Origin of the sequence: Lactobacillus delbrueckii subsp. jakobsenii ZN7a-9 = DSM 26046 (genome assembly GCF_001888925.1) — a bacterium.
Lineage (GTDB): Bacteria > Bacillota > Bacilli > Lactobacillales > Lactobacillaceae > Lactobacillus > Lactobacillus delbrueckii.
In genome coordinates, this window is record NZ_CP018218.1 from 113,002 (window position 1) to 170,672 (window position 57,671).

At 43.8% G+C, this 57,671-nt stretch carries 54 protein-coding genes and 7 pseudogenes (2 of these 61 only partly in view); 17 read left to right on the top strand and 44 right to left on the bottom strand.

Annotation, left to right across the window (positions count from 1 at the left end):
- Both LJ046_RS00705 and LJ046_RS00710 read right to left on the bottom strand, forming a co-directional pair.
- Positions 1-1,046: the 5' portion of an ATP-dependent nuclease gene (locus tag LJ046_RS00705; protein WP_002879368.1), read on the bottom strand. It extends 478 nt beyond the left edge of the window; 1,046 of the gene's 1,524 nt are visible here — the first part of the coding sequence; it begins with the start codon at positions 1,044-1,046; its stop codon lies off the left edge, out of view.
- Between the two features lie 10 nt (positions 1,047-1,056).
- Positions 1,057-1,764: a VanZ family protein gene (locus LJ046_RS00710; RefSeq protein WP_002879369.1), complete on the bottom strand. Its 708-nt coding sequence runs from the start codon at positions 1,762-1,764 to the stop codon at positions 1,057-1,059.
- Between the two features lie 187 nt (positions 1,765-1,951).
- Between LJ046_RS00710 and LJ046_RS00715 the strand changes: the two genes are divergently transcribed.
- The 6 genes from LJ046_RS00715 to LJ046_RS00740 all read left to right on the top strand — a co-directional run bounded on the left by LJ046_RS00715 (position 1,952) and on the right by LJ046_RS00740 (position 7,101).
- Entirely contained in the window at positions 1,952-2,380 is a 429-nt protein-coding gene (locus tag LJ046_RS00715; RefSeq protein WP_002879370.1) for a GtrA family protein, read from the top strand.
- Positions 2,381-2,489: 109 nt separating this feature from the next.
- Complete coding sequence (locus tag LJ046_RS00720; protein ID WP_002879371.1) at positions 2,490-2,939, top strand: VanZ family protein; 450 nt, start codon at positions 2,490-2,492, stop codon at positions 2,937-2,939.
- Positions 2,940-3,288: 349 nt separating this feature from the next.
- Positions 3,289-4,959 carry a putative glycosyltransferase family protein gene (locus tag LJ046_RS00725; protein WP_002879372.1) on the top strand — a complete coding sequence of 557 codons (1,671 nt, stop codon included), beginning with the start codon at positions 3,289-3,291 and terminating at the stop codon, positions 4,957-4,959.
- Between the two features lie 97 nt (positions 4,960-5,056).
- Positions 5,057-5,239: a hypothetical protein gene (locus LJ046_RS10275; protein ID WP_002879373.1), complete on the top strand. Its 183-nt coding sequence runs from the start codon at positions 5,057-5,059 to the stop codon at positions 5,237-5,239.
- Positions 5,232-5,579, top strand: coding sequence for an IS66 family insertion sequence element accessory protein TnpB (gene tnpB / locus LJ046_RS00735; RefSeq protein ID WP_002879374.1), 348 nt, complete (start codon positions 5,232-5,234; stop codon positions 5,577-5,579). Before LJ046_RS10275 ends, tnpB begins: the two co-directional genes overlap by 8 nt.
- Before the next feature lie 178 nt (positions 5,580-5,757).
- Positions 5,758-7,101, top strand: a complete 1,344-nt coding sequence (locus tag LJ046_RS00740; protein WP_035176717.1) for an IS66-like element short variant transposase — start codon at positions 5,758-5,760, stop codon at positions 7,099-7,101.
- Positions 7,102-7,235: 134 nt separating this feature from the next.
- On the opposite strand, the gene tagD is transcribed toward LJ046_RS00740, so the two are convergent.
- The 15 genes from tagD to LJ046_RS00810 form a co-directional block, all read right to left on the bottom strand.
- Positions 7,236-7,700 (bottom strand): glycerol-3-phosphate cytidylyltransferase, encoded by a 465-nt coding sequence (gene tagD, locus LJ046_RS00745; protein WP_002879377.1) that lies wholly within the window; start codon positions 7,698-7,700, stop codon positions 7,236-7,238.
- Positions 7,701-7,716: 16 nt separating this feature from the next.
- Entirely contained in the window at positions 7,717-8,628 is a 912-nt protein-coding gene (locus tag LJ046_RS00750) for a LicD family protein (RefSeq protein WP_002879378.1), read from the bottom strand.
- A gap of 20 nt (positions 8,629-8,648) precedes the next feature.
- A complete protein-coding gene (locus tag LJ046_RS00755; protein WP_002879381.1) occupies positions 8,649-10,082 on the bottom strand; it encodes an oligosaccharide flippase family protein in 1,434 nt (477 codons plus the stop codon).
- Between the two features lie 162 nt (positions 10,083-10,244).
- Entirely contained in the window at positions 10,245-10,892 is a 648-nt protein-coding gene (locus LJ046_RS00760) for a glycosyltransferase (RefSeq protein ID WP_002879383.1), read from the bottom strand.
- Positions 10,814-10,978: a glycosyltransferase gene (locus LJ046_RS10745; RefSeq protein WP_472382566.1), complete on the bottom strand. Its 165-nt coding sequence runs from the start codon at positions 10,976-10,978 to the stop codon at positions 10,814-10,816. The genes LJ046_RS00760 and LJ046_RS10745 overlap by 79 nt, the downstream gene beginning before the upstream one ends.
- Before the next feature lie 91 nt (positions 10,979-11,069).
- A complete protein-coding gene (locus tag LJ046_RS00765; protein WP_002879386.1) occupies positions 11,070-12,278 on the bottom strand; it encodes an EpsG family protein in 1,209 nt (402 codons plus the stop codon).
- A 41-nt stretch (positions 12,279-12,319) separates the two neighbouring features.
- On the bottom strand, positions 12,320-13,078 hold the full coding sequence (locus LJ046_RS00770; protein ID WP_002879387.1) for a DUF4422 domain-containing protein: 759 nt from the start codon (positions 13,076-13,078) through the stop codon (positions 12,320-12,322).
- Positions 13,079-13,098: 20 nt separating this feature from the next.
- A complete protein-coding gene (locus tag LJ046_RS00775; RefSeq protein ID WP_002879388.1) occupies positions 13,099-14,217 on the bottom strand; it encodes a glycosyltransferase in 1,119 nt (372 codons plus the stop codon).
- Positions 14,210-15,115 carry a glycosyltransferase family 2 protein gene (locus LJ046_RS00780; RefSeq protein ID WP_002879390.1) on the bottom strand — a complete coding sequence of 302 codons (906 nt, stop codon included), beginning with the start codon at positions 15,113-15,115 and terminating at the stop codon, positions 14,210-14,212. Before LJ046_RS00780 ends, LJ046_RS00775 begins: the two co-directional genes overlap by 8 nt.
- Before the next feature lie 220 nt (positions 15,116-15,335).
- Positions 15,336-16,565: a UDP-galactopyranose mutase gene (glf, locus tag LJ046_RS00785; protein ID WP_072557683.1), complete on the bottom strand. Its 1,230-nt coding sequence runs from the start codon at positions 16,563-16,565 to the stop codon at positions 15,336-15,338.
- Positions 16,472-17,248, bottom strand: coding sequence for a DUF4422 domain-containing protein (locus LJ046_RS00790; RefSeq protein ID WP_002879393.1), 777 nt, complete (start codon positions 17,246-17,248; stop codon positions 16,472-16,474). The genes glf and LJ046_RS00790 overlap by 94 nt, the downstream gene beginning before the upstream one ends.
- 16 nt (positions 17,249-17,264) lie before the next feature.
- The gene (locus LJ046_RS00795; protein WP_002879394.1) at positions 17,265-17,861 is read right to left on the bottom strand and encodes a sugar transferase; all 597 of its coding nucleotides are present in this window, start codon (positions 17,859-17,861) and stop codon (positions 17,265-17,267) included.
- 253 nt (positions 17,862-18,114) lie between these two features.
- A complete protein-coding gene (locus tag LJ046_RS00800; protein WP_002879395.1) occupies positions 18,115-19,095 on the bottom strand; it encodes an LCP family protein in 981 nt (326 codons plus the stop codon).
- Between the two features lie 239 nt (positions 19,096-19,334).
- The gene (locus tag LJ046_RS00805; protein WP_002879396.1) at positions 19,335-20,564 is read right to left on the bottom strand and encodes an LCP family glycopolymer transferase; all 1,230 of its coding nucleotides are present in this window, start codon (positions 20,562-20,564) and stop codon (positions 19,335-19,337) included.
- A gap of 163 nt (positions 20,565-20,727) precedes the next feature.
- Positions 20,728-23,799, bottom strand: coding sequence for a glycoside hydrolase family 68 protein (locus tag LJ046_RS00810; RefSeq protein WP_002879397.1), 3,072 nt, complete (start codon positions 23,797-23,799; stop codon positions 20,728-20,730).
- Between the two features lie 337 nt (positions 23,800-24,136).
- On the opposite strand from LJ046_RS00810, the gene LJ046_RS00815 reads away from it, so the two are divergent.
- Positions 24,137-25,024: a DNA/RNA non-specific endonuclease gene (locus LJ046_RS00815; protein ID WP_002879398.1), complete on the top strand. Its 888-nt coding sequence runs from the start codon at positions 24,137-24,139 to the stop codon at positions 25,022-25,024.
- Between the two features lie 317 nt (positions 25,025-25,341).
- Here the strand turns inward: LJ046_RS00815 and LJ046_RS10280 are convergent, their stop codons facing one another.
- The 4 genes from LJ046_RS10280 to LJ046_RS00830 all read right to left on the bottom strand — a co-directional run bounded on the left by LJ046_RS10280 (position 25,342) and on the right by LJ046_RS00830 (position 27,379).
- Complete coding sequence (locus LJ046_RS10280) at positions 25,342-25,563, bottom strand: hypothetical protein (RefSeq protein WP_231128051.1); 222 nt, start codon at positions 25,561-25,563, stop codon at positions 25,342-25,344.
- Positions 25,538-25,762 (bottom strand): hypothetical protein, encoded by a 225-nt coding sequence (locus LJ046_RS10285; protein WP_231128052.1) that lies wholly within the window; start codon positions 25,760-25,762, stop codon positions 25,538-25,540. The genes LJ046_RS10280 and LJ046_RS10285 overlap by 26 nt, the downstream gene beginning before the upstream one ends.
- Before the next feature lie 98 nt (positions 25,763-25,860).
- Entirely contained in the window at positions 25,861-26,229 is a 369-nt protein-coding gene (locus tag LJ046_RS00825; RefSeq protein WP_002879399.1) for a helix-turn-helix transcriptional regulator, read from the bottom strand.
- A 136-nt stretch (positions 26,230-26,365) separates the two neighbouring features.
- Positions 26,366-27,379 (bottom strand): NAD(P)H-dependent glycerol-3-phosphate dehydrogenase, encoded by a 1,014-nt coding sequence (locus LJ046_RS00830; RefSeq protein ID WP_035176719.1) that lies wholly within the window; start codon positions 27,377-27,379, stop codon positions 26,366-26,368.
- Between the two features lie 575 nt (positions 27,380-27,954).
- Between LJ046_RS00830 and LJ046_RS10115 the strand changes: the two genes are divergently transcribed.
- Positions 27,955-28,425 (top strand): hypothetical protein, encoded by a 471-nt coding sequence (locus LJ046_RS10115; protein ID WP_002879402.1) that lies wholly within the window; start codon positions 27,955-27,957, stop codon positions 28,423-28,425.
- Positions 28,426-28,479: 54 nt separating this feature from the next.
- Here LJ046_RS10115 and LJ046_RS00835 read toward each other — a convergent pair whose 3' ends face one another.
- Positions 28,480-29,136, bottom strand: a complete 657-nt coding sequence (locus LJ046_RS00835) for a hypothetical protein (protein WP_231128054.1) — start codon at positions 29,134-29,136, stop codon at positions 28,480-28,482.
- A 401-nt stretch (positions 29,137-29,537) separates the two neighbouring features.
- On the opposite strand from LJ046_RS00835, the pseudogene LJ046_RS00840 reads away from it, so the two are divergent.
- A pseudogene (locus LJ046_RS00840) lies at positions 29,538-29,933 on the top strand (transposase); the annotation flags it as partial.
- 153 nt (positions 29,934-30,086) lie between these two features.
- On the top strand, positions 30,087-30,272 hold the full coding sequence (locus tag LJ046_RS00845; protein ID WP_002879841.1) for a hypothetical protein: 186 nt from the start codon (positions 30,087-30,089) through the stop codon (positions 30,270-30,272).
- Positions 30,273-30,329: 57 nt separating this feature from the next.
- Here LJ046_RS00845 and LJ046_RS00850 read toward each other — a convergent pair whose 3' ends face one another.
- On the bottom strand, positions 30,330-32,195 hold the full coding sequence (locus LJ046_RS00850) for a beta-glucoside-specific PTS transporter subunit IIABC (protein ID WP_002879840.1): 1,866 nt from the start codon (positions 32,193-32,195) through the stop codon (positions 30,330-30,332).
- 213 nt (positions 32,196-32,408) lie between these two features.
- Between LJ046_RS00850 and treR the strand changes: the two genes are divergently transcribed.
- The 5 genes and pseudogenes from treR (at position 32,409) to LJ046_RS00875 (ending at position 36,084) form a co-directional block, all read left to right on the top strand.
- Positions 32,409-33,116 carry a trehalose operon repressor gene (gene treR, locus LJ046_RS00855; protein ID WP_002879837.1) on the top strand — a complete coding sequence of 236 codons (708 nt, stop codon included), beginning with the start codon at positions 32,409-32,411 and terminating at the stop codon, positions 33,114-33,116.
- Positions 33,117-33,126: 10 nt separating this feature from the next.
- Positions 33,127-34,779, top strand: coding sequence for an alpha,alpha-phosphotrehalase (gene treC / locus LJ046_RS00860; protein ID WP_002879836.1), 1,653 nt, complete (start codon positions 33,127-33,129; stop codon positions 34,777-34,779).
- A 284-nt stretch (positions 34,780-35,063) separates the two neighbouring features.
- Positions 35,064-35,339 (top strand): YSIRK-type signal peptide-containing protein, encoded by a 276-nt coding sequence (locus tag LJ046_RS00865; protein ID WP_002879835.1) that lies wholly within the window; start codon positions 35,064-35,066, stop codon positions 35,337-35,339.
- Between the two features lie 168 nt (positions 35,340-35,507).
- Positions 35,508-35,657, top strand: a pseudogene (locus LJ046_RS10670) (MerR family transcriptional regulator); the annotation flags it as partial.
- On the top strand, positions 35,650-36,084 hold the full coding sequence (locus LJ046_RS00875; RefSeq protein ID WP_002880233.1) for an ATP-binding cassette domain-containing protein: 435 nt from the start codon (positions 35,650-35,652) through the stop codon (positions 36,082-36,084). The pseudogene LJ046_RS10670 and the gene LJ046_RS00875, both read left to right, overlap by 8 nt.
- Before the next feature lie 52 nt (positions 36,085-36,136).
- Here the strand turns inward: LJ046_RS00875 and msrB are convergent, their stop codons facing one another.
- The 12 genes and pseudogenes from msrB to LJ046_RS00935 form a co-directional block, all read right to left on the bottom strand.
- Positions 36,137-36,562 (bottom strand): peptide-methionine (R)-S-oxide reductase MsrB, encoded by a 426-nt coding sequence (msrB, locus tag LJ046_RS00880; protein WP_002880232.1) that lies wholly within the window; start codon positions 36,560-36,562, stop codon positions 36,137-36,139.
- A gap of 88 nt (positions 36,563-36,650) precedes the next feature.
- Positions 36,651-36,890 (bottom strand): annotated as a pseudogene (locus LJ046_RS00885) (HigA family addiction module antitoxin); the annotation flags it as partial.
- 523 nt (positions 36,891-37,413) lie between these two features.
- A complete protein-coding gene (gene rfbD, locus LJ046_RS00890; RefSeq protein WP_002880229.1) occupies positions 37,414-38,388 on the bottom strand; it encodes a dTDP-4-dehydrorhamnose reductase in 975 nt (324 codons plus the stop codon).
- Between the two features lie 13 nt (positions 38,389-38,401).
- On the bottom strand, positions 38,402-39,010 hold the full coding sequence (gene rfbC / locus LJ046_RS00895) for a dTDP-4-dehydrorhamnose 3,5-epimerase (protein ID WP_002880228.1): 609 nt from the start codon (positions 39,008-39,010) through the stop codon (positions 38,402-38,404).
- Positions 39,011-39,036: 26 nt separating this feature from the next.
- A pseudogene (gene rfbA / locus LJ046_RS00900) lies at positions 39,037-39,921 on the bottom strand (glucose-1-phosphate thymidylyltransferase RfbA).
- A 19-nt stretch (positions 39,922-39,940) separates the two neighbouring features.
- Positions 39,941-40,978 carry a dTDP-glucose 4,6-dehydratase gene (gene rfbB / locus LJ046_RS00905; RefSeq protein WP_002880226.1) on the bottom strand — a complete coding sequence of 346 codons (1,038 nt, stop codon included), beginning with the start codon at positions 40,976-40,978 and terminating at the stop codon, positions 39,941-39,943.
- A 124-nt stretch (positions 40,979-41,102) separates the two neighbouring features.
- Positions 41,103-42,275, bottom strand: coding sequence for a MerR family transcriptional regulator (locus tag LJ046_RS00910; protein WP_002880225.1), 1,173 nt, complete (start codon positions 42,273-42,275; stop codon positions 41,103-41,105).
- Positions 42,276-42,539: 264 nt separating this feature from the next.
- On the bottom strand, positions 42,540-43,064 hold the full coding sequence (locus LJ046_RS00915) for a TetR family transcriptional regulator (RefSeq protein WP_002880224.1): 525 nt from the start codon (positions 43,062-43,064) through the stop codon (positions 42,540-42,542).
- An 11-nt stretch (positions 43,065-43,075) separates the two neighbouring features.
- Positions 43,076-43,369, bottom strand: a pseudogene (locus LJ046_RS00920) (aquaporin); the annotation flags it as partial.
- A 67-nt stretch (positions 43,370-43,436) separates the two neighbouring features.
- Entirely contained in the window at positions 43,437-43,667 is a 231-nt protein-coding gene (locus LJ046_RS00925) for a hypothetical protein (RefSeq protein ID WP_002880222.1), read from the bottom strand.
- Positions 43,633-44,211: pseudogene (locus tag LJ046_RS00930) on the bottom strand (IS1634 family transposase); the annotation flags it as partial. The gene LJ046_RS00925 and the pseudogene LJ046_RS00930, both read right to left, overlap by 35 nt.
- 81 nt (positions 44,212-44,292) lie before the next feature.
- Entirely contained in the window at positions 44,293-45,630 is a 1,338-nt protein-coding gene (locus tag LJ046_RS00935) for a reverse transcriptase domain-containing protein (protein WP_002880220.1), read from the bottom strand.
- Between the two features lie 600 nt (positions 45,631-46,230).
- On the opposite strand from LJ046_RS00935, the pseudogene tnpC reads away from it, so the two are divergent.
- A pseudogene (tnpC, locus tag LJ046_RS00940) lies at positions 46,231-47,337 on the top strand (IS66 family transposase); the annotation flags it as partial.
- 61 nt (positions 47,338-47,398) lie between these two features.
- Here tnpC and LJ046_RS00945 read toward each other — a convergent pair.
- From LJ046_RS00945 to LJ046_RS09920, 4 genes are all read right to left on the bottom strand, one after another.
- Entirely contained in the window at positions 47,399-48,847 is a 1,449-nt protein-coding gene (locus LJ046_RS00945) for a flippase (RefSeq protein ID WP_002880218.1), read from the bottom strand.
- 63 nt (positions 48,848-48,910) lie between these two features.
- Positions 48,911-49,873, bottom strand: coding sequence for a glycosyltransferase (locus tag LJ046_RS00950; RefSeq protein ID WP_002880216.1), 963 nt, complete (start codon positions 49,871-49,873; stop codon positions 48,911-48,913).
- Between the two features lie 17 nt (positions 49,874-49,890).
- A complete protein-coding gene (locus tag LJ046_RS00955; protein ID WP_002880215.1) occupies positions 49,891-50,541 on the bottom strand; it encodes an acyltransferase in 651 nt (216 codons plus the stop codon).
- Between the two features lie 344 nt (positions 50,542-50,885).
- The gene (locus LJ046_RS09920; protein ID WP_002880214.1) at positions 50,886-51,671 is read right to left on the bottom strand and encodes an IS630 family transposase; all 786 of its coding nucleotides are present in this window, start codon (positions 51,669-51,671) and stop codon (positions 50,886-50,888) included.
- Positions 51,672-51,839: 168 nt separating this feature from the next.
- Here LJ046_RS09920 and LJ046_RS00965 point away from each other — a divergent pair, with 168 nt between their 5' ends.
- Positions 51,840-52,877: an IS30 family transposase gene (locus tag LJ046_RS00965; RefSeq protein WP_072557687.1), complete on the top strand. Its 1,038-nt coding sequence runs from the start codon at positions 51,840-51,842 to the stop codon at positions 52,875-52,877.
- Positions 52,878-53,168: 291 nt separating this feature from the next.
- Here the strand turns inward: LJ046_RS00965 and LJ046_RS00970 are convergent, their stop codons facing one another.
- From LJ046_RS00970 to LJ046_RS00990, 5 genes are all read right to left on the bottom strand, one after another.
- On the bottom strand, positions 53,169-54,350 hold the full coding sequence (locus LJ046_RS00970) for a hypothetical protein (protein ID WP_153188422.1): 1,182 nt from the start codon (positions 54,348-54,350) through the stop codon (positions 53,169-53,171).
- A gap of 70 nt (positions 54,351-54,420) precedes the next feature.
- Positions 54,421-55,392, bottom strand: coding sequence for a DUF6625 family protein (locus LJ046_RS00975; protein ID WP_002880145.1), 972 nt, complete (start codon positions 55,390-55,392; stop codon positions 54,421-54,423).
- A 13-nt stretch (positions 55,393-55,405) separates the two neighbouring features.
- Entirely contained in the window at positions 55,406-55,966 is a 561-nt protein-coding gene (locus tag LJ046_RS00980; RefSeq protein ID WP_002880144.1) for an acyltransferase, read from the bottom strand.
- A 9-nt stretch (positions 55,967-55,975) separates the two neighbouring features.
- Positions 55,976-56,995 carry a glycosyltransferase family 2 protein gene (locus LJ046_RS00985; protein WP_002880143.1) on the bottom strand — a complete coding sequence of 340 codons (1,020 nt, stop codon included), beginning with the start codon at positions 56,993-56,995 and terminating at the stop codon, positions 55,976-55,978.
- Positions 56,996-57,025: 30 nt separating this feature from the next.
- Positions 57,026-57,671: the 3' portion of a glycosyltransferase family 4 protein gene (locus tag LJ046_RS00990; protein ID WP_002880142.1), read on the bottom strand. 437 nt of this gene lie beyond the right edge of the window; 646 of the gene's 1,083 nt are visible here — the last part of the coding sequence; its start codon lies off the right edge, out of view — the gene reads right to left on this strand; it ends in the stop codon at positions 57,026-57,028.

Sequence of the window (57,671 nt, forward strand, 5' to 3'; positions counted from 1 at the left end):
GTCGCGTCTACCAGCTTTTCTTCATACATCCACTGGTTGATCTTGGTCACAAAACGGACGTCTTCCTGCCCTTCGACCAAGAGAACGCAACGGGACTTGACCGCCCGCTGGTCAGCCGCCAGGCCCAAGCTGCTAGACACTTCCGCCAAGATCTGGCTGTCATTCAAAAGTTGCTGCTGGCCGGCAACCTTCTTGATGATCTTGATCCCTTCCAAAGGCAGAAGACCCATCAAGTGCGGCGTGCGCGGAATCAAGATGACCTGTTTGTTCTTAGAGACCAGTTTAAGCAGGGCCTGGGCCAACAAGGCTTCATCTTCCTCCGACAAATCATTCGCTTCAAAGGCATAGACCACGTTGTCGATGCTGGCATTTTCACTTTGGGCTAAAAGAAAGGCCAGAATAATCCGGCTGACCTTGGCCGTTCCCGTCACTCCGACCTTTTCCCGCTGCTTGATTAGTTCAGCCAGGTTGGGATCCTGGAAGACAAACTGGGGAGCTGGTTCACCCAAGTCCCGGTAGTTGGCCAGAAGCTGGGAGAGACTGCGGCCCAGGCGGTCGTCCAGGTAGCCCTGAATTTCCTTGATTTCGGCCGCCTTGTCGCGAATAGCGCTGCGGACCACGAAGTTCAAGGGGCTGGCCGCCTTTGACTCTTGATCAAAAAAGACATACAGGGGCATGCTGGCTGAAAGCTGCCGGTAGCGGCCCCGGTTTTGGTCCGTAACTGGCTGAAAGTCCCCGCCTTCTTCCGCGAAGCTGTCGCTTTCTTCCAAATATTGCTTAAGGTCAAAGGACTTTTTGATAGCAAAATCATCGAAATAGCAAGTGATGGCAATTTGCCAGTCCCCGGCCTTGAAGGCTTTCTCGTTTAAGTCTTGCAGCTTCAAAGGCCGCTTAGCCAAAGGGCCGTTGAAAAAAATGTCCAGAGCCCGCAGGATGGTCTTCTTGCCCACTTCCCCTTCACCTAAGAGACTGGTCAAGGGAGCAAATTTCAGCTTAAAATTGTGATAACCGCGAAAGTTATGCAGCTCAACCGCACGCAGCAACATGATTTGCTCCTTAATCGGCTTCGTCGCCGTGTCTTTGCCGGTAGTCCTTCCGGCTCATCTTAACCTTCGGTACCTTTTCAGTTGGGTTGGCCAGTTGCCGGCTGACCCGGTCCAAACGGGCAGCTTCTGCTTCCCCCTTGGCTTCAGCTTCCGCGTGTTCCCGGGCCTTGCGGAGTTTTCTGGCCTGGATGTCCCACATCCACAAGGTCGGCATGATTGCTACGGCTCCTAAGAAGGCACCAATGGTGTTGGCGATCATGTCGTTAACATCATATGTGCCCAGCCCTGTCATCCGCTGGAAATGTTCAATAAACCAGGACAGGCAGAAGGCCATAAATGTGGTGATCATGATGCTATGCAGCCACTTGGACCAGGATGGAATAATGTAGCCCAAGGGCACGAAGAGCAGAACATTCATCAAAAAGCCGTAGCGGCCGCCATAGTTTGAACTGGCAAAGACTTTTTTCAGCCCCCATTTCCAAAAGGCCGGGTCTTTCAAGACCTCTGAGCCGGCGGCCATTTGGGCCGGATGCTGCCAGTAGTAGACAGCAGCCGTCAGCATTCTTGAGGCAAACACATAGTAGATCAAAGCACAGCCATAGATAACCGTTACTACCAGCCGCAAAAAGGAGTTCCCCGTGCGGATAGCCCAGTAGCCTGCCAAAACACAAGCAGCAATGACCACAAAGCGGATCAGCAAAGCCAGTTCATGATACATTCTTTTTCACTTCCCCTTACGAATTCCTTTCTACATATTTTATACCATTAGTCGACTTATCAACAAAAGTTGTGATTATTAATTTTATTATCAATATCACAAGATCATTTTTCCAAAGTTCTGCTCTGTGCTATTCTTTATATTAGTGCTTTCAATTACAACAATACATAAAATTGGAGTATCAAACATGTACAAAGAAAAAATCAATGAATTATGGGACAAGTACAAGGATATCATCCCCTATGTCTTCTGGGGCGTCATAACCACCCTGGTCAACATCTTCTCCTACTGGCTCTGCAACAGCGTCTTCAAGTGGGACATCATGCCAGCGACGATCATGGCTCAGTTCCTGTCCATCGTTTTTGCCTACTTGACCAACCGCAAGTGGGTTTTCCACAGCCAGGCATCCACCTTTAAGGAATACGCCAGTGAAATCGCCAGCTTCTTCGCGGCCAGAATCGGGACTGCCCTTTTAGACATGGCCATCATGTTCATCTTCGCTGAACAAATGCACTTAAACAGCATGGTCATCAAGATCCTGGCCAACGTGGTTGTCGTTATTATCAACTATGTGGCCAGCAAGTTCTGGATCTTTGAATCCAAGGACTCAGAATAATCTATCTGAATTAATTGCTAAGAAATGGTAATTATTCCGGCTAAAAGTTTCAACTAATGCATTTTCGTGTTAATCTTGAAGTCAGTTTAACCAGAGAGGAAGGGTGAAAATGCGGAAAAGAAATATTATTTTAGCCTTTTTGGGATGCTTGGGGTCGGTCCTGCTGATCAGCGGCCTGACTTTCCAGAATTCCGGCCAGTCAGCCCAGCTGACCTTAAAGTTCGTCAACTTATTTGAGAAGGTTCATTTTCACTTGACCGGTACTATGATGGCTGAGTACCCGATTTACCACATGATGCGGAAGCTGGCCCACACGGCTGAGTATTTCCTGCTCGGCGCCAGTGCCTGCTACTTCTTCAGCCGCTGGCAAAAGCGCTATGCCTGGTCAGCCCTGGCCCTGTCAGCCGCCTTCTCCCTCTTTGACCAGACCAGCAAGCTGCTGGTTCCCGGCCGGGAATTCGACCCAACTGACTTTCCTTTCGATATCGCCGGCTACCTGCTCGGGATTGGCTTAATCCTCTTGCTCCAGCGTACATGGGCCAAGCGGGCAGTCAACTAAACCGCTAATACATTTTGCTAATTGCTAAAAAGAGTGCTTTCCCGGCACTCTTTTTTCATCTTTAGCATTTCCTTGCTTCATCATTGCTATTTTCAAATTATCATAAACAGCTAAAAAATGTATAATATGTATTGTTTACAATTTGCTATCAGAAGGAAGGAAAAAATACTAACTCCTCCACATTCAACAAATCATACTTTCCCTCCCGCCAATCGGCGGTGCTTTCAAAAGAGAATGCGATATGGAAAAAATATCAAAGGAAATCTTAATGAATACGAACAAATAGAAAGGTATTTCTAAATTGGATATAAAAAATAATCTCCACAATAATAAGAGCAACCCGCGTAAATTGAATTTGCTTTACCTGGGCCTTTTGCTCTTCGTCACTTTGCTGACCACCCTTTATTTGGCTAGCAGCAAGGCGATCTTTGCCGTCTCAGACTGGACCTTCCACGCTGCCCGGGTAGAAGAAATCTACTTGAACCTTAAGTCCGGCTCCTTCTTCACCTTTATCGCGGCCAGAACTTTCCACAACACTGGAGCTGCTTCTTTCCTCTTTTACCCATGTATTTTCCTTTATCCATGGGCCTTCCTGCGTTTTATTCTTTCCCCGGTCAACGCCTTTTACGCCTGGTACGCCCTAGTAACCTTTGCCACGGCTACAATCAGTTACTTCTCCATGAAGGCATACTCAAAGAAGTCTCTGGCCAGCTTTATTTTCTCCCTGGTCTATACATTTGCCCCTTACCGGCTTTACCTGGGCGAGGCAGTCTTTGGCGAATACCTTGCTGTAACCTTCCTGCCCCTGCTTTTCCTGGGCATCTATGAAGTCCTGTGGGGCGACAAGAAAAAATGGTACCTCCTGGCTATCAGCGGGGCACTGGTTGCTTATGCCCACATCCTCTCTGTCTTTTTGAGTCTGCAATTTGCCGTAATCCTCTTTATTATCAAGCTGATCACCAGCCGCGGCATCAGCAAGGATCGGATTAAGTCCCTGCTTTTGTCTGCCGGTGTCTGTGTCTTCCTGGTTTTGCCAGTAATCGTGCCTTTTTTCACTGACTTTATCGGCCAAGGGCTCTTCAGTGCCTATCCTGGAATCGTCTACACCATGGCCATGGGCCCACGCAACCTGCTCCTCAACCCCTTCTCTGCCCCCCAAAACAGCTGGAATCTGAGCTTCATGCTGATGTTAACAATCCTTACTGCCTGGGCCTTTATTGAGAGCCGGCGGAACTGGATCATCTACGGCTTAGGCCTCTTTGCCTGCTTCTTGGCCACCCGCTATTTCCCTTGGAAGCTCACTGCTGGTACGCCTTTTGAAATGGTTCAGCTGCCTGTCCGCTATCTTTCCTACGCTTCACTTTTCTTAACCATCCTTTTTGCCCTGGGCAGCAGCAGCGTGCTTGAAGAGCATGTGACCGGCCGAAAAAAGCTGGCTCTCAGCTGCAGCTTAGCCGTCTTCATGGCCCTCTTCTCCCTTAGTTCCTTGTCAGTTTACCGGGATACCTTAAAGCATGTTCAAGACATGCCGAAAACCAGTGCCAACAGCACACAGCCAGCGCCATTCAAGCGCCTGCGCGACTATAACTATTACAACCAGTTCAACTACAAGATTCTCTTTGGCGCCTTTGATTATATGCCAAAAAGCTCACTGACCAGCGTGCAAAAGCGAAATTCTCTTTTAATGCACCAAGCCTACTTGAATGGCAAGACTTTAACCCTGAGTCCTTTAATCAAAGCCAATCAAATTTCTTACCAGGTCAAAAGTGAAAAAGCAGCTGATGTTGACTTGCCGGTAATTGCCTACAAGCACACCACTGTCAGCGTCAATGGGCAAAAGCATGCATTCCGCCGCGGCAACCGGGGGACGGTTGTAGTCGGCCTCAAGCGCGGGCAAAACACCGTCACGGTAGGCTACAAGGCCAGTCCTGTCTTCTACTTGAGCATAGTCATCAGCATCCTCAGCTGGCTCGCCTTGCTTATCTACTTGGTCAAGTTCAAGGCCAAATATGCACAATAGAAAAACACAGTAAGCACCCAATAGCGCGGTATCTATCAACCCCCAGTCAATAGTCATATACTGTTCTTAACAATTGAATACGGAGGAACACGATATTATGACTGAACATCCAATCGTACCGCTCGAGCTGCCGAAGGGCAAACTCAGACCTAGGAATAAGCTTCCAAAGAACAGGCTCGTTCTCAATCTGAAGTCCAAAGGGGTTGAGCTATCATTTTACAGTGATGCCACTAGCGAGCTTATGCTCGAAGTCGTAGACAGGTTCTTGAGCCATGATTAATCTGGTTGAGTTAGGTCGAGTGTTCATTGTTTGCGGTAAGACCGACATGCGCCGGGGAATCGATTCACTTGCTTACATAGTTAAGAAGAGTTTCAATCTCGATCCATTCTCCGGATGCATCTTTCTCTTCTGCGGTAGCCGGAGAGATCGCTTCAAGGCACTATATTGGGACGGCCAGGGATTCTGGCTGCTCTATAAGCGCTTTGAGAACGGGAAGCTGGCCTGGCCGAACAGTGAAGACGAAGTTCGAGAGTTGTCCGATGAACAAGTCATGCGCTTGATGCAGGGCTTTACCATTGATCCTAAGATTAATACCGCAAGAGCTCGTGAATTCTATTGATTTCACGAGCTTTTCTGGTATTCTTATGATTATGAATCAAGGAGGGACAACGACCATGGCTGACAAAGAAACTTTAGCTTTAATCGAAACGCTCAAAGCAAATAACGAAGAATTGCTCAAGCAGGTTGCCCTTCTTACTGAACGCTGAGCCTTTTCGAAGAAGACAACGCCTCCCAAGATGACGAGGACTTGCCCTCGCATTACCGAAACTATTACCTATAAGAGACGCAAGCAAGTCAGCAGAAAGCAAGATGTCTTAGACTCTCTGCCGGGCGAGGAGGTTCATCATCGTTTGGATGATCTTACTTGTCCAGACTGCCAGCACGAACTGAAAGAGATCGGCAGCTTCTGTGCTAGACAAGAGCTGCTCTACATTCCAGCCCAGGTTAAGAAAATCGATCACATCCAACACTCTTACAAGTGCCAGCACTGCAGTTATGAAGCGCCAGCCGACAAGATTATCAAAGCTCCTGTACCCAAGGCTCCGTTAACCAACAGTCTTGGCTCAGCGTCTTTGATCTCAAATACTATCTATCAGAAGTACGTTCTCAAGCTTCCTGCCTACCGGCAAGAGAAAGACTTGCGGCGTATGGGCCTTCCGCTTGATCACAAGACGGTTTCGAATTGGCATATCAAAGTCTGTGAGTACTACCTATCCAGCCTTTACGAGCTCTTGAGAAAAGAGCTGCTAAAGCTGGATGTCATTCACGCAGATGAGACGCCATATCGAGTCTTAGACAGCGAAGGAGCCAAAGACTACGTCTGGACCTTCTTGTCAGGCAAGCATGCCGAAAAGCCGATTGTCCTGTATCACCATGGATCACGAAAAGGCACCGAAGCATGGGATTTCCTCACAGGCTTTAGCGGATACCTTCACTGTGATCAATATCCTGGCTATTTACGATTAAGCCAACAAGATGTGACTCTTATAGGCTGTATGGCTCATGTAAGACGGAAATTCCATGATTCCTTGCCTAAAGACAAGGCCAGAGAATCCGACGCAACTTCGGTGGCTAATCAAGGGATCCACTACTGTAATCAAATGTTTAGCCTGGAGCGCGCCTGGGAAGACCTTTCCGCTGAAGAGAGATACGAGAAGCGTCAGTCCGAATTAAAGCCTCTGCTAGAGAAGTTTTCCGACTGGTGCTCCAAGAAATCAATCTCCGTGTTGCCTTCCGGCAAGTTGGGGACAGCCTTCCAGTATTGCATAAAGCACATGGACAAGTTCATGAACGTTCTAAAAGATGGTCGCCTTGAACTATCCAACAACAGAGCAGAACGAGCAATCAAAGAGATCGTCATGGGACGCAAGAACTGGCTCTTTTCACAGAGTAGTACCGGCGCCAAGTCCATGGCAATCATAATGAGCATACTCGAAACCGCCAAGCAAAATGGCTTGGATCAATTCAAATATATCAACTATCTTCTAGACAAGCTGCCCAATGAGCTGTCATTATTAGACAATCAACGTCTGGAAGCCTATTTACCATGGGCTGAGAATGTTCAGCTCCACTGTAAGTAAAGTCCCATAAACTGATTAATCCCATCTTAGCATTGCTAGGATGGGATTTTAATATACCGTACTATTGGGTGCTTACGAATATTTTTAGACATTAAAAGAGCATTCCGTTGGGAATGCTCTTTTACTTTGCTGATTTACTTTTTAGCATGGTCCGGATCAGTGTCCAAATCTTCGTGAGATAACTTGCTTTCTTCAGTTACCTCGTTAGCGTCATACAGGTCATGCTTGATCTTGGATGAGCTGATCTCCGGGGTTCTTGGCAGGTAAACGACGTTGACACCCTCTTTTTTCAAAAAGTCGAACTTGCCCTTCCAATCATCCCCCATGACAAAAGTGTCAATGTGATATTCATGCATGTCGCTGCGCTTTTGGTCCCAGTCTTTTTCTGGGATAACCAAGTCAACGTAGCGGATGGCCTCCAGCAGTTGCTTGCGCTGCTCATATGAGAAGTAGGTCTTCTTGTGCTTGGAATTCCAGTTGAACTCATCAGTAGACAAGGCAACGATCAAATAGTCGCCCTGAGCCTTGGCCCTTCTCAGCAGGTTGATATGTCCGTAGTGCAGCAGGTCAAATGTTCCATAAGTAATTACGCGTTTCATAATTGCTCCTTGTCCCCTATTTCAGGTATTCCTTGTAAGACTTGTCTGGGTCGAAAATGACTGAGCCATGGATAGACCCGCCTCTGACAAAGACATTCCATTTGCCGTACTGCTTGGTCAGCAAAGGATCGTAATCCTTTGGGATCGGCAGGCTAAGCATCTCAAACGGCACTCTGACTGGATTGGCCACATACTCGCGCTTCCAGCAGCACTTTTCTGTCTCCAACATGACCATCATGACCTCTTGGGTGTCCTGGTCATCATATTTGGTGATTTCCTTGGCAAAGCGGTCGTAATAAATGTTGCGGCCACCGCTCTTTTTCTTTTCAAAAAAGAACTTGGTATAAAGCAAAAATTGCTTTAGTCCAGACAGATTCTTGTTCGGATATCCGTTGCAGTAGTTGTAAAATTGCCGAGCCCGGTGTTTGAGCTGGTTGACGCTTTTGACAAAAGCCTGCCGCTCTTCCGGATCATCTGGCACATTGTCTAATGGGAAGATATCGATAAAAATCCCCTGGTTGAACTGGTAGTGAAAGTACTCCTCAGACTTTAAGATTGCAGTGGTAGCCGAATTACGCAACTGTGCATGCCCTCGTATAGATCCTGTATCCGTTTCTTCAGTCTGAAAAAAATAAGGTTCCGTAAATTCTTGACTGGCAACTTCGCAGAGGCGTTCAAAGTCCTTCCTGTACATCATCAAATCGATATCATCATCCCAAGGAATATAGCCCTGGTGACGAACAGCGCCTAAGAGAGAACCACCGGACAAATACCAGGGAATATCATATTTCTGGCAGACTAGGTCCAGCTGGTCCAGAAGATCCAGTTCCACGGCCCAGACCTTCTTCATCTCCGGGCTGACTGTATAGTCGTTTCTGACTTCTTCTTTAAAAAAATCTTCTGAGAGCTTGAGCTTAATATTGTCCATTGTCTTTTCTAAAATCTCCCTTATCCCCTGCCCAAAATCTTCTTAAGCAGGCCAACAGAATCATCCTTCATGATAAATAAGGTCGCCAGGTAAGTACCCGCGCCTAAAACAAATTGGATGCCCAGCTTGATGATGCCAGGATTGCCAAATGGATTCAAGGCCAGGATGACCAGCATCATCAGAGTTCCGGCAATCAGCTTTTTCCAGATCACCTTGCCAATATAAAACGGCTCTAAGTAGCCATTGTCATGGTAAAGGTAAAGCAGGCTGATTGTCAATTCCGCGATGATTGAGGCAAAAGTTGCCCCGGCACTGGCAAAGCGTGGAATCAAGAACAGGTTCAAGACAAAGTTGACGACTGCCCCGATGATAATGTAAACCGCACTCTGCTTCCGCAGGCCAGCCGGGTTGTAGTATTGCGAACCCAGACAATTGGAAATCCCGATGATCACGATCTGCGGGCTGAACAAACGGAGCAAAAGTGCCACCTTATCCCAGCCGTGACCGAAGAAGACCGGCACAAAGGTATCCGCAATTCCGAGCAGGCCAAAGCCGATCCCCACTCCGATGAAAAGGATATAATTTATGGATCCTTGGATCCGCTGCTTGATTTCCTTCTCTTTCTTCTTGGCAAACAAGTAGGAAATTCTGGCCCCCAGGACATTGTTGACGGCGGTAAAGGTCACTGCCTTGGTCAAATTGATGATCTTGGTTGCCTGCTCATAGTAGGCATTTTCCGCGTTGTTCTGGGTCATGAAGCCGATCAAGGTCTTGTCCATATAAGTATAGATGGAGGTGGCAATGGTCGGAATAAAGTAGATCAGAGTTTCATGGAAGTGCCGTTTCAAGTTGACCAGTTTGATTGGAACTTTTACCACGAACTTATGCAGCTCCAGCCACATAGACATGGTCCCCAGCAAGGTCGTCCCCGTCATGATGAAGACATAAAGGTTGGTATCCTTAGGACTCTTGACGAAGAGCAGGATCAAGATAACCCCAGCCACCTTGACCAGGGCGTTCTTGGTCACAGTATACTGGAATTGCTCCAAGCCATCAAAGAACCAGGAGATGTCCAGCATAGTGTTGAACAGGTTCAAGGTCAAGATAAGGAACATAACCCGGTAGTGGCTTTGAAAGCCTAGGTAAATTCCCCATAACAGCAGCATGGCCAGGGAGGTAAAAACACTCAGCAGCTCAATTTCCCAAAAAATCTGGCTCCGCTTTTTAACATCGTTGCGGTTGCGGGCAATTTCCCGCATCCCATATGAAACCGTCCCCAAGGCCGCGACCAGGGAAAAGTAGGTCTGAATTGAGGAAGTCCAGCTGTAGGCCCCAATCCCATCAGTCCCGATAACTCTGGAAACGTAAGGTGCCGTAACTAATGGTGTAATTATAGATAAGACCTGATATAAGGTGCTAATGAATATATTTTTCTTAATGCTCGGATTATTCATTTACGCTCTCAATCTAATAAAAGCTACTGTCGAACCGTAATACCATACAAATTAAGCTGCCACTGTGACAATTACCATACGGTCTTACTATTTTTAATACCTTTAACAAGATTTTTTCGTCATCAGGATAGTAGCTAGGGCCATATCTTAACCAAGCCGTTTTTACTTTTCCAAAGCTTTAACTGCTTTTTTCAAAGCAACCTTGGTGAAGTCGCCTCTTCTGAGCTTTTTAGCTACTTCTCTCGCATTGATCGCGAAGTGTTCGTATTCTTCTTTTGTCACTTTATTCAGGACTTTTGGTAGATCATTCAAGGAGTCAATAGTTAGTCCGAGATTGTTATCAATGATGAAGCTAGCTTCAGCTGCTTGGCTCCAAATGATAACTGGCAAAGCTGAAGCGAGATACAGTGACAGTTTATGAGGATTGTTATATCGTAGGTAATTGCCAAAGGCGCCATCACAAGTCTCAATGCTACTACCGTCCCAAATTAATCCAAAGCCTGAATTTAATTGATTTGGAATCTCATCAGCTGGAAAAGCGCCATGATACTCAACATTTTTGTAAGCATCTAGAGTAAAATTTAACCCATAAAGATTAAATTTTGCATCTATCTTTCCAATATCTTTCAAATATTGTGTCTTACTTACATCCAGATTACCAGCAACTGAAACGGATCTCTCAAATTTAGCATGGTTAATTTCACCATTTGGAATCAAATAGTCAAATATTTTTAGCGTAACCAATTTCTTTGGGTCAACACCACGATCCTCAAAAAAATTTTCATGGAATCGTTGTGAACGATCAAGCAATCAGCATACTTAAGCATCTGGTTGAAATCTTCCTCAAAAAATTTACAATAGTAAAACTTTCTCAATTCTTCAACGTCATGTACCAAATAAATAAACTTAACGTTTTTTTATTCTTAAGTTTAGCTAAGGTTTCCTCTGTATTTTTACTATTTCTGTCCCTTGCGGCTCAAACTCCCCTTAGTGGTTAAAAATTGACTTGTAAGGGTAGACTTGCTCAAAGCCCATAGCAAAGTCATGGACAAAGAGTATACCAAAGATCACAATAACTAAAATATACAAGATCAAGCGACGTTTGTCATCTCTTCCAAATTTACTGATTGCATTTGGGATAAAGATGAACTGGGCATAAGTAAAGATTCTAACTACCCGGTACGTAGCTGGCAAAATTCCATCCATAGCACATACAATCAAAACCATCCATTGCAAAAGCTTGGCAATTGCCCATTCTTCAGCTGAATTTCCTAGTTTTTGGCGATCATCAAGTTGTAACATGCCAACCAATTGGCTCTTAAAGGAAGACTTGTTATAGGAAAACTGCGTCAAATCCCTATTAAAACGCTGCTGGTATTCTAGATAAAGGTAAATTAGTGAGATAGCAATTTGTACTCCCAAATAAAGTTTACCGATCGTCTTACCCAGATATGCTCCTTGATTTAGATACATCTGTACTCGCGGAATGAGTAAGGCTAATAAGGCTAAAATTCGCTTGCCTAAAAGCTTAATAAAAATGTAAAAACCTAAGTTAATCAACAGATAGCTGAGCTGTGACAGAGGTAGTAGATCCAGAACCGCCATAATCAAGAAATAGTAGGCACTTTGGTGCATGGTCCCTGCTAGAATCGTCAATAAAACAAAAGCAATTTTCTTCTTACGAACTAAGAAATATAAAGCTAGTAACAAGATTGCTGAAGCTAAAGCTTGTCTAATATTGTTGATCGAAACAAAGTAGGTATAAGTCAAGTAGAACAGCAAGATCGACATAAAATAATTATCTGATAAAAAAACTGTTACTACATATACCAGTCCTAGGGTTAGAAGCGCACAAAGAGCAATTAACCACTGTGGATCACTGGTTAAACTAGCGACTAGCAGATTCAGTAAATAAAAACCAGGTTCATAATAATGAGTATAACTACCATTTACAATTGATAGAAACTGAGGGACATATGTATGAAAATAGTCAGTTCCCACTCCATAACGAAAACAAGAAATCAGCAAGATGGGTAGGGCAGATAAAGAAACAAGTCCAATTAGCTGCCATTTCTTGGTATCTTTGTACCAAGGCTGCTTAACCAGTAAAAAAGTTCCATGTTGGGTTTCTTCAATTAGTCGTGGCACAAAAGCAGCCACAAGAAGCGACATCGAAATCGCAATCAGATAAGCCATACTATACTCCCTTATTCTTTCCAAAGAAACAGTTTGGTAGTTTATTTTTTCAAAGTGTAAAAGATCTGGTTGGTGATCTGGCGGCGGTAATTAGTAATTTTTTCCTTCATTGGCATTTCGGTATTAACGATCGGTAAGTGCTTAACCTTCAATTCCTTATGCGAGATCCAAATATTTAACAACCGCTCTGACAAGAAACCATATAATCTTTGCTGATATGCATTCAAACTACTTAAATCAACCTGTGGCTCTAGGTTAAAGAGGATTGTAAACAACCACTGACAATATTCATCAAATAAGTCCCCTCTGCAAAACATCATATTAAATAAAACTGCCTTGTTTTGATTAAAGAATTTATCAAAATCAGATAAGTATTCGGGACTGCATTTGGCCACGCTGGCTCGCAACTTACCAAAAATTTCTTCAGTACAACAATGAATCATAATTTCATCATGAGCATTCTGCTTAAAGTTAGCGACATATGAAGTCACCAAATCATGGTCCTGTAAAAAGCCTTTAAGCTCATCATAACTATATATCTGCTCAAAACTAGAAGAGAAATCACTTTTGCCAAAATAACGACGATAATGTACTAATCCCTTATAATCATCTTTTGTATTTTTCCAGATCCAATATAGTCCTGTCAATTCACAATAGTTAGGATTTTTTTCAGAAATATTATCTCCTGTATCATCAGTCAAGTAGTCCAGGTGTTCATGCAAACTACTCCCCACTTGCAAAGGAAGATATTTGTCTAGCTTGGGTAGCTTGACTCTTTTATGGGTAATAATGTAGATCATTTTGACCTCGTTTTTAATGATTACGAATTATATAGCTTCATGAAAGCAGCCACTGTATCTGTAATATCCAATTTTTGACGGGATAATAGGTCATAGTTGTCACGATGCCCTAATTCCAGATCCTTGATCACTTGACTTTGCCAAGCTGACAAGCTTGTTTCATCAATTGGCAAGAAAGAAACATTGTTAGTCATTTTAGCCTCACTAGTGATTTGATCAGAGAAAATTACTGGCAAACCAGCAGCTTGTGCTTCAACCCCGACAATTGGCAGTCCCTCAAAATGTGATGGTAATAAAAAGACATCCATAGCTTGAAATAATTCGCTAGTGTTAGAACTTAATCCATAAAAAATAACTTGTTTATCTAACCCTAGTTCATGTACTTGCTGACGGCAAACGTCTGCGAGATCCCCTTTTCCAACCAAAAGTAACCGAGCTTTAGGATCCTGCGCGTAAACTTGAGCAAAAATTTGTATTAGGTATTGATGATTCTTTTGATATGCAAATCGGCCAATATGCCCTAAAACGTGCTTCCCTGACAGGCCAAGTTTATTTCGCACGTTCTTTCTGATAACAGGATCATAGCGAAAAGCAGCTAGGTCTACTCCATTCATAATTTTAATAATTTGTGACTTAGGCACACTTGGGAACATCCAATCTGAGGCCAAATCAGAAACTGATACATAACGGTCCGCTAACTTTACTAATCTGCCCCGCAAACTCTTATGAACAAATCGCTTGAGCTGACGATGTTCTCCATCCACCTCGCTCGCATGCGAGTGCAGAATTATTTTGGCTCCGCTGTCAGCCTTGTAAGCGGCCAATGCCGTAACGTACAATTTGTTAGCCACATCGCCATGAATATGAATGTAATCATAGTTTCCATTCTTTACCACTTTTTGTAAATTTTCGTAGTACTTAAACTGCTTACAAATTTTATTACCAGGATAACCAATGTAATAAACCTGCGTCCCCAGCTGGTTTAAATAGGAAATATTGTCCTGCGATTCAAATGGTTCAAGACAGGCTAGATCGATCTGATAGTTAGCAGGCTTATTTTCAATTACCCGTTTGATTAAGGAATATACTCCGCTATAACCATTGTCATCAACATTGACTTCTAGAATTCTTTTAGTCATTCTTTTCCTCAACATACTCAATTTTCGGTCTGAAAAAGATCCCTTGAATCGAAGCACTTAAAATCACGCCAAGCTTCTTCAACTTATGTGGATTGCTAGTAAAAATAACCCGCAACATGTGGTAATTGACTTTAGCAAATTGCCGCAGTCTCCCCTTCATACCATTCTCTCTGGCAATAACACACTCATTTCGGTAAGCAAACTTATAGCGTCCAATACGATCCCCCCGCTCTTTAGCAATATTTGATCCATTGTTGTCCTTTGTCTTGTGAATGACCTGACTCTTACCGACTACATAGCACGGATACTTTTTGGACAACCTGTTGGAATATTCTACATCATCTCCCCAAATGAAGAAATCTTTGATTGGTAAGCCAAGTTCCTTAACAGTTGCAGATTTGACAAAAAAGGAAACAAAAGTTGAATAATATGTTCTTACTAAACCGTCAGACAAATATTCTAGATCGCTAGTCCAATCTTTAATCAGTTTTGGCCGATTCATCACACACGGTTGTCCATCAATCCAAAAGACAGCACTGGATAAGTAGCCATAATTTCCTTTGAGCAGGTGGTCAGCTCGAAGCAATTCTTCTAACGCATTCTTTTTTACAATCGCATCATCATCCATTATCCAGATATACTTGTAACCAGCTTCATAGGCTTGCCGCATTCCGAAATTAAATCCTCCAGCGCCGCCCAGATTATTGCCTGTATTAAAATAGACAATTTTGTTTTGAACAATGTAATCAGTAATATATTCTTTAGTGCCATCTGTGCTTGCATTGTCGACAACTAACACGTCAGCTTCCGGTAAGCTCTGTGACAATAACGCATCGATAGCTTCTTTAAGTAATTTTTTCCGATTATAAGTTACAACAACGGCAGCAACTGATTTCAAATTTACTAAATCCTTTCACTAATTATTAGTATTTTCTACGGGTCGTTTTTCTGACTTGATAAACAACCTTCACCTTAGAATAGGAGAATCAAAGTGATATATATCACTTTATTAACGCCTACTTTACAAACTAGCTTATAACAAGCACTGGATACCAATTGTGTCAGATCAGCTATCTACCCAAACCGCTGTACATGGCCGCGATAACTAACACGCACGATTACTTACCGAATTCCTCATTAACAGCTTCCAAAGCAGCCGCGATGACCTGGTCCATGTTGTAGTACTTGTACTGACCCAGGCGGCCGCCGAAGATGACCTTGGCATCTTCTTTGTCAGCCATTTCCTTGTACTGAGCGTACAGGTCGTTGTTTCTGTCATTGTTGACCGGGTAGTAAGGTTCATCGCCCTTGTGCCAGTCAGCTGGATATTCCCGGGTAATGATGGTCTTGTCCGGGTCCCCATTGCCAAATTCAAAGTGCTTGTGTTCAATGACGCGGGTATAAGGCGTTTCTGCGTCGGTGTAGTTGATCACCGCATTGCCTTGGTAGTTACCCACGTCCTTTTCTTCAGTTTCAAAACGGAGGGACCGGTATTCCAGTTCACCCAGCTTGTAGTCAAAGAATTCATCGATCGGGCCAGTGTAAACTACCCTGTCGAACTTTTGCAGGTACTCGTCCTTCTTGGCAAAAAAGTCAGTTTCCAGTTTAACCGTGATCTTGTCATCCTTGAGCATGTTTTCCACCAGCTTGGTGTAACCGCCCTTAGGAATCCCTTGGTAGTCATCGTTGAAATAGTTGTTGTCATAAATCAAACGAACTGGGACACGCTTGATGATAAAGGCCGGCAGTTCAGTTGCCTTTCTGCCCCACTGCTTTTCCGTGTAGCCCTTGATCAGCTTTTCATAAATGTCGCGGCCGATCAAAGAAATAGCTTGTTCTTCCAGGTTTTGCGGGGTCTTGCCCGCCATTTCAGCCCGCTGCTCGTTGATCTTGTCCATGGCTTCTTGCGGCGTCCGGACACCCCACATTTGAGTAAAGGTGTTCATGTTAAAAGGCAGGTTGTACATCTTGCCCTTGTAATTAGCTACCGGGCTGTTGGTGTAGCGGTTAAATTCCGCGAACTGCTGGACATATTCCCAGACTTCCTTGTTTGAGGTGTGGAAAATGTGGGCACCATACTGGTGGACCTGGATGCCGTCAATTTCCTTGGTGTAGATATTGCCGGCGATGTGGTCACGCTTTTCAATCACCGTAACTTCGTGGCCCCGCTTGGCTGCTTCGCGCGCAAAGACAGCACCGAAAAGACCTGCACCAACTACTAAATACTTGCTCATACTTGTTTTGCTCCTTTTATTTAAAAGTGGGTCTGCTTCTTGCCGATACCAAGCTTGCGCTTGATCAAGTTGATTCCCTTTTTGATCTTCTTTTCGCCACCCAGCTGACCCCAGGTCATCTCAGTGTAGTTCTGCTTGGTCGTGTAAAGCCAGACGTCCATCAATCTTTCAGAAATATAGCCATAGACCCGCTGGTCCTGGACTGAGTAGCCGGAAATGTCGATTTGCCCTTCCAGCTTGCTAAGAACGCTGAAGATAAATTCACAGTAATCGTTAAACTGCTCTTTCTTCATGACGAACATGTTAAACATGTGGGCACTGCGCCGCTTCATCATCATGTCAAAAGCCGGCAGATAGTCCGGATAGTCAGCCGAGATGATTTCACGGGTCTTGTCCAGAGGCTCTGCCGGATGGGCATGAATGTAGTGGTCATAGTTGCTTTCGATGTAATAATTCCGCTTCTTCGGCACGATCACGTCGTGGTCAGCCAAAAAATGCTCGTAATCGGCTCCTTTAGCCACGTGGTCCAGGTCATGAGGCTTGGATACGTAAAAATAGCGGCGGTAATGCACCAGGCCAATTGCGTCAACGTCCTTTAAGTTTTTCCAGGCCCAGTAGATCCCTGTCAGTTCATTGTAATAGGGATTCTTGGCCGAAATATTTTTGCCAGCATCATCGCGCTGGTAATCGATTCCTGGCTTGTAGTTCTTAACCGCCCCAACCAAGACCGGCAGATAGACAGAGTCGTCCGGCATCGGGAACTGCTTGTGGGCCGCGACTAATACTTTAATTTTCACTAAGTTTCCTCCTATTTTAGTAAGCCCCTTCTTTTTTGAAGATGCTGAAGATTGTTTGGAAGAAAATTTTTACGTCATAGGTAAAAGAGATATTGTCGATGTATTCCAGCTCAACGTCGCAGCGCTCCGGGTAGCTGATATTGCTCCGGCCCGTTGCCTGCCAAAGTCCCATGGCCCCAGGTCTGACTGAAAGGAACTTATCCTTGCGGTTGCCATATTCAGCCAATTCTTTTTCAACCACCGGGCGGGGGCCGATGATGCTCATATCACCTTTAAGGATATTAACGAACTGCGGCAACTCATCAACTGAGGTCCGCCGCATCCAGCGACCAATCGGCGTGATTCGCGGATCTTCATCAGCCAGCAGCTTATAGTCGTTGTCCACGTACTTTTGGTAAAGTTCTGGATCGCTTTTGAGAATTTCTTCAGCGTCCATCTTCATTGACCTGAATTTGTACATTTTAAAAGGCTTGCCGCCTTTGCCAATCCGTTCTTGAGCAAAGAAGGCGGATCCGCCATCCCGGCTCTTGATCAAGATGGCCAAGATTAAGAAAATCGGGGAAAAAATTATCAAGGCCAGCAGGCTACCGACAATGTCTAAAAATCTTTTCACATACTTGTAAGCGCTTATCTTTTTTTCGTAATTAGACGATATTTCTTTTTTAATCATTTATTACCCGTACAACTAAAAACAACTTGCCTAAGTAATCTTTGGCTAACAAAATATATCTATGACGAAAGCACAACTCGCCGCAGTATACTCAAGTATAACATCTTTTACTTGTATTGTGCACTATCAATAATGGAAGGACGATTGTAAACAAAAATGCTGGATGGTTGCATCCAGCATTTTTAACTGTTTTAAATTACCGAACCGTCTTTGTCTTAAGACCCATGGCCTTTCTGACCAAGTCACTGATTCTCTGCCGTTCCGTCGTAGACACTTGCTGGTAAGATACGCCATCTTGCATAAAGCCAGTGCCGTGGGTGTAGTCAGTTACGACATTCTTCGTGGCTGGCAGGTATGAAGATGCCATCGAAGTCAAGTCGCTGAAGGTCAAGTCAGTTTGAACCTGCTTGGACAATGATGAAATAAAGCTAGTGTTCAGCAGCGTCTGGGCTGATTCAGCCTTCTTGACCAGGGCCTGCAACACTTGCCGCTGCCGCTTTTGCCGGCCGTAGTCACCTTCTGGATCATCATACCGCATCCGGCTGTAAGCCAGAGCCTTAGCCCCGTCCATGTGGGTCTTCTGACCCTTGGTGAAGGTGTAGCCTTCGTAGCTGAAGCTCAGAACCGGCGCGATGTCAACCCCGCCAACCTTGTCGACGATGGTCTTAAGTCCGCCCATGTTAATTAACACGTAAGCATTGATCGGGATGTTGAAGTACTTCTTCAGCACCTTAGCAAGTTCACCAGCATTACCGTATGCGTAAGCCGCGTTCAACTTAGACGGTGAGTGTTCCGGATAGTCCGGCAGGTTGACTTGAATGTCACGTTCGAAGCTGACTAGGGTGGTCTTCTTGGTCTTTGGGTTCAAGACCGCGACCATGATGGAGTCGGTCCGGCCTTTGTATGTTCTGCCCAAAGCCCCGGTGTCAGTCCCCATCAAGAGGACTGCCATCGGCTTCTTGTTACTGATGACGTCGTTCTTGCTCCCGTTTTCCGCGCTGCTGATCCCGCCTAAACGGTAAGCAGTATTGGCCGCGTTCTTAACTGAACTGTATTCATACCAGGCAAATCCAGCCAGGCCAACCACGAATACCCCAACGACAATCCAGAAGATCCGCCAAAACTTATTGCGTTTCTTCCGCTTCTCAGTTCTTGTATTTAACTTTTTCTCATTCACAGCTTTTCACCATATGTCCAATCTTTAGAATAGATGTAATAGTTTCATTATATATAAAAACTCCGGGTCTGCACCAGACAAATCCACTTTCCTCTGTTTTTTTAAAAAAACTTAGACAAATGCCTAGCTAACACTTCAATTTTAGCAGATCTCCCCGCCATTTAAACTCTATTGATTGAAAGCCGCATACAAAAAGAGGAGTCAAGGCTCGCCTTTAACTCCTCTGCAACTTTTTATGATTAGTAGCCGGTACCAGTGTTTTGACCGTACATATTTTGGCTGCTGTCCTGCGTGCCATAGCCGGAATTATAAGTGGAATTGGAATTAGACCCGTAATTGGAATTATAGTTGGAACCAGTATTAGTATCAGAGCCAGGAGCAGTCGTTGAACCGCTAGCATTGCTGCCAGGGGTATTTCCGGCAGAGCTGCTTGAGCTTGAACTGGTTGAGCTGCTAGTAGAAGTATCGATTAAGTCCGTACTTACCTTTTTAGTCTTAAGACCCAAGGCTTTTCTGATCAAGTTACTGATTCTCTGCCGCTCAGAAACAGAAATCTTCTGGTAGGAAACCCCGTTTTGCATATAGCCAGTACCGTGGGTGTAATCAGTTTTCAAGTTCTTTGTAGCTGCCAGATAATTTTTAGCCAAAGAGGTCAAATCAGCAAAGGTTAAGTCAGTCTGCACCTGCTTGGACAGGGAGGAAATAAAGCTGGAACTGAGCAGAGTCGTCGCGCTTTCCTCCTTCTTCAAAAGAGCCGAAAGAGCTTGCCGTTGCCGCTTTTGCCGGCCATAGTCACCTTGCGGGTCGTCATAGCGCATACGTGAATATGCCAAAGCCTTGGCTCCGTTCATGTGGGTCGTTTTGCCCTCGGTAAAGGTGTAGCCTTCATAGCTGAAAGACAGCACCGGAGCAATATCGATCCCGCCGACCTTGTTGACGATGGTCTTAAGGTCACCCATGTTAATCAAGACGTAGGCATTGATTGGAATATTGTAGTACTTCTTCAAGACCTTGGCCAATTCTTTAGCATTGCCGTAAGCATAGGCCGCGTTCAACTTAGAAGGCGACTTGTCCGGGTAGTCAGGCAAGTTGACCTGCTGGTCTCTTTCGAAGCTGACCAGAGTCGTCTTCTTGGTCTTTGGATTCAAGACCGCGACCATGATCGAGTCGGTCCGGCCCTTGTAAGTTCTCCCCAAAGCCCCGGTGTCTGTCCCCATCAAGAGGATTGCGATCGGCTTGGAGCTGCTGATGACGGAATTCTTGCTTCCATTTTCAGCACTGCTGATCCCGCCAGACTTGTAAGCTGAATCTGCCGCGTTCTTGACTGTATGGTACTCGTAGTAAGCAAAGCCTGCAATCCCAACCAAAAGAGCGGCCAGAATACCCCAGAAGATACGCTTGGTTTTGCCCCGCTTTTTCCGTTTGCCAACTCTGGTATTTACATCGTTATTATTTTTCAAAGTCTTCACCAGTATCCTATTCTTTTGAAATAAAAGTCATTATCTCCATTATAGTTAAACTGGTATCAGATGGACGCTGGCAGACAGATTTTTATCTTTTTTGAAGAGTATTTTCACATCTTGGTCAAAGAAAAAAATCCCGCTGACGCGGGATTTTTCTGCTTACTTGATTTTAGAAGTTTGCGGACTTGATGTACTTGCCGCTGGCTACTGCGTAGAACTTCTTACCTTGGAAGATCACAACAGAACCGTAAGTGTACTTAGTGCTGCCCTTCTTTTGCACGCCCTTAAGTGCCTTTACCTTCTTGCCCTTCTTGACATAGATGTAGGCATTCTTCTTAAGAGTACGCTTCTTGCCGACAGTAATGTTGCCAGCCTTGATGTACTTACCATTGCTGAGCTTGTAGTAAACCTTGCCCTTGATAATCCGGATACCAACAGACTTGGTGTACAGACCCTTCTTGTAACTCTTAGCCTTAGTCTTCTTGCCCTTAGCTGAGTAAAGAGCGGCGTTGTGCTTCAGACGGATGTAAGTACCAACCGTTTGGTAGCTGATCTTGGCGCCTGATCGCTTGTCAAACATGTACCACTTGCCGTTAATCTTTTGCAGGCCGTACAGCATTTGGCCAGTCTTAGGGCTGTAGTAGACAGTCTTCTTTTGGCTGGCAATGTACTGGAAGCCAGTTTGCATTACGCCAGTCTTCTTGTCAAACATGTACCACTTGCCGTTGATCTTAATTTGGCCAGTAACTCTCGCGCCTGAACCTGGAGCAAAGTAGTAAGTCTTGCCATTGATCTTTTGCAGGCCGTAGAGCATGTGGCCAGTAGCTGGGTCGTAGTAAACCGTCTTGTTTTGGCCAGCCAGGTATTGGAAACCAGTTTGCATCTTAATTGAGCCGTCATCGGTTGAATCGTTGTACAGGTACCAGTAGCCGTCCTTGTTAACTTGGAAGCTGTAACTGTCAGTTGACCGTTTGGCTTCCTTTAAGGATGCAGCTGCCAGTTCAGGCTTAGGACTATTTTCGTTCCAGTCCCAAACGCCCTGGTCAGTAGTTGAGTTGGCCAAGACAGTCGTCTTGTCACCATCGACCAAAACCAGGAAGCTTGGCCCAAGAGTTGCGTTAAGGCCCTTACCAGCGGCTTCTCCCCGGTTACTCATGTAAGCATTAACCAAAACAACGTGGTTAACAAAGTAATCCTTGTCATAAGTTACGCCATTAACGGTAACTTTATCACTCTTAATGTTGGCCGGATTAATCTTGACTACATAATATGAGTAGGTGGCTGTCCGCCAACTTGAAGGTACAGATGCGCCGATAACCAAACCATCGCCATTCAATGGGACAAAGCCACCGTCAACTCTATCAGAAACAAAGCCAAGCATAGCAACATTATCACCAATTGTACTATTAGCTTTAGCCAACAGATCCGTATCAGTTGCACGGGTAAGCCGACCATCAGTAAAGAGATAATATTTGCCGTTTAACTTGATCAAGTCTGGACGTTCAACCTCATCACCAGACAAAACCGTCTTTACCAGTGGTCGGTAGAGAACCAGCTTACCGTTTTCGTCAGTAGCAACCTGAGGGTTCTTAGGGTCACTCATGTCCAGCTTAAGCAAGCCAATTGCACCATTAGCAACTGCTGCCCGCTGGCTCAGTGTATCATTATCAACTAACTTGAGGAACTCACTCAAGTTGTAGGCAGCGTTACCACCATATCTGCCCCATTCGTAAATGTGAGCGCTGCTTTCTGCTTCATCACCCAAATCACCGGTAGCAGTTTCGAAAGCAATATAGTAGGTTCCGTCACTGTCTTTAAAGATGTGCGCATCACGCAGTTGTGGATTGTTAACACTACTGTTGGTACCATTCTGCCATTGTGAGAAGTTTTGGTAAACAGTACCATCACCAACAAAGTAAACATGGTCGTTTTCAACGCTCTTAATGTATACTCCATCAGCATTTTGACCGATGTTGATTGTTGCAGTAGCCAGTCTTTGATTATTTTCGGTATTGTAAACAACATCGGTATAGAAAAGCTGGATTGAACCATCTGCGTTAAGCATGGCTGAACCAGACCACTGACCTGTAGATGGATCATTGCTGTAACCGAAGATTGAGCCAGCAACCTTCCAGTTGGCAAAATTGTTGTCACCATATTTGCTGTAAAGCAAATAAAGGTGGTTGTCACCCTTATGCGGGATCCCAATCATTGCCACAACCAATTGGTAACCATTCCAATTCTCAACATAACCTGTTTCTGGATCTTGTACTGGCCAAGAGTCCCAGATATCCATGGTTGCCTCTTCACCAGTTTCAGCATCCTTTACTTTTTCCAAGCCAGGCATATTGACAATTTTTTCACCCTTAAAGAGTGGAATTTGAGAACTGCTGTCGCGATTTACAATTTTCTTGGCAATTGAATCGTAATCTTTCAACGTATACTGATTATCATCAGTCGTAGTCAAAACAACCCTGTTTAAAGCGTTGATTTCTGTTTTAGTCAGCTTGGCCAGGTCAACCGTACTACCTTCTCTCAAAGCAGCAGCCACGATCTTCTTACCAGTGTTATTCAGCTTAGCGTAGTTGTCCTTAGCTGCTTGACTAGTCAAATAGCTGTTGATAATTGAACCTTCGCCAATATTTTCATTTGAAACGTCTTCACTGACATTTTGCTTCCCAAGTTCTGAAGTTTCATCACTGGAGGTATTGCCAGTAGATGAGCCTGGGTGAGTCTGGGTGTTGTCGCTGGCTGAACCCGGGTTGTCGGTCGTGTTACCAGTACTCTTAGTATCAGTCTTAGTGCCGGTGTTGGTACCAGTTGAACCTGGGTTGGTTGGATCCGGAGTACCAGTGGTCGTGCCGGTTGAACCTGGGTTAGTTGGGTCCGAAGTGCCAGTGGTCGTGCCAGTAGTAGCTTGGTTGGTGTTGCCAGTTGCAGTGTTGGCAGTCCCGTTATTTGCGGTATTGGTGTTGTTAGTGCCGGCTGCGGTATTGTTATTAGTTGCAGTCGTGGTATCAGCTGTAGTAGTGTTAGTCGGAGCAGCCGTAGTGTTGGCGATAGTCGTGGTTGCAGTAGTTGCTGCCTTGACTTCAGTCTTTGCCTTTTCAACAGTATCAGCCTTAGTATCAGCCTTAACAGTTTGTGCCTTACCCGCGCCAGCAAGCAAACCAATGGTCATTGCCGAGAGCATCAAGTAATCTTTGCCGAACAGACCGCGTTTCTTTTCTTCCTTTTTCATAACCTTAAGTTTTTCCTCAAAAAATAATCTGTCTATTACTTAAAAAATAGAATATTTACACATTTTACTCAGCCAGCTAACAAGCACACTAAGCAATATTTTTATTCTACAACATTTCTTTCACATTTTTTGTAGCATTTGTATCGACTTATCTATTTAAAGGTAAATCGCTTTAAAATCCCACTAATTCTCCAAGCTCACTTAATAAAACAAAGTAATATTTTCTGTAATATATTCTCCACCATTTTCCGCCTATTCCTTCTTTATGTAATCATGTTAGACTGTCAAAGTTGTTTGTTCTAACACTAAAGTGATTTTGTAAAGAAGAGGAATTTCCGTGAAGAAAGCAATGCAAAAATTAACGGCCCTCCTGCTGGCCTCAGCCAGCTTCCTCGTGGCCAGCCACGCCAAGGCCAGCAGCCTGGCTGACCGCAACTACCAGGGGCAAAAAGTTGTCACCGTCAACCAGGACCGGCCAACTTTTTCCAAAAAGGCCCTGTCGACTAAAAAGGGGGCCTGGCAGAGCTACCACAAGCTGGACTCTTTAAACCGGGCCGGGGAAGCCGATGCCCTGCTGAACAAGCGGCTCATGCCGGCCAAGGCTAGAGAGCCCCTTTACTGGAACCCAACCGCCTGGCACAACAAGAAGATCGCCGGCGGCTGGCTCTACAACCGCAGCCACCTGATCGGCTACCAGCTGACCGGGCAAAACAATAACCCCAAGAACCTGATCACCGGGACCCGGCAATTAAACGACCCGGGCATGCTCAAGTACGAAAACCAGGTGACCAGCTACATCAAATCCTCCAGCCGCCACTACATCCGCTACCGGGTCAAGCCAATCTTCCGCGGCCGGGAGCTCCTGGCCCGCGGGGTTGAGATGGAGGCCCAGTCCACTGGCTCTAACGCTGTCCGCTTCCACGTCTACATCTTCAATGTCCAGGACGACGTCAAGCTCAACTATTCAAACGGTACCAGCGTGGTTACCGGCGCGGCGAAAAAGTCTGCCAAAAAGACAGTAGTTAAAAAGGCCGCTGCTAAAAAATCCACATCTTCTAAAAAGAAGATCAAGACTTCTACCACCGGCCGGATCGTCGGCAACCGCCGGTCCAAGATCTACCACGTTCCAGGCCAGGCCGGCTACCACATGAATTCAGCCAACGCGGTCTACTTCCGCACCGAAACTGAAGCCAAAAGAGCCGGCTACCGCCGGGCACTGCGCTAAAGCATATTTCTTGTATTTTTGCAAGGGTCTGTGTAGTATTGGTAGTAGGAAAAGGCAAGAGAGATGGACCTACCTTTTCCTGTAAAGGTTTTATATCATGCTCTTTTCTTATTGCATTTTTACACACACTCTTTTATCTTATTTGTACAGTTTTGGTACAATATGTTGGCATATCGAGCGACTCATTTCAAACACTTCTAACATCTTTCGCATTTTTTCGATTCCCTTCTATTTATAAAATGCATCGAAGCCATGTGCCATTCCCTTTTACATCAAAGAGGAGTCCCAACCGCGGGTTGGGGCTCCTTTCTTTTGCCCTATTCTGATTTCTTACTCGTCTGCTTTTTCTTCTTTTCCGTCTTCTTCACCAGCAGCGAGCTCTCTTCCAGCTTATTCAAACTGATCTGCCGAAGCAGCTTCTTGAAGTGGGCCTGGCTGCCGATTTTTTCTATTTGACCCCGGTTCCCCTTGAACCAGTAAACGCCACTAGCGTCTGCAAAGAGGCAGACCATATCAGAACCCGCGTAAGCGCCGGTCAAACTTCCTTCCGTCTTGCCAATCGCCACTTTTTTTCCGGTAAAAATAGCGCGGCTTGGCCCCGCCAACCGGGAAATAGCTAGGCAAGCTGTTTCTCTGGGTCTGCTTGACAGCTTGCGCGCTCAGCCAGACGCTGGCTCCCATGGCGGCAAAGCCCACCACCAAAGCCAAGACCGTCAGCCAATTCTTCTCCTTCATCATCTTATCCCCCTTTTTTAACATCACTCTTTCATTATACTACTTCCTTTGAAAAGGCTTCCGCCCCCCTGGATAAAAGAAAAAGGCGGGAACTTCCCGCCTTATTGAGCATCGCGCTCGGCAATATCGCAGCGCATCAGCTTCTCAATGATGTCAATATACTCCCGCGGCACCTGCTGGCCCAGATAGGTCAAACGGATATCGCGGTCGGTCAAGTCGACCACCCTGCGGTCTTCCTGCCCTTCCTGCACCAGCATTTCTACCGGCAGCCCGGCCAGAACGCTGTTCCTGGACACGCCAAAAATATTCGCTATCTTCTCAACAGCCTTCATCCGCGGTACCTTGCGGCCAACCTCCCAATTAGAGATGGTCTGCTTGCTTACTCCCAAGGCCAGGGCCAGCTCCTGCTGACTCATCCCCCGCCGCCGGCGCAGGTCTCGCAAATACTTGCCAATCATGTTCTTTTCCATCCAAAGTCACCACCTAACATAAGCATAACATAAGTTGTAATAAAATGAAATGTTTATGAGAGTTTTTGCCTTTTTTTAGAAAAGAATAGAAAAGATAAAAAGAAGCCTGCTTCCGCAGACTTCTTAATTAACTTTATTACTTGGTCATTTCTGACTTCTTTTCCCGCAGCATCAAGGCGTCAACGGTTTCCCGGGCATCAGCACCGCGGTTGACCACGGCGTCAACGGCGAAGACGATTGGCATTTCCACGTCATACTTGTCAGCCAGTTCCAAGGCGGCTGGAATGGCGTTGATCCCTTCAACGACCATGCCGACTTCCTTCTTGGCTTCTTCAGCGCTCTTGCCCTTGCCGATCAAGTAACCAGCATTGTTATTCCGGCTTTCCTTGCTGGTAGCAGTAACGATCAAGTCCCCCATGCCGGCCAGGCCATCAAAAGAGTCTTCCTTGCCGCCCATCTTAAGGCCCAAGCGCTTGATTTCCGCCATCCCGCGGATGATCAAAGCTGCCCGCATGTTGTCTCCGTAGCCCAGGCCTGAACAGATCCCGCTGGCCAAAGCAATTACGTTCTTCAAGGCCCCGCAGAGCTCAACGCCCAAGCGGTCAGAGTTGGTGTAAACCCGCATGTTCTTGTTCATGAAGACATCCTGAACCTTTTCGGCCACAGCTTGGTCTTCACAGGCGGAAACGATGGTGGTTGGCAGGTCCTTGGCCACTTCTTCCGCGTGGGTCGGGCCAGACAGGGCAACGTAGTGGACATTGCCATGCTTGCCGTCCTTATTCAATTCGTCAGCGATGACTTCAGTCAAAGTTAAGAGGGTGTCTGGTTCGATCCCCTTAGCCACGTCAACGATGATCTGCCCGTCTGGAATAAAGGCAGCGGCAGTCTTGGCAGTTGAGCGGACGAAGACTGATGGTACGGCGAACAGGATGATGTCCTTGTCTTGGCAGGCTTCCGCAATTTCCTTAGTGAATTTAATTTCGTCAGGAATAACCATACCCGGCAGGTTCTTCTGGCGACGAGTTCTTGAGAGTTCGTCGACTTCTTGCGGCAGGGCTGACCAGACGGTCACTTCACGACCAGAGTTGCTGAGCATCCGGGCCAGTGCCATGCCCCAAGTACCTGCTCCCAAAACACCGATTTTTGCCATATTATTACCTCACTTAGTTTGTTGATTCCTATTTGCGGCGGCAAAACGGCCGCCACTAATCTAACCTATTATAGCACTCAGCCGGCAACTTTCTCTTTAACCCCAGCCTAATTATTAAGAAATTAGCCTTTGCCCGCGCAAAAAAAGACGTTTCCCAATTGAAACGTCCGTTAGAGAATAGCCATATTAAAAAGTGTAAACAAAAAACAGCTATGCATTTATCTCCAAGTGAAAAACTCAAGACTTTATTAAAAGCAACCGCTTACTCTTGCATAGCCTATTGTATGATGTAAAATAGGATTTGACAAGGATTTTTGTGAATTTAAACGATTTTTATGCACTTTTTCAAAAGACGAACGATTTTCCCCTAATTGCTTTCTCAGCAGCATAACATTTTATCAATTTGTAATAACACTATCCGCTATAGTATACTGAACAGTAGGATTATCCTTCAACAATTTGGACATATGTCTAAGCGAGGAGGATTATAATTAAGGAGATATTATATTATAACAACAAATAAGGCGTAATTCAGCAATGTTTAAACAGCTTAGAAAGCAAACCAAAACGACTACTTGCTTATCACGGCTACTTTGATTTTGTTGGTCGTCTTCAACCTCAGCTTGCTCAGTTACGTCCAGGGACAACAGAAAGCAGCCGAGCGCGACCAGGCCCAGGCCCTGGCAACCGGCTTCTCCAGGACCTTGAAGGGCAAGATCAAGAACGCCCTGACCCTGTCGACGACTCTGAAGGAACTAGTTTTAGCCAGCGATGGCAAAGTCGACAATTTCTCCACAGTTGCCAAGTACCTTTTAGCAGAAAATACCGCGGCCAGCAACCTGCAGCTGGCGCCTAAAGGAAAAGTCACTGAAATCTACCCTTTAAAAGAAAATGAAGCAGGCAAGATCAACCTTTTGACCGACCCGATCCGGGGGCCGCTTTGCCGCTACGGGATCAGCCGCCAGGTCACCGTGACCCAGGGGCTAATTGCGGACTGCTTGGCTGACATGGAAAAGTACGTTTTCCCGGAAGTAAATAAAGACTAAAAAAGGCTCTGCCATCGTGCTTGATGACAGAGCCTTTATTTTTGCTCAAATTAATTACTTAGCTGAGCTAGTTGAAGATGCTGAAGTTGACTTTGCGCTAGCCTTCTTTGCAGCCTTCTTAGCAGTCTTAGCTGCCTTCTTGGTGTTCTTAGCAGCCTTCTTAGCTGACTTCTTGGTAGTCTTAGCTGCCTTCTTGGTGTTCTTAGCAGCCTTCTTAGTTGACTTCTTGGTAGTCTTAGCTGCCTTCTTGGTGTTCTTAGCAGCCTTCTTAGCTGACTTCTTGGTAGTCTTAGCTGCCTTCTTGGTGTTCTTAGCAGCCTTCTTAGTTGACTTCTTGGTAGTCTTAACTGACTTCTTGGTATTCTTAGCAGCCTTCTTAGCTGCCTTCTTGGTAGTCTTCTTGGTGCTCTTCTTTGCGGCCTTCTTAGCTGCCTTCTTGGTGCTCTTCTTTGCGGCCTTCTTAGCTGCCTTCTTGGTGCTCTTCTTTGCAGCCTTCTTGCTTGATGATGAAGCTGCTGAAGAGCTGCTCTTTGAAGCTTCTGATGAGCTTGAAGCCTTTGATGATTCTGGTGAGCTGGTCTTCTTTGATGAAGATTCAGCAGCAGTCTTGTTGCTCTTAACTTCAGTCTTGTTTTCAGTTGCGGCCAGAACTGGGCTTACGCCAGTAGCCAGCAGAGCAGCAGCAACAGTAGCTTTACCAAGGTTTTTCATTAAACGGTTGTTCTTCATAATACGGTTCCTTTTCCTATATCGGTATCAAAACAATTTCCATTACTTGCCCTTAATTATACTCAGCTATTGAAAGATGTTAAGCCAAAAAATGAAGAAAATTAGAATTAAACTTTTATCCTCACTGAAAACAAAATTATCCAGCTTATTTTCAAGTTGAAAGAGTTTTTAGCCTGTTTTCTCCACTTATGAACATTATATGATCGATTTCTATATGTCTACACAAAAAGTATAAGTTATATTTTTAATAAAAAAGTATAAACAAGAAGTATAAACAAAAAAACAGCCCTCCTGCTCAGCACAGGACTGTTAAAAGCCTTATTCTTGCTATTTTACTGCCGCTTTCACTCTTGCGCCCAGCCCCACATAAAATTATACAGTTCCAAATATTCAATACACCGGAAATAAAGGCTCATGGTGGTAATGAAGACTGGTATGACGAGCTATTGGAAGAAAACAAGCTTTTCTTCACAATAGACTTCGTCAAAGACCTGCTAGATCAGGCATATAACTCACATGACGAAGTAGAAATGTGCGTCAGACTTGAAGAGATCATAGATATCTGTAAGGCAATTGAAAATAGTCACTTTATTTGGTTTGTACGTCTCTTATACCGCCATTTGAGAGGGATCTACACGTTTGCCAAATACGGAATATCAACTGGCAAATTTGAGGGTATTAACAATAAGATCAAGACCGAGAGACGTAAAGGGTATGAGTATCCAGATGATGAATACTTCTTCCTGCGGTTAATGGAGCTATTACGGAAGGCTTCCTAAGTCTCTCAATCATTTACACAAGTTTTTATACTGACCCCTTTTAAGCAAAAACTGGCCGAGCGACGATTTTTCAGATTAATTTTTCAATTATCAGACTATTCTTGCTTTTTTAGGGTTAAAATTAAATTAACTTTGGGAGAGGAGGATAATACTATGCAATTTACCAAACAATTTGAAGGCACTTTTGCCCAAGTCAAGGAACAAATCGACAAGTTCGTCGCTGAAGGCGGCCATATCGACGCGGTCATCACCGACCACACTGGCGAAAAGGTTACCGAAGATCACACCTTTGGCTACAAGATGCGGGTCATCGCTATCTGCAGCGAAGAAGAAAGCTAAATAAGCGCAAAATGCGCCATCCCCAAATCGTGGGATGACGCCTTTTTTGTCTATAAATTATTCAACGCTTGGCAACTTAATGTCCACGTCATGTTTGTCAGTAACTACCGTCATGACCGTTGGGTCGTAGCCGGCTTCCTTAATGCCGTCCAGGTCAAACTCGATCAGAGTTTGCCCGGCCTTAACCAGGTCACCTTGCGCAACCTTGACGTTAAAGCCCTTGCCCTTTAGCATAACCGTGTCGATCCCGATGTGTATCAGCACTTCCGCGCCAGCCGTAGTCTTCAAGCCAATCGCGTGGCCAGTTTCAAACAAGGCTGCTACTTCACCGTCAACCGGAGCCTTAACCACGCCCTCAGTTGGCACTACCGCGAAGCCTTCACCCATGGCACCAGTTGAAAAAACTGGGTCGTTGACGCTTGACAAAGCAATCACCTTGCCAGCTACCGGAGCAGTCAAAGTTTCGCTCTTTTGCTTAGCTTCACTGCCTGGCCGTTGCTTCTTTTCAACCTTCTTGCCGGCAACCATTTCGTCATTGTAGCCCCAAACCCAGGCCACGATGAAGGAAATTACCAGAGCTGCCGCGCTGGACAGAAGGAAGGCGTAGAAGCTAGTCAAGTCACTTGGATTCTTCGGGTTGAAGAAGGATGAGAAACCGATCAAAGAACCAGTAAAGCCGTACATGGTCCCGTGCATCAAGCCAGTGATCAAACCGCCGACTGCTGACCCGATCAAACCGGAGATAAAGACCTTCTTAAAGCGCAGGTTGATCCCGTAGATCGCTGGTTCCGTAACCCCGCAGAAGGCTGAAACAGCTGCGGAGATCCCCAAAGTCTTGGTCCCCTTCTTCTTAGTCTTCAAGGCTACAGCCAAAACTGCCGCCCCTTGGGAAACCATAGTCGCAGAAATAATCGCGTTCAATGAACTCTGGCCGCTTTGGGCAATCTGCTGGGCAACCAGCGGCACAACGCCCCAGTGCAAACCGAAGATAACCAGAACTTGGTAGAAGGCACCGATCAACAGACCCCCGATCCAGCCAGAAGCTGAAACAACCCAGTTGATCAAGTCCGCAATCCCGTTGGCCACGCCCTGGATCACCGGACCGGTAATCATCAAGGTAACTGCTGAAACCAGCAAGATGGTAATCATCGGCGTGAAGATCATCTGCAAGTAATCCGGCAGGTGGTCTCTCAGCCAGTCTTCCAGTTTCTTAGCCAGCCAGGCGGCCAGGATCATCGGGAAGATTGAGTAGGTGTAGTTCAAGAACTGGAAGTTGAAACCGCCCAGACTGAACATGGTCTTGTACTGCCCGCCCCAAGTAACCAGCTGCGGGTAAGTTAGGACCCCGCCGATTACCGCGGCCACGATTGGATCACCGTTCAGCTTTTTAGCAGCGGCGAAGCCAACCAAAATTGGCAGGAAGTAAAAGGCTGAGTCCGCCATAGCGCTGACCGTGATATAAGCCGTGCTCTTCACGTTCAAAAGGGCCCCTAATTGCGGCAAAGTCAAGAGTGCCAGGATCCCCTTGATGATACCGGAAGCAGCAATAACGCCGACCACCGGGCTCATGGAGCCAGTAATGAAGCCGATCAAGTTGCCAAAAGCTTTGGAAACCGGGTTCTTGCCATCATCTTCCTTAGTTTCGGCTGCTTCGCCGCCTTCTGGCAGGCCGCCCAGTTCCGCCATCACGGCGTCGTAGACCTGGGTAACCGCGTTGCCGATGACCACTTGGTACTGGCCGGAAGCGTGCATTACGTCGATAACGCCGTCAGTTTCCTTTAAAACTTCATCGTTGGCCTTGCTTTCATCCTTAAGGTAGAAACGCAGGCGCGTGATGCAGTGAATCAAGCTGTTGATGTTCTCCTTGCCGCCGACGTTGGCGATGATCGTCTTCGCCAGGCCGCTGTAATCTTTCTTTGCCATATTCATTCTCCAAAAAACTTAGCGACTGGTAACCGCTTTCTCTTAACTGTCTCTATCTTATACTTGTGCATACAAGTTGTCAATACTTTTTGCAGATTATTTTATTACCGCTATTGTTTCCGGTTTCTATCTTCAGATTATCTTGTCCATACATGTTGAAAAGCCACCTACGCCCGGCTATAATGGAGGCAGAAAAGAATTTGGAGGCAAAAAATGACTGCCAAGCAAGACATGATTACCCAAGACCTGGCCGGCAAGATCCGGCACGGGATCTACCCGCCCAAGAGCTTTTTGCCCAGCGAAAACGAACTGGCCAATCTCTACGGGGCATCCCGGAACACGGTCAGAAAGTCCTTGGAAGACTTAACCAGCCTGGGATTAATCCAGAAGATCAAAGGCAAAGGCTCGATCGTCCTCGACTTTTCCCGCTTGAGCTTTCCAATTTCCAGGATCACGACTTTTAACGAACTGAACCAGTCCCTGGGACTAAAAGCAGAGACCAAGCTTTTGGAAATCAAGGAAGTCAAGAAAGTTCCCGACGACTTCAGCTGCGACAACACGGAGCCTTTTATCAAGGTCAAGCGGCTCAGAATCATTGACGGTGAGCCGGACGTTTTAGACGTAGACTACATCTCCACCAAGTACGTCAAGGAAATCAGCCCGTCTGTGGCGGAACATTCCTTATATGACTACTTTGAAAACGAGATGGGCCTCAAGATTTCCTACGCGGTTAAAGACGTCAGCGTGCAGATCGTGAGCGAGGAATTAGCCAAGATGCTGGAATTGGACCCCGACCGGAAAGCCGTTTTAGTGAAAAGCATGGTCTACTTAGAGGACACCTCCCTCTTCCAGCTGACCGCCTCTTACCACAATCCCAACCGTTTCAGATTTATTGACTTTGCTCGCCGCAGCAAAATATAGGAGAAAAAACATGCAAAATCTAGGTCAAAAAGTCATCTACCAGATCTACCCAAAGTCCTTCTACGACGCTAACGGCGATGGGATCGGGGACCTCCGGGGCATTATCGAGAAGATCGACTATATCAAGAAGCTGAACGTAGACATGATCTGGTTCAACCCCTTCTATGTTTCCCCGCAAAACGACAACGGCTATGATATCGCCAACTACAGGGAGATCGATCCCCTTTTTGGCACGATGGCTGACTTTGAAGAGTTGCAGGCCAAATTAGCGGACATCGGCGTGGGCGTGATGCTGGACATGGTTTTGAACCACTGCTCAACTGAACATGAATGGTTCAAGAAAGCTTTAGCCGGGGATGAAAAATACCGGAAGTTCTTCTACCTGCGGCCCGGCAAGCCTGACGGCAGCCTGCCAAACAACTGGCAGTCCAAGTTCGGCGGCCCGGCCTGGTCCAAATTTGGCGACACTGACCTTTACTACCTCCACCTCTATGACCCGACCCAGGCTGATCTGGACTGGCACAATCCGGAAGTCAGAAAGGAACTGGAAGACGTGGTCAACTTCTGGCGGGGCAAGGGGGTCCGGGGCTTCCGCTTCGATGTCATCAACGTGATTGGCAAGAGTGAGGATCTGGTCGACTCCACTGACCCAACCGAAGAAAAAACTCTCTACACCGATACGCCAGTGGTTCACGACTACTTAAAGGAACTGAACCGGACGACTTTTGGCCAAGACGAGGACTCTATCACGGTTGGGGAAATGTCTTCGACGACTATCCCCAACAGCGTCCGCTACACCAACCCTAAGGAAAAGGAGCTGTCCATGGTCTTCACCTTCCACCATTTGAAGGTCGACTACAAGGACGGGGAAAAGTGGACTAAGACGCCGTTTGACTTCATGAAGCTGAAAGGCCTGCTCAGTTCCTGGCAGACAGGGATGACCGAAGGCGGCGGCTGGAACGCTGTCTTCTGGAACAACCACGACCAGCCTTGGGCCTTAAACCGCTTCGGCGATCCGGTCCACTACCGGGAAAAGTCAGCGGAAATGTTGGCGGCCACGATCCACTTTTTGCGGGGAACGCCATTCATCTACCAGGGAGAAGAACTGGGGATGGTCAACCCGGACTACCAGTCAATGGACGAATACGTGGACGTGGAATGCAAGAACGCCTACCAGGAATTGCTGGACAAGGGAATGAGCGAGGATGAGGCTTTTGCAATCATCAAGGCCAAGTCCCGAGACAACTCCCGGGTGCCAATGCACTGGGACGATAGCAAGTACGCCGGCTTCAGCCAGGTTAAGCCGTGGCTTCTGCCAACCTACCAAGACGAAATCAATGTCAAAAAAGAACTGGCTGAGGGAGAAATTTTCGCCTTCTACCAGAAGCTGATTGCTTTAAGAAAACAGGAAGCAGTAATTTCTGCCGGCGGCTTCCGGGAAATCCTGCCGGATGACCAGCAAGTTTTTGCCTATGTCAGAGAGCTGGACGGGGAAAAGTTGGTTGTCTTCAACAACTTCTATGGAAAAGAAGCCGTGATCTCCGTGCCAAGCGACCTGCAGGAATGCGGCCAGATTCTTTTGGACAACTACCAAAGAGAGCTCAGCTGCCTGCCAGGTGAATTGAGCCTGCGGCCATACGAAAGTTTGGCCTTTAGAATTTAATAAAATGTGAAAATGCCTTGCAAGATTTAGACAAAAGTCTCATGTTTGCAAGGTATTTTTGCTAATATTCGTTATTTTTGTTATTTGATCATCTATTACGATGATTTTTTGCTAAAATTATTTATAAGTACTTACTTTAATATAGTTCATTTTGATTACAAGTAGAGGAAGTCCTTTTCTTATACCCAATTGAGTGTAATTTACAGAACTGTATATCGTTGTTTGAACGGTATATCTAATTTTTTGCCATAATGTATTTCTCTTTAAGATAAAAATATAGAGGAATGATAATTGTGAGCCACAAACGCGATCCCAATTTCAACAGCAAATTAAACGGGAAAGAAAAGTTTGGCTTTCGAAAATTATCGATTGGCCCGGTAGCAGTCGCTTTAGGCACCAGCTTTTTTGTAGGTAGCGGGCAGCTGGTACAAGCTCTAGTACTACAGTTGAAGAAAGCACTAGCAGCGAATCTACTACAGAAACTGCAGAGAAGACTAATAGCGAATCTACTACAGAAGGAACGGCCCCTCCTGCTGATGAGCAAAAGCAAGCCGCTGTAACAAGCAGGCTACTGAACCAGCAAAAACCAGCGCGGCGACTACGGAAACCAGCATCCCGGAAAAGGATGTGACTGCTAAAAATTATCCATTTTATCCAATGCTAAACAGCAACGTTTCTTACCAATTTTTTATATAATGCCGGTATCAAAAGATTGGAAGGAAGAAACGATGAGCGAATACATGTCCATATCAAAAGCAGCTGAGTATCTTAACGTTGCCAAGTCAACTCTCCGCAATTGAGAAGCTGAAGGACTGATTACGCCGCTTAGAACTGCCTCCAATCAACGTCGCTACACTAAAGAAGTGCTAGATGAGGTTCCGTGCTGAATACAAGGAAAAGCTGCAGGTGCTCAACCTGGGTCTGGAAGACCGGTTGACTGCTAAAGTTGGCCTTTTGTCCGGCGGGCAGAGACAGGCTTTGACCTTGCTGATGGCAACTCTGCTCAAGTCGAAAGTTCTTCTCTTGGATGAACACACGGCTGCACTGGACCCGAAGACGGCGGAGAAGGTCTTGAAGGCGACAGACCGGATCGTCGAAGAAGACAAGCTGACCACGATTATGGTAACTCACAACATGAGGGATGCCATTGCCCACGGCAACCGCTTGATTATGATGAACGACGGCAAGGTCGTTTTAGACATCAAGGGTGAAGAAATGAAGAAACTAACAGTGGAGAAATTGCTCCACCAGTTTGAAGTCGTATCTGGCGAGGAATTCGCCAGCGACAAGGCAATTTTAGGTTAGAAAACAAAAAAACTGGCGATTTCCAAAGTAAGGAAGTCGTCAGTTTTTTCGTTTATTCGAAAAGCTGCCGGTATTCGCCGTAACCCGCTTCTTCCAGCTGGTCGTAAGGGATGAACTTGAGGGCAGCAGAGTTGATGCAGTAGCGCAGGCCGCCCTTGTCCAAAGGACCGTCGGTGAAGACGTGGCCCAGGTGGGAATCAGCCTGGCGGCTGCGGACTTCGGTTCTTTCCATGCCAAAGGACTGGTCCCGGCGCTGGGTCAGCTTAACCAGAGGCTTGGTGAAGGCTGGCCAGCCGCAACCGGAATCGTACTTGTCCAAAGAGGAAAAGAGGGCTTCCCCACTGACCACGTCGACATAGATCCCTTTTTCGAAGAAGTTGTCGTACTCACCTGTATAAGGCGGTTCAGTTGCCGCGTTTTGGGTCACGGCGTACTGCACTGGCGTCAGCCGGTCTTTCAAATCTGCTTTTTCGTTCATCTTGGTCACCTCATCTATTTAGATAAGGCTATTGTAGCTTGAATAGATGCGCGAGGCCTTGATCTGGATCAAGAAATTAGTTAAGAGATTACTTATTTTTGGCCTGTACCTCTGTAAAAGGCTTAATTGCTGACAAGTCACGGCTAAGATGCTTCTTGGCATCCCGCAAGTCAATGTCACTTTGCAGATTAAGGAAGTAAGCATCTGACACGCCAAAGAATTTGGCTAATCTGAGTGAAATGTCAGCAGTGATTTCCTGGCTGCCGTGCAAGATATCCTTGATTCTTGCAGCCGGCACATGGATGGCTTGCGCCAAGTCAGCAGCGCTAAGGCCTAACGGCTACAGGTATTCGTCATTGATGGTTTCAGCAACTGTTGGCGTTTTGATAGATTCGGTCATTTTTTGCCTCCTTAAAATTATTTCTCTTGCACTGTTTGAGCCTATTCTACCCTATCCAAAGCAGATTTTTTGGAACGTGCATTCGGTAGAGAACCCCCGTCACTACAACATTCTTACACATCATACTTTTTGGAAAGTAGCCACCGCTAGCGCCTTTCTAGAAGAAGATCTTGCCACAAAAGTTTTTGGCCGATTTTTGGGCGAACGAAAACCCTCTTGGAAATTGAGAGCATATTCCAAGAGGGTGTTTATATCTTTTAGCAGCATCATGCTTAGCACATGGTGCGCTCGGCGCTATCTACCTTATTACCCATAATATCATATTTTGCCTGTTTAGTCCTATGGCTTGCTCTATTTTAGTACCGCTTGGACGATTACCATGAATAGGTTGATATACCTAAAAACAAGCAAAAAAGCACCGGATTTCACATCCAGTGCTCTTAAAAATTGCTTAGTCAAAAAAGCCGTCAGCCTTCAAGGCTTCCAAGTAGCGGTGCACGGCGTCTGGCCAAGTTGGCAGCGGCTTGAAGCCGTTCTTTTCCAGCTTGCTCTTGTCCAAACGTGAGTTGAATGGCCGTACAGCCTTGGAGAGGCCGTATTCTTCCGTGGTAACCGGAGTTACCTTGGTCTTGTAGCCGGCCTGGCGGTAGATTTCCTTGGTGAAATCGTACCAGCTGATGTAGCCGGTCTTCGTGCCGTTTTCATCATAGCCGCTGGCAGTTTCTGGCAATTCCGCGTTAGTTGCGTGGTAGTAGCCGTACTTGTCAGTTTCGATCATGTCGACCAAAAGCCGGGCCAAGTCCAAAGTGTAAGTTGGCGTACCGATTTGGTCGCTGACCACCTTGACTTCATCATGAGTCTTACCCACGTTAAGCATGGTCTTGATGAAGTTCTTCCCGTTCAAGCCGAAGACCCAGGCGATCCGGACGATGAAGTACTTGTCCAAAGTTTCAGATACGGCAAGTTCCCCGCCCAGCTTGGTTTCCCCGTAAACGTTCATTGGCTTGTAGCCCTTGAAGTCCGGGTCCCATGGAGTGGTGCCCTGGCCATCGAAAACGTAGTCAGTGGAGATGTAAACCATTGGCACGTCTAATTCCTTGGCTACGTTGGCGATGTTTTGAGTACCATCGGTGTTAACCTTGCGGACAGCCGCAACCTTGTCGTCGTCTTCAGCCAGGTCAACCGCAGTCCAGGCAGCGCAGTGAACGATCACGTCAGGGTTAACTTCAGTGATGGCCTGCTTTACGCCTTCCGCGTTAGTAATGTCCAAAGAAACGTAAGGAGCAGTAGTAACGGCTGAGCCGTCAGCGATCCCGCTGTATTCCGGAGCCAAGTCGCTGCCAACGCCTTCGTAGCCGCGCTTAGCCAGTTCGTTCATCACGTCGTGGCCCAGTTGACCATTGACGCCAGTTACGAAAACCTTCATTTTTTCCTCCTAATTAAAACTTGAAAGTGTCCTTGAGGCCCAGCCACTTTTGGTCCCTGTCGGACAAAGTCAGCTTAGTACCGTCTTCCAAAGCGTAGCCGCTAGCATCAGCTGAGCCCGGGTATTCGCCAACCAATTGCGGCCATTCAATCCCGATTTCAGGGTCGTTCCAAGCCATGCCGCCTTCATCGTTTGGGTGCCAGAAGTCGTTAACCTTGTAGCAGAATTCAGCCACGTCGCTCAAAACCAGGAAGCCGTGGGCGAAACCTTCTGGAATCAAGAACTGCTTCTTGTTTTCAGCGGTCAGTTCCACCCCGTACCACTTGCCGTAGGTCTTGGAGTCGCTTCTCAGGTCAACGGCAACGTCGAAGACATCCCCGCGCACGACCCGAACCAGCTTGCATTGCGGGAAGTGCTTTTGGAAGTGCAGGCCCCGCAAAACGCCCTTGGTTGAGCTTGATTGGTTGTCTTGGACGAAGTTGATGTCAAAACCAGCTTCCTTCATGTCGTTTTTGTTGTAGGTTTCCATGAAGTAGCCACGGTCATCCCCGTGAACTGCTGGCGTAATCACTGCCAAACCTTCAATACCGCCGACATTCTTTTCAACTTTGATTTGACCCATTTTTTCTGACTCTTCTTTCTAAAAAATTAATACTTCAGCTTGCCTTCAGCCACTGCCTTGAGGTGCTGGCCGTAAGGGCTCTTGCCGTAGTGCTTGGCAGCTTACATCAACTTGTCTTCGTCAATCCAGCCGTGCACGTAGGCAATTTCTTCTGGGGCTGAGATGCTTACCCCAGTCCGTTCTTCTACCATCTTAACAAAGTTGGAGGCGTCAACCAGGCTCTGCATCGTCCCGGTATCCAGCCAGGCGTAGCCCCGGCCCAAAAGCTGAACGTCCAGGATGTTGTCGTTTAAGTACATCTCGTTCAAAGAAGTGATTTCCACTTCCCCGCGGGCACTTGGCTTAACCTGGGCAGCTCTTTCGCTCACGCCAGCTGCGTAGAAGTACAAACCAGTTACGGCGTAGTTGCTCTTTGGCTGAGCTGGCTTTTCTTCGATAGAGATAGCGTGGCCATCCTTGTCAAATTCCACAACCCCGAAGCGTTCCGGATCGTTGACGTAGTAGCCAAAAATCGTTGCCCGGCCAGCTTCCGCGTCCTTAGCGGCGTTTTCCAGCATGTCAGTAAAACCGTTGCCGTAGAAGATGTTGTCGCCCAAAACCATGGCGCAAGGTTCACCGTTGATGAAATCTTCGCCCAAAGTAAAGGCTTGAGCCAGGCCGTCTGGACTTGGCTGAACCTTGTAAGAGAGCTTGACGCCGAATTGTGACCCGTCGCCCAAAAGTTCCTTAAAGCGCGGGGTGTCAGCTGGCGTGGAGATGATCAAGATGTCCTTGATCCCGGCCAGCATCAAAGTTGACAACGGGTAGTAGATCATTGGCTTGTCATAAACAGGCAAAAGCTGCTTACTGGTAACCAGGGTTAATGGATACAGACGAGTGCCTGAACCACCTGCTAAGATAATTCCCTTCATTTTTCCTCTTCCTTGCCTCTTACTTTTCGTCTAAAACTTGCTTCTTGCCGTACATTTCCTGGTAGTAGTTCTGGTAGTCACCGGAGATAATGTTTTCCCACCATTCCTTGTTGTCCAGGTACCATTGGATGGTCTTCTTAATACCGTCCTTGAACATGGTTTCCGGCAACCAGCCCAGTTCATCGTGGATCTTGGTTGGGTCGATAGCGTAACGTTGGTCGTGGCCCTTCCGGTCAGTTACGTGTTCGATTAAGGAGTAAGGCTTGTCCAGGTAGTCGCAGATCAGCTTAACGATGTCGATGTTGTGCATTTCGTTGTGACCGCCGATGTTGTAGACTTCACCAACCGTCCCCTTTTCCAAAATGAGGTCGATGGCCTTGCAGTGGTCTTCAACGTAAAGCCAGTCGCGGACATTTTTGCCTTCACCGTAAACTGGCAAAGGCTTGTCGTCCAAGGCTCTTTGGATCATCAATGGGATCAGCTTTTCCGGGAATTGGTAAGGGCCGTAGTTGTTTGAGCAACGGGAAATAGTTACAGGCAGGCCGTAAGTTCTGCCGTAAGCCCCGACCAAAAGGTCAGCGCTGGCTTTTGATGATGAGTATGGGCTGGAAGTGTGCAGCGGCGTGTCTTCGTGGAAGAAGAGGTCTGGCCGGTCCAGCGGCAGGTCGCCGTAAACTTCGTCAGTTGATACTTGGTGGTAACGCTTGATCCCGTACTTGCGGCAGGCGTCCATCAAAACGGAGGTACCGATGATGTTGGTTTGCAGGAAGATTTCCGGGTTTTCGATTGACCGGTCAACGTGGCTTTCTGCGGCGAAGTTAACAACAACGTCCGGGTGTTCTTCTTCAAAAAGCTTGTAGACGCCTTCGCGGTCGCAGATGTCCAGCTTGACGAAGCGGAAGTTTGGCTTGTCCATGACATCATTCAGGGTTGACAGGTTGCCCGCGTAAGTCAGCTTGTCCAGGCAGATGATCTTGTAGTCTGGGTGCTTCTTCATCATGTAGAAGACAAAGTTGGAACCGATAAAGCCGGCACCGCCGGTAACGATAATTTTCATGTAATGAACCTCCAAGTTCAGCTAGTCAAATCAATTTTTCTTGCTGACTCAAAGTATAAAACATGACGTAACGTAAGCTTCAATAGGGAAAATAAAATAACTGCCGTTTTCAAAAAAATGGCAGCTATTTGCGGCAGATAAAGGTCCCAGCGTCTTTAGTGATGTGGAAGCCCCCGGCGACCTCGTCTTCAACGAATTGCTTGAATTCCTGGTAGCGGTCCAAGAGGAGGGCGTTTTGGTTGCCGTGGCAGGACAAAATATAAGAAATAACAGGTTCTGCTTCGTCTAATTCGATGGCGTCCTCGTAGCGCTGACAGGTCACCTGGGCAAAAAATGGAGCGAGGATCTCTTCACCGTTGTCTAAGCCGAAGCGGTCATAGAGGTTGACGGAAGAGAGGACGATTTGGGAGTTGAACTCCTGGACCAGATCAGTAATTTCGTGCATGTGGCGCTTGCTGTAAGTTGACGCGCAGAAGCGGCCACCTTTTTTCAAAACCCGGCGGACTTCTTTAAGGACCTGGGGGATGTCATCGCAGTAAAAAAGCATGTGGTTGGCGACGACCAGGTCAAACTCTTCGTCAGCAAAGGGCAAGTGGGCAGCGTCGCAACGGTCATAGGAAAAGCGGCTGTCTTCGCCGATTTCCTTTTTGGCATCGGCCAGCATCCCTTCTGAAATGTCGGTCAAGATGACCTGGCAGTCCTCTGGCAGACGGTCGTGGCTCGTGGCCCAGAGTTCGCCATTCCCGCAGCCGATCTCTAAGATTTTTAAGCCAGGAGTCAAGTCCAGCTGGCGGAAAAGCCAGGGAAACCAGCCCTCCTTGTTCATGGAGTGGTCCCGGTGCAGGCGAATTCGGGCAGAGATGTTGGTGGCGTTCTGGTACTGAGTCTTGAGGCTCTGGGTCATGGTTGACCGGTGAAGCAGTTCCAGCATCCGGCTCCAGTCAACAGGCTTGCCAGCTTCCAGGGTTTGGGTGGTTGAGTCGATGGCGGCTTCAACGGCGGTCATTTCTTCAATCCGCTCTTCTACCAGCCGTCGCTGGATCTGGAGGGAATCCAAGAGGCGGCGCCGGTCACTGGCCCCCAGGGTCAGGCCGCGGATTTCCCCTAAGGAAAAGCCCAGGTACTTTAACAGGAGGATCTGCTGAAGCTTGGCGAAGTCAGCGTCACTGTAGCGTCTGGCCCCGCCCTTGCTTCTGGCTGAAGGCTTGAGGAGGTTCTGCTGGTCATAGTAGCGGATCGTTCTGACAGACACGTGGGCCCGCTTGGCGAATTCACCGGATGTGTAGTAGTCGGTCATGGGAGCTCCTTTCTGCCTTAGATGCTAATTTCCCATAAATTACTACTCAAAGTGCTCTATCACTTGATATATCAACCTTTTAGAGGATTTCGTTGAGTTTAAGTTACAACTCAAAAAATATTATCTTAAACTTCGAAACAAGCCGTAATAGTAGGCTTCTTAGACATTGAGTTGTAAAATCCTGGGAAATTAGCATTAGATTATAACCGATTTTTTCCGAACAAAAATACCCTTGAGCTCGAGCTGGAGTTCAAGGGTGAAATTTTACAGATTCAAGGTGAAGTGGAGGGCGTTGTCGACCTTGCTGGCAATAACGTCGTATTCCAAGGGATGCGGCCGGAAAAGATTATCAATCATTGTATAAGTCAGTCCCAGGCAAAAGGTCTCCACAAAGTCTTTGGCCTGTTGGTCATAATCTGCTCCTTCTTCTTCAATGATCTGCTTGAGCAAGAAAGCAATATGGCTGGAAATTTCCCCGACTACATCAACCTCTGTCTGGCTTTCATAGACGCTCTTGTAGAACTTTTTATTCAATTCAATTCCGTAAAAGACCAAAAAGATGATACCTTCCCAGTCCAGGTAGCCGATATTGCTCTCGATATCGTTTTCCATCATCGATCTGATCGTATATTCCAAAAGATCAAGTTTATCTTTGAAATTCTCGTAAAAAGTCTGCCGCCTAATCCCGCTCTTTTTCATGACCTTGGCAACACTGACATGGTTAAAGCCGTTTTTGGCCACCTCATCTTTAAAAACTTGCGAGATGTGCAGCTTTAAGCATTCTGGCATTGGCTAACTCTCTATTTCAACAATGCCTGCAAGCCGCTAGCTAAAAGACCACCGGAGATTGGCCCTAAGACTGGCACCCAAGCATAAGCCCAGTTAGCCCCGCCCTTGTTCGGCACTGGCAAAATCGCATAGGCCAGACGTGGTGAGAAATCCCGGGCGGGGTTCAAGGCAAAACCAGTCGTTGAACCCAAAGCTTGGCCAACTACCATGATCAAGAAACCAACAATTAATGGCTTTAAGCCTTGGGTGAAGTTGCCCAGGTTGAGCAAGGTGAAGATGAAGACAAAAGTCGCGATCGTTTCACTGCTAATTTCCCAGGATTTTACAACTCAAACCATACGGCTGACAGATTTTCTGCCAGCCGTATTTCTTTTATGCATGACTTTCCAGAAACGCGAGGATCTCAGCTTTAGTTCGGGTACTTTTATCAATAGCTTTTAGTAATTCCTCCTGCTCCCGGTGCTTCTTGAGCTCATAGAGAGCATCTAGTTTCTGCGATACTTTATCGCAGCGCTCTTTAAGGCGCCGGAGTTGTTCTTCGGTTTGGGAGATCTCGGCTTCAATTGTCTTAATACTCTTCGTTCTCGGCATCTTCATCATCATCTTTCTGTTCTTCTGGCATTGCGGCGTTCTGGATATCTTTTCCAATCAGTCTTGCCTGTGCCTTGATCCATTCTTCGTCCAGTCCAAAGGCCCCTAGTATTACTTTCTGGGTAGCTGTGACTGCGTGATCTAGCTTATAATTGCCGTTCGGTTGGCGTATCAGCTCAATCTTTTCGAGCTCTTTCAGTGCTGAAGGTACGCTCAAATAGTTAGGCTTGCCCGGCATTTCGGCTTTGCGCTTTCTCAAAAGCGTGTAGATTCTTGCACGGATTATCAAAGCGATGAACTGAATGAAGATCTTGGCTTCGGCTGCTTGACTGCTTGCGACTCTGAATGAGCGATTGCCAAGGAAGGCCTTATCATTGCCAAACAGCTTCTCTGAGATATCGCGGCTCTTGTAAAGATTCAAGGCTTCAGAGGCCGTCATCTTTTCGGAGGTCACGATCGCGAAATAGCCGCACAGCTGCAGCTCTCGTTCGATGACATCTTCCCGTTCCTCGTAGCCATAGAACTTGTCTTTGTGGTAGGTGAGCTTGAAGTAGTATGATGTTCTCTTGTTGAGTACTTAAACTATGTCAGATAATATAGGCTTGATAACGACTTCTCCAGCGAGAATCATCCAACACTAGGTTGGTTTATTTTTGTTAAGCACTTTGCGTATTATTACCATATTATTTTTTGTATCTACTCCAATTGGTTCTTTTGGAAAAGCGCTACTTACCAGTCTAACATAAGTTAAAAAATTCCCTTTACCGTACTGTCCTCGTTCGGAATACATACGATATAATTTATCTACTCCTTTAAACCCGCTTTTAAGCGTATATTGACAGGCTATGCCTCTTGCTTTATGCCTCATTCGATAGTAATATTTTGAAATTGTTTTGGAACGTATTCTAACTTCAAATCCATCAAAACAGAGTCCAAGGAAATTTATTTTCTTATGCTCTGTACTTAATTTTGGATTAAAATCGGCTCCTATATTACATAGTTCCTTGTCAGAAATAAAACTAAAAACTTGGGTTTTATCCGGCTGTAATTCCAAAAGTCCCTTACTCCTATAGTCATCAAACAGACTTATTAACTTTTGAAGATCTTTTCTCTGACTAGTTGACATAGGCAGTATTACGACAAAATCATCACTATAACGCAAATACATTCCATTGTGTTTAGCAACAAAATTATTTATTGCTTCATCTATCTCTATCATATAGACATTAGAAAAGCACGCACTTATAGAAGAGCCTTGAGGTATCCCAAAATCATTTTTGTGATGGCAAATATTCTTTTTATGTTTTTTGAATTGCTCTTTTGTCAAAGCCCTTTTTTTAGAATTTAATTGCTTCAGACCCGCTCTAGTATCTTCTAGGCCATTTAATCTTAAGATGTTTTTTAAATCCCACGTATCATACTCTGTGATGCTTTTAAATACTGCATAATAGTCTGCAGGTAACCTATTCACTTGCAATAATTGGCAAAGCTGTTTTTTTAGGTATGCGTGATTTAGTTTTCCGAAGAAATCAGTAAAATCACCTATCATCACATAGCATGACTTATTTTCTAGCATAAATTGATGAATTTTCTGACAAGCTGCTATATTTCCCATTCCCAAGTTAGATCGGTATGCAATTGGGACTTGATTTATTCTATGCTTAGTTAAGTATTCTTCGTACTTTTCGTTAACGAGAAAACTGTAATATTGATAAATGCATCTATCAATATGGGCAGAATAACATATCTCCCTAGACTTTACATATTTTTCTTTGGTACTTGACCTAAATTTAGTAAAAATCTGATCATACCTAATAAAGGGATAAAAACCATGGTGAGCTATTTTGTCTGGATTTGTAATATATTTTTTAGCACGTTCTAAATTAGTCCGTAAATCAAAGTGCGCATAGCGACGTTTACTTTTGGGAGTAACTTCCCTAAACCATTCATTAATATCCATTTTATCTCTAAACATAGCGATACCCCTTGGCAACGGAGAACAGTATTCCTAACCAAGGGGTACTAACTTAACTTACAGCATTAAACTGCAACTGCTCAATTATGCTATCTTTCTTGATGTTATAATCAAGGGTAAAGGAGTCGATATGATATTCTTCATACTCACATCTTCTGCGATAGCCATGACTTGTGGCAAACTGAACAAGCAGCGCAAGCAAGAAATGGCAACTTATCTCGAGTTATCTAAACTCTTGACAGAAATCCTTATCCGCTACGCCCATTAATCGTAACGCACAACTATGATACACCCACAAAAATATCTATTCAATAAATAAGCTTACTATTAAGCTTAATCTATGTACTTATTCAATCATAAATATACAGCAGCCAAATACATACAGCAAATCCCATCCTAGCAACGCTAAGATGGGATTAATTAGTTTATGGGACTTTACTTGCAATGGAGATGGACAGACATCTTCTGGTAAGAGTAAAATAGGTTTCCAGACGTTGATTCTCTGTCAATGATAGCTTGATTGCTCATATACTTGAATTGATTCAAGAGACTTCGAGTACATCCACAATGCTAACCATGGCTTCATTATCAAAACTGAGCCAACACTCTTACAAGTGCCAGCACTGCAGTGATGAGGCACCAGCTGACAAGATTATCAAAGCTCCTGTACCCAAGGCTCCGTTAACCAACAGTCTTGGCTCAGCTTCTTTGATCTCAAATCTATCAGAAGTACGTTCTCAAGGTTCCTGCCTACCGGCAAGAGAAAGACTTGCGGCGTATGGGTCTTCCCCTTGATCACAAGACGGTCTCTAATTGGCACATCAAGGTCTGTGAGTACTATCTTTCCAGCCTTTACGAGCTCTTGAGAAAAGAGCGGCTAAAGCAGGATGTAATCCATGCAGATGAGACACCATATCGAGTCTTAGACAGAGAGAGCTAAAGACTACGTCTGGACCTTCTTGTCAGGCAAGCATGCCGAGAAGCCGATTGTCCTGTATCACCATGGATCACGAAAGGGCGCCGAAGCATGGGATTTCCTCACAGGCTTCAGCGGATACCTCATTGTGATCAATATCTTGACTATTTACGGTTAAGCCAACAGGATGTGACTCTTGTAGGCTGTATGGCTCATGCAAGACGAAAATTCCATGATTCTTTGTCTAAAGACAAAGCTATAGATTCCGACGTGACTACGGTGGCTAATCAAGGATTAACTACCGTAGTCAATTTTTTTACCTGGAGTGCGCCTGGGAAGACCTTTCCGCTGAAGAGAGATACGAGAAGCGTCAGTCCGAATTAAAACCTCTGCTAGAGAAGTTTTCCGACTGGTGCTCCAAGAAATCAAGCTCCGTGTTGCCTTCCGGCAAGCTGGGGACGGCCTTCCAGTATTGCATAAAGCACATGGACAAGTTCATGAACATCCTAAAAGATGGTCGCCTTGAACTGTCCAACAACAGAGCAGAACGAGCAGTCAAAGAGATCATCATAGGACGCAAGAACTGGCTCTTTTCACGGAGTGGTACAGTCGCCAAATCCATGGCAATCATTATGAGTATACTCGAAACCGCCAAGCAAAATGGCTTGGATCAATTCAAATACATCAACTATCTTCTAGACAAGCTGCCCAATGAGCTGTCATTATTAGACAATCAGCGTCTAGAAGCCTATTTACCATGGCCTGAGAATGTTCAGCTACACTGTAAGTAAAGTCCCATAAATTGATTAATCCCATCTTAGCATTGCTAGGATGAGATTTTAATATACTCTGCTATTGGGTGCTTACGATACGCTCTAATACATCAAGCGCAAATTTGTTCTTCATTCCAAGAAGTATCAAAGCATACTCTATAATCGACAGAATTACATCAAACAAAATAATAATCATTGTTGAATCAAATAACATATTGCCAATACAGCAAATAATTACTATAGCTAGTGACCCTACTGTATAAAGAAAAATGTCTTTCCAAAAAGACCTTTTGTATAGCCCCTTGACAATATCTCTACTATAGTATATCCCTAAGATCATAGAAATCACTTCTGATAGCGATGTTGTTATTGCCGCAGCATTTTCTTTTAAAGATGGCATTAATAGTAAATTCAACGCTAGATTAACTACAGCACTAATTACGGTTATGATTAAGACTTTATTTTCACGCTTTGCTGGTATAAGAACACAACTGGTAAAAATCCAACTAAAAATTGAAAAAATTAATGCTGGACATAATAAGCGTAATGAACTAACAGCACTAATATACTTTTCACTTGACAATAGTATTACAATCTGCGGAGCTAACATATAAACTCCAACGGCAGCTGGTATTGATATCAGTGCCAAAACATTTGAAATTTGTAACAATAACTTACGATACTCTCTATATCTGTGTCTCCCCCACAGTAGTGCAAATCTTGGAATTGTAACAGTTAACACCGCAGCTATAAGTTGTTTGACAATATTATACATTTTTGTCGAAACAGAATAGATACCTACAACATAGTTGTTATTTATCAGCCCCAATAAAGTTGTATCTAAGCTTAAGTAGATCGTTGTAGCAATTGATGAAGCAAAAATTACTAATATTGGTTTAAGATGCTTTTTCCAGTCAATTCTAAAGGTAAACCTAATTGTACAAAATTTCTTAGCATGTAAATAATTTAGAATATTTGAACCTACAGCAGAAAAAACAGTTATTCCTGCATAACTTAAGTAATCACCTTGATTTCTCACAAACATAAACAGCAGCAATATAGATAATATCTTAAAAGAAATACTTCTAACCGTTATATAGGTATATTCTTCAAAAATACTATATATCCATTCCGTACCTAATGTAGTGAAAATAATCTGAATACTAAATATATAAATACATACTGCATAGCCTTGTACTTTGGGGAAAATTATAATGCTTAAAAAAAGTAATATATATGAAGCAACAGTAGAAATTAAATTAATTGAGAATACTTGACTAGCAAAATCACTAATTTCCTCACGATCATTCCGTAACTTGGCCCCTTCTCTAACAGCATATGTCGAAATACCTAATCCAGCAATCAGTAAGAAGTACGATACATATGAATTTGACCAATTATACTTTCCAAGTTCTCCAACACTTAAAATTCTAGACACATACGGAAACGTGATTATCGGAAATATAATATTTAAGACACTTCGTAATCCGTTCAAAAATGCATTTTTCCCTAATGATTTATTTTTCACGGCTTACTTTCCCCCTACTCTATATACTAAAATCAAAGAGTGTTTTGCTATTCCAACTATAAATCAAACCTTCTTTATCATCCTTTTAATATTTGCTATATTATCAAATAAGATCCTATTTTTGAGGAACAGTTTAGCTTCAATTCTTTTTTTAATACTCAACGATTGACATTTTTTGATATTTACTGTAATAAAATCATTAAAAGCGTTATACCTGTCGTCAGAGTCGCCATAATAATACATATATGACAATATAGCGCTAACTGTATTATCGACAATCAAACTGAAGTACTTTGGATAGTTTTTCTCGATATATGTACATAAATCAAAATTTGCTACAGCAGCATCCTTGTATCTAGAAATATTTTTATTATGTGACGCACCGCTAAAGTTTTCTCTATAACCATATAGTTTGTTATCAGTTAGTAAAATTCTTTTAGCTTTATCAAAGGCTTTATAGCAAAATTCCATATCTTCGCACATCACCATTTCAACAGGAAATGATATATTGTTTTTTACAATTAATTCTCTTCTAAAGATCTTGTTCCATGGAAATGTGGCAAAGCTTGGATCTAATAGAGAATAAATTGCATCCTCTTTATTTAGCTTTTGAATCTTTATATTCTTCGATCCTTTTACTCCTTCAAAATTTTCCTTTTTTACATATCCAAAAATAAATATATCAAAATCATTATCAACTATGGTATTAACAATCTTCGATAAAACACCATTTAACACTACATCATCGCTATCGATAAACCATACATACTTTCCAGTAGCCGATTTTAAGCCTAGATTTCTAGCTCTAGATACTCCTCCATTTTTTGCATGTATAGTTTTTACATTAGCAAACTTGCTTGAATACGTATCGCAGATCTGACCACTACCATCGGTTGATCCATCATCGATCAAAATAATTTCAATTTTAGATGAAGCATATACTATTGACTCTATACACTTGGTTATATACTTTTCGCTGTTATATACCGGTATTATGATCGTTAATATTTTTGTGTTGTCTTTCATATATGCACTTATTACTCCTAATTCATTAATGTGACATTTTTTCTTTTTACTTTAGCTGGTGTTCCTGCAACCATGCAATGCGATTCCGACATTTTTATGCCCAAAACTAATGAACACGCACCTACAATGCTATACTCACTAATAACTGATCCTTTTAAAATTGTTGATTGGGATGCTACCCAAGCCCCTCTTTTTATCCAAACTCTTTCCGATGCACTACTGATTCCATCATTTTTCTCAACATTATGGCCATCTGTATCTCGAACGCTTACTTTCCAGCCTATTAATACGTCATCTTCTATGATGCTCCTATTTTCACATTGAAATAAAAAGTCTCTATTCGCATAAACGCTTTTTCCAATTATAAGTGTACCGCCATCTACAAAGAGATTAACTCCTTCTCCAAATATACAGCTTCCATAAAAAACTATTTTCCCACCATTTAAAATAGTTAACGATGATGATCCATAGGAGATAAAATTTGAACCTTGAAATCCTATTCTTATCATAAATCTAGAAACAGGTGCTTTTATAATCAAATTATTTCGTTTTAGTTTGCTTTTTACATTATAGTTTATCTTAATTGGCAAATAAATTGCCTGATGAAACGGTAAGTATCTAAAGTTAAATTGTATAGTATATATTAGTGCCAAAATCTTTCTCAACATATATATTTCCTCTTTTTTTAATTTCAACCAAATTTCCACCAATTGTAAAACATCTAGTGTAGTGTCATGCTGATATCTTAAGTATGATTAACGCTATAGCTTTGGATACAAAGATGCAAGTTTGATACGTGCATCCGAAGTTCTAAACTGCCAGTTTACCAAAGCATAGCTATTGTTCCGCTCACTTTCCCAAGCGCTCAATCCTTCGCGTAGTGTCTCAATATCCGGAATTCTTCGAGAAAAACACTATCTGGTCATCACATTCAGTTCAATTTCAGCGATATCTTACCAGCTACCATGCTGGGAATATAGTGAATCTCAAGCTTCTTAATGATTCGACATGCTTACTCTGGCTTGAAAGCCTTATATAGTGAGGATGGCTTGTGCGTATTAAGATTGTCCATGACAAGAATGATTTTCTCGGCTTCAGGGTACATCTCATCAACCATATATTTGATTTCTTCAGCCCAGTCAACTGCAGTTCGGTGTTCTCTGACGCTTGTGTGATGACGACCTCCAAGCGGCTTTACGAAGTCAAAAATACTGCATGTACCTTTACGAACGTATTCTGAATCGAGTTTCTTATTGTCACCTAGACGCATAGTCCCTAAGTCTCTGACTTCGCCTAGCAACTGATATGGCTTTTCATCCATGCAAACTACCGGCACTTTGGGATTGTAAGGAAACGCATAAACATCCAGAATATCCTCCATGCAAGCTATGAATTCTGGGTCTTCTTTCTTTGGGAGGCACCAATAGTAGCTGCGGTGTGGTCGAAGTTTATTTAGAGTTCTGCGGATGACTTCACGACTGATTGACTCATCAAGAATCATTTTCATTTGCGCTTCAAGAAGGCGCAGAGTCCAACGGCTATGCCCTTTGGGAACGGACCCGCAAACCACTTCGAGTAGTTTCACTTCTACACGTCCATCAACTTTGCGTTGTGCGTTATCAGAATTGACACTCCGCTTAAGCTTTATAGTGGCGTCAAGGCCTTCACTGACGAACTTTCTCACGACATTAGTGATAGTTGGCTCACTGATTCCATGATCTGAAGCGCACTGCTTGTAGGTCTTAACTGGCGGATGATTCGCATCTATGTCTTTAAGAATGTGGATTCTGTTGGCCACTGTTTCACTCGTATTTTTCTGGCGAAGAATTTCGCCGATTGTAAAATTAAACTGAACACTGTTCCGATCCAGTAAGAAAAATCGCTTTCACTGGATTGGAGCACAAAAAATCCATTTCAACCATCTGGTAGAATATGAATTACCACAAACATTTCTAGAGAGGTTAAAATGGATCATTCTTATTCTAACACTAAACCACACCAAAAGGGCAAGCACCTTACGCTAAACGACCGGACTACAATCCAGGAGCTGCACTCTAAGGGCTACTCTAATCGTGCTATAGCTAGAGAACTTAACTGCTCACCGAGTACGGTCGGATATGAGCTCAAAAGAGGCACAGTATCCGTGTATACCGGCAATGTGAAGCGGTATAAAGCTGTCGAAGGGCAAAGCACTTACGAACTACATAGAAGCGAATGCGGCCGCAAGAGCTTGTTTCTTCGCAGACATAAGTTCATCGACTATGTTTCCCACTGCTTCCATAATCAAGGCTGGTCTCTTGATGCTTGCGTGGGTTATGCTTTGGCCAAGGGAATCTTCCAGAAGGATCAGGTCGTATCAACCAAAACTCTGTATAACTACGTTATGGATATCAAGAACGGTGATCTTCCAGAGAAGGTCAAGCGCAATACTAAGACTCGTCGTGCCCGTGTAAACAAGCGTATCCTGGGACGAAGCATCGATGAACGTAGTCCTAGAATCGAAAGCCGTAAGGACTTTGGTCACTGGGAATGCGATCTGGTTCTTGGACACAAGACTAAGGACGATGATGTGTTGCTTACTCTGTGCGAACGAAAGACGCGTCAGTTCTTCATGATCAAGATTGAGGATAAGACCTCAGCTAGCGTTATGAAGGCATTTGATAAGCTTCGAGAGTACTACGGATCCAAATGGAATCAAATCTTTAAGTCTATCACAACTGACAACGGATCTGAGTTCGCAGATCTATCCAATCTTGAGCAAGTTTCCAAGACTCTTGTGTACTACGCTCATCCTTATACATCTTGTGATAAAGGCAGCGTAGAACGGCACAACGGGCTTATCAGACGCTATATTCCCAAGGGAGACCGTATGGATAAGTACAGTGTGGAAGATATTGCTAAGATCGAGGTATGGTGCAACTCTCTTCCTCGGAAGATCTTAAACTACAAGACTCCAGAAGAATATTTTGACACCGAACTTGACCGCATTTACCGGCGTAGATAGTCAAAATCTACTAGATGTTATGGTAAGTGTTCAATTTATTCTTGCAATTGGCGTGGCGAAGAATTTTGTTAAGTCACTTGAGATCGTCATCTAACAATTTGACAATGTGTTTTTTAGAAGTAGGTGTCATGGTTGATAAACCTCCGTAGCTAATTGATAGATATACTACAGAGATTGTACCAGAATTGTACACTACTTCCAAAATGTCAGCATTACACTAGATAGCTAAGATATTTTCTGTGTTTTAATCCGACGAAAGCGTTTCTCCCTAAATTGAATCAATGTTAAGCTTCATTCTACAATCGGTGATATTTTATCTTCTAAAATTGAATAAACGGCAATGAGGAGCACACATCCAATAAAACTAGCCCCTACGGTAATTTCAAATATTGAGAGCACGGTAAATGTATCCAACATTGCAAGCAAAGCGAGCAGAAAATTTTTATTTCGTTTATCTACTTGGTGAATAGAATAAATTACTAATATTGCCAAGAAAGCAAATGACACTACTCCAACTTGCAATATAATATCCCAAAAACCATTTTGAGTATTAGGCATATTTAAATAATTGTGAATTACCTCATACGAGCTACTAGGGCCATACCCCCACAACCAATGACCAGACATTAATGTTGGTAGTTTCTTATAAATATTAATACGACCGGTTAGGGTAACCCCCCTATCTAAAGATCCCAAAAAAAAATCTTGATATATTCTTGATCCAACTATATAGCTATAGTTAAAAACTGAAACAAATGATAGGGTAGATAAAGTAATCCACAATAGAGGTTTCTTTATCAACTTACTCGGAAGAAAGAAAAAGAAGATACAAAAAAATAATATGCCCATAATTCCAGTAATACAGTCTACAGTTAATGAAATTATTAAAGCATATAGCACTAATGTTACAATATATTTTTTCTTATACTGACTCAGAGCACCTTGAAAAATATATAAAACTAGCATCTCTAAATGCATGTAAGAAACGTCAAACTTATTCCCTAATAAGTAGCCTTGCGTGATTTTAAGAGTCTTTATTCTAGGAATAAGAAGTGCATCGTTTATTAGACAATATATTAATGCTAGTATAAAGAGATTTTTTGCCAGTTCTTTACCATTGCCTGTTTCGATAATATAGAAAATCAATACAAAGAATGAGGATATGCGTATTACAAAATATATTCCTGCTCGAAAATTATTCATTTGAAAATAGCTAAACTTAGCTTGATATGCAGAATATAATGCGCCTAATAAAAAAAACAATAGCATGAGCTTTACAGCTAATTCCTGAATATTCTTCTCCAATTTTGGAATAAGCATCAGCGCAACGAATGCAGCTATAATTATCCCAAAAATATTTATTAACTTTTGAAAAGAATCAGGTGCTAAAGTACCAAATAATAAGTTGAAAGAAAAAAAAGACAGTATAAATACTTTTATACTTTGCTTTTTCAAAGTAAAAATCATATTCATTGCTACTTACCGGTTATTATATGTTTACTACCAAAATTACAATTGCTATCAGCATTATATATGCGTACTCTTATAAAGTGACGCCCAATTTTCTTTTTAATCCATCTGTTTTCCATTTCAACAACAACTTTATTTTTCTGAAGGAGTAAACTTTGTGCGGTATTTGCTTGAAGTTCTTTACTGTGATTTCTTTTTGGTTTAAAAGATAAAAACCATTTCCAAGAATTTTTATAGTTGAAGAATCTAACACCCGATCATCTACTTTCATTTCTCTTTGTTGGAAGTGCATGTACATATATTCGTCTCTATATATAGATCCACCTTTTAAACGATAACGGAAAATTTTACCATCATCCCAGACAAAAATTGAGTTATAATTCCTCTCTACTTTAAATGTATTCTCTTCCGGAAGATAGTATACCCTCTGAAGATTTGCTGGAGCAATATTGCAATTAAAAGCCCAGTCTTTCTCTAGAACTTTTTTACCATAATACTTAAAAAGTGTATTAATATTATGCATTCCACCATATGTTTCATCAAATATTGTTGTTCTTGGTGTTGAAAAAGATTCTCTATACCAGAATCTTCCGTTTACCGATTTCATAAACATTCTGTTGTTTTTATAATTATTTTTGAACATCACACAGTGGCCTAAGCAAAATAATTTGTCATACTTCTTCAGAATATCATTTGTAATAAATCCATTTAAATCTCCAAAAATCGTATCTAAGTCACAGTATCCCCAAAACTCAAAATCTTCAAGGTAGCTTTCAAATATATATCCAAACGCTGGCTTTAAATCACAAATTTTATGATAATCCTGTATTTCTACTTTAAAGTCAAACTTACTCTCAACAATGCTTAAAAAGTCATTAAAACTCATCGACTTTAAAACAACATTTTGTGGAACTCGGTATTCATGTTTGTCATCAGTAAAAATTAACCATTGATAATCCCTGTTCTTCTCACAAGATTTTGCGAAAACCTCAAAATAATTTGGTAATTTTCCAAAATATGGAATTATAAAACAACACTTTTTCATCTATAGCTCCAAACTAACCGTCCTTATTATTGCTTGTATTCAAAGCTCTTACTTTTTTTGCAGGAACTCCCGCAAAAATTGTATGAGCTGGAACATCATGTGTCACAACAGCGCCGGCAGCAACCACTGCACCAGTTCCTATATGAACTCCCTTTGTTATAGTTACATTAGCTGCGATCCATGAATTATCTTCAATTACAACAGGCATAGTGCTCAACTCATTTTGAACGACACCTCTTGAATCCATCACATGGTCATGATCAACAATTACGACATTATTTGCAATAGTAACATTATTCCCTATAATGATGCTGTCTGCAGCCGTAATTGAACAATTATGATTAAAGAAAACGTTATTTCCAATTTTAACTTTTCCATTAACCAAAATCTTTAAGTATAGCGGACCTTGGGTCATTAAAAAGTTTCCAATTTTTAGTGTAGCATTAGTCTGTAAGTCAACTTTTGTCGTACCACGAAGAGAGTTTACTACATACAAGCTACATCTTTTTCCATACCTGATTTTCATAATCAAATAGAACAGTATTGCTTTGATACCAAGAAAAAATTTTGTCATCTTTTTCACCTAATCATTTATTAATCCACACTGCACTAACATGCTTAGGCTAACTGACCATTTGTTTTTTACCATACATATAAAGAACTTCTGCTTAAACCCCAATTCGCTAACAGGATATTCCTTAATTGCTCTTTGCAAAACAGGATTATTACACATGTTTTTTATGTTCTTTCTTATATCGGAAAAAAGCCTTCCTTTTTCTAGAGCAAAACAAGATCTTACGTTAACAAATAAATTTTTAGTTAATCTTAGTTTAGCTTCATCCTCAATTTCCGTTTTAGAGATTTTATCAATCATATATTCAAAAAAGCTGATACACCTTTTAAAACGATCTGGTCTATATGTTTTAGACAAAGAGTTAGGATTTGATCTATAATAATATAGTGACGAGCTTATCACCTTTACACTCTTAGAATACTTAAAATAATCAGAATCCCACACAATATCCTCTGAAATATACTCACGCTCTGAAACAAAAGATATGTTATTTTCCTTTATTATTTTTGTTGAATACAACACATTCCAAACAGATGCTTTTATCGAGTCATGACCAACCGGGCTACTCCCAAGCATATGACAGAATATCTGACTATAGCAGTTATCATTATTAACTACTTTTTCAAAGTATGACTCGACGTACAGCTTTTTGCCTTTATCTGTTATTTTAGTAAAGCCACCAATTACTGTATCATTTTTACCTGAATCCAATCCACACACTAATTGATTTATTGCCTCTGGGTCTAAATAGTCATCACTATCAACAAAAGTTACATAATCTCCCTTAATTCGTTCTAAACCATAATTTCTAGTTAAACCCAATCCACTATTCTTTTTATGATAGGTAAAAATATTAGCGTATTCTTGAGCATACCTATCACATAATTTTCCACTACTATCTGTTGATCCGTCATCAATTAAAAGAATTTCCATATTTTTATATGATTGTTCAATCAAAGATTCTATACATTGAGTTAAATATTTCTCAACATTATATACTGGCACAATAACAGAAACTAAAGACGACACCAAATTTACTCCTTTACTTTCTACTTTTTATCAATTTATACTTCTATAGTAATTTATGTATCTTGTTTTCAACACATCAAAAGAATATTCTTTATCATAAATCGCTTTAGCTGCTCCACCCATTTTTTGCTTTATTTTTTGACTAATTACAAGATTTATCTTTAATGCTAAATCTTTACTATCTTTTGGCTTAACCAAATAGCCATTATATCCATTTTCTATCTCTTCAATAGTACCATCTACAGCAGTTCCTATCACAGGGATACCGACACTAAATGCCTCAATGGGAGTTAGTGGTAGCCCTTCCCACAAGGAACTTAACACTACTAAATCGAACTGAGACATTAAATTTTGAACATCCTTTCTATATCCCATCCATTCAATATATTCTGATATTCCTTGTTCAATAGAAAGTTTTTTTAAGTCATCTTCTAATTCGCCAGAACCCACTATGAAGAATTTGGTTTTTGGATGCCTGTTAACAACCATTGGAATTGATCTTATAAAGTATTCAATCCCTTTTTGCTCGGTTAAACGTCCAACATTACCAATCAAATAATAACCTAAGTCATGCCACTTTTTTAAAGATGGCTCTAGTACTACAAGGCCAGAAAATGGCTTAACTGCATTATGAATTACTGTAACATCTTTTAGCCCATACTCATTTGTCAGATTT

Excerpts from the sequence above, each read along its gene's own strand:
- LJ046_RS00710 (WP_002879369.1), bottom strand. The coding sequence starts at position 1,764 with ATGTATCATGAACTGGCTTTGCTGATCCGCTTTGTGGTCATTGCTGCT.
- LJ046_RS00715 (WP_002879370.1), top strand. The coding sequence starts at position 1,952 with ATGTACAAAGAAAAAATCAATGAATTATGGGACAAGTACAAGGATATC.
- LJ046_RS00720 (WP_002879371.1), top strand. The coding sequence starts at position 2,490 with ATGCGGAAAAGAAATATTATTTTAGCCTTTTTGGGATGCTTGGGGTCG.
- LJ046_RS10275 (WP_002879373.1), top strand. The coding sequence starts at position 5,057 with ATGACTGAACATCCAATCGTACCGCTCGAGCTGCCGAAGGGCAAACTC.
- tnpB (WP_002879374.1), top strand. The coding sequence starts at position 5,232 with ATGATTAATCTGGTTGAGTTAGGTCGAGTGTTCATTGTTTGCGGTAAG.
- LJ046_RS00740 (WP_035176717.1), top strand. The coding sequence starts at position 5,758 with ATGACGAGGACTTGCCCTCGCATTACCGAAACTATTACCTATAAGAGA.
- tagD (WP_002879377.1), bottom strand. The coding sequence starts at position 7,700 with ATGAAACGCGTAATTACTTATGGAACATTTGACCTGCTGCACTACGGA.
- LJ046_RS00750 (WP_002879378.1), bottom strand. The coding sequence starts at position 8,628 with ATGGACAATATTAAGCTCAAGCTCTCAGAAGATTTTTTTAAAGAAGAA.
- LJ046_RS00755 (WP_002879381.1), bottom strand. The coding sequence starts at position 10,082 with ATGAATAATCCGAGCATTAAGAAAAATATATTCATTAGCACCTTATAT.
- LJ046_RS00765 (WP_002879386.1), bottom strand. The coding sequence starts at position 12,278 with ATGGCTTATCTGATTGCGATTTCGATGTCGCTTCTTGTGGCTGCTTTT.
- LJ046_RS00770 (WP_002879387.1), bottom strand. The coding sequence starts at position 13,078 with ATGATCTACATTATTACCCATAAAAGAGTCAAGCTACCCAAGCTAGAC.
- LJ046_RS00775 (WP_002879388.1), bottom strand. The coding sequence starts at position 14,217 with ATGACTAAAAGAATTCTAGAAGTCAATGTTGATGACAATGGTTATAGC.
- LJ046_RS00810 (WP_002879397.1), bottom strand. The coding sequence starts at position 23,799 with ATGAAAAAGGAAGAAAAGAAACGCGGTCTGTTCGGCAAAGATTACTTG.
- LJ046_RS10285 (WP_231128052.1), bottom strand. The coding sequence starts at position 25,762 with ATGATGAAGGAGAAGAATTGGCTGACGGTCTTGGCTTTGGTGGTGGGC.
- LJ046_RS00825 (WP_002879399.1), bottom strand. The coding sequence starts at position 26,229 with ATGGAAAAGAACATGATTGGCAAGTATTTGCGAGACCTGCGCCGGCGG.
- LJ046_RS00830 (WP_035176719.1), bottom strand. The coding sequence starts at position 27,379 with ATGGCAAAAATCGGTGTTTTGGGAGCAGGTACTTGGGGCATGGCACTG.
- LJ046_RS00835 (WP_231128054.1), bottom strand. The coding sequence starts at position 29,136 with ATGAAAAACCTTGGTAAAGCTACTGTTGCTGCTGCTCTGCTGGCTACT.
- LJ046_RS00845 (WP_002879841.1), top strand. The coding sequence starts at position 30,087 with ATGCAATTTACCAAACAATTTGAAGGCACTTTTGCCCAAGTCAAGGAA.
- LJ046_RS00850 (WP_002879840.1), bottom strand. The coding sequence starts at position 32,195 with ATGGCAAAGAAAGATTACAGCGGCCTGGCGAAGACGATCATCGCCAAC.
- treR (WP_002879837.1), top strand. The coding sequence starts at position 32,409 with ATGACTGCCAAGCAAGACATGATTACCCAAGACCTGGCCGGCAAGATC.
- treC (WP_002879836.1), top strand. The coding sequence starts at position 33,127 with ATGCAAAATCTAGGTCAAAAAGTCATCTACCAGATCTACCCAAAGTCC.
- LJ046_RS00865 (WP_002879835.1), top strand. The coding sequence starts at position 35,064 with ATGATAATTGTGAGCCACAAACGCGATCCCAATTTCAACAGCAAATTA.
- LJ046_RS00875 (WP_002880233.1), top strand. The coding sequence starts at position 35,650 with ATGAGGTTCCGTGCTGAATACAAGGAAAAGCTGCAGGTGCTCAACCTG.
- msrB (WP_002880232.1), bottom strand. The coding sequence starts at position 36,562 with ATGAACGAAAAAGCAGATTTGAAAGACCGGCTGACGCCAGTGCAGTAC.
- rfbD (WP_002880229.1), bottom strand. The coding sequence starts at position 38,388 with ATGAAGGTTTTCGTAACTGGCGTCAATGGTCAACTGGGCCACGACGTG.
- rfbC (WP_002880228.1), bottom strand. The coding sequence starts at position 39,010 with ATGGGTCAAATCAAAGTTGAAAAGAATGTCGGCGGTATTGAAGGTTTG.
- rfbB (WP_002880226.1), bottom strand. The coding sequence starts at position 40,978 with ATGAAAATTATCGTTACCGGCGGTGCCGGCTTTATCGGTTCCAACTTT.
- LJ046_RS00910 (WP_002880225.1), bottom strand. The coding sequence starts at position 42,275 with ATGACCGACTACTACACATCCGGTGAATTCGCCAAGCGGGCCCACGTG.
- LJ046_RS00915 (WP_002880224.1), bottom strand. The coding sequence starts at position 43,064 with ATGCCAGAATGCTTAAAGCTGCACATCTCGCAAGTTTTTAAAGATGAG.
- LJ046_RS00925 (WP_002880222.1), bottom strand. The coding sequence starts at position 43,667 with ATGATGATGAAGATGCCGAGAACGAAGAGTATTAAGACAATTGAAGCC.
- LJ046_RS00935 (WP_002880220.1), bottom strand. The coding sequence starts at position 45,630 with ATGTTTAGAGATAAAATGGATATTAATGAATGGTTTAGGGAAGTTACT.
- LJ046_RS00950 (WP_002880216.1), bottom strand. The coding sequence starts at position 49,873 with ATGAAAGACAACACAAAAATATTAACGATCATAATACCGGTATATAAC.
- LJ046_RS00955 (WP_002880215.1), bottom strand. The coding sequence starts at position 50,541 with ATGTTGAGAAAGATTTTGGCACTAATATATACTATACAATTTAACTTT.
- LJ046_RS00965 (WP_072557687.1), top strand. The coding sequence starts at position 51,840 with ATGGATCATTCTTATTCTAACACTAAACCACACCAAAAGGGCAAGCAC.
- LJ046_RS00970 (WP_153188422.1), bottom strand. The coding sequence starts at position 54,350 with ATGAATATGATTTTTACTTTGAAAAAGCAAAGTATAAAAGTATTTATA.
- LJ046_RS00975 (WP_002880145.1), bottom strand. The coding sequence starts at position 55,392 with ATGAAAAAGTGTTGTTTTATAATTCCATATTTTGGAAAATTACCAAAT.
- LJ046_RS00980 (WP_002880144.1), bottom strand. The coding sequence starts at position 55,966 with ATGACAAAATTTTTTCTTGGTATCAAAGCAATACTGTTCTATTTGATT.